We start from the raw sequence: 56,937 nt of genomic DNA, 5'->3' as shown, positions 1-56,937 counted from the left end.
ACGCCGAGGCGCTGGAGGTCTTCCGCACCATCCTGCTGCGCCGCTTCGACGGCATGGATGCCGATTTCCACAACAACCTAGGCATCTGCCTGATGGCACTCGGCCGCGCGGAGGAGGCGCTGACCGCCTTCCATGCGGCGCTCAAGGCCGACCCGGCCCACGCCGCGGCCGCGGCCCATGCTGGCGCCGCCCTGCAGCAGGTGGGCCGCCACCGGGATTCGGTCGAATTCCTGCGCGGCCGGGCAGGCCGCCACGGCGTCACCATCCAGATCCTGACCACGCTGGGCCAGGGTCTGCTGAACCTCAACGACAACGCCCCGGCCCTCGAGGTCTTTGACGAGGTGCTGCGCCGCGAGCCCGAACTGGAACGTGGCCTGACCGGTCAGGCGCTCGCGCTGAGCAGCCTTGGGCGCGATGCCGCCGCGATCGAGGCCATCGACCGCGCCGCCGCGCTCTACCCCGCCTCCCGCAGCGTCCAGCTCATCAGCGGCAACATCCGGCTCGGCGCCAAGGACCCCGAAGGCGCTGTCGCCGCCTTCGCCCGCGCCGCCGCCCTGCCGGCCGGGCGGTCCCCCGATGCGGCGCTGCCCATGCTGCTGTTCAACCGGTTGCGGCTGTGTGACTGGACCGACTTTGCGACCACCCGCGACGCCGTGCTGGCCGGCGCCGCCGAGGGCAGCCTTCGCCTGCCACCGTTCGAGGCGCTGTGCATCGCCGACGATCCCGCCCTGCATCTGCGCTGCGCAGGCCTTCATGCCCGGGAGAATCAACCTACCCGCCGCGCGGCCCTGCCCGCGCCGCCCGATGGCGGCCGCATCCGCATCGGCTATGTCAGCGGCGAGCTGCGGGAACACGCCGTTGGCCATCTGATGGCCCGGTTGCTGGAACTGCATGACCGCGACGCCTTCGAGGTGCATGCGATCTCACTTGGCCGGCTGACCGGGGATTCGGTGGAGGCCCGGCTGCGGGCGGCGGTGGAGAACTTCCACGATTGTTCCTCCATGCCCGATGCCGCAGCCATCGCGCATGTCCGCGGGCTGGGCCTCGATATCGCCGTCAACCTCAACGGCTATACGGGGAATTCGCGCACCGCCCTGTTCTCCCACGGCATTGCGCCGGTACAGGCGGTCTTCCTCGGCTATCCGGGAACGATGGGCGCGCCCTTCATGGACTACGTCATCGCCGACGCGGCCACCGTGCCAGAGGGCGCGGACCGCTTCTACGCCGAGAAGGTTGTCCGCCTGCCCGGCTGCTTCATGCCGACAGACGACCAGCGGGAGGTCACGATCGCCGGCCTGACCCGCACGCAGTTCGGCCTGCCCGAGGACGGCATCGTCTTCTGCTGCTTCAACAACACCCACAAAATCCTGCCCGAGGCCTTCGACGGCCTGATGCGCATCCTCGCCGCGACGCCAGGTTCGGTGCTGTGGCTGCGGGAGGAAAGCGCGGCCGCCACGCGGAACCTGAAGCAGGCCGCCGCGGACCGCGCCATCGATCCGGCGCGGCTGATCATGGCCGGCCGGGTGGACCATGCCGACCATCTCGGCCGCCACGCGCTGGCGGACCTGTTCCTCGATACGCTGCCCTACAATGCCCACACCACGGCCTGCGACGCGCTCGGCGCCGGGCTGCCGGTGCTGACGCGGGCCGGCGAGGCCTTCGCCGGCCGCGTCGCCGCCAGCCTGCTGCGCGCGGTCGGCCTGCCCGAGCTGATCGCCGACAGCGCGGCAGCCTTCGAGGCGCGCGCCATCGCCCTCGCCGCCGACCGGCCGGCGCTTACCGCCATCCGCGCGCGCCTCGATGCTGCGCTGCCGAGCTGCACCCTTTTCGACACCCCCCGCTACACGCGCAATCTAGAAGCCGCCTTCCGCGTCATGCGCGATCGGCACCGCGCTGGGGCGCCGCCGGAAGCATTCGCCGTGCCCGTGTAATACGGTGTGAAGCGTTTCGGCCGCCTTCGCCTTTTCAGCGCCACCGTTCCGGCGCTACAAGACGGCCCCATGACCCGTGCCACCCTCCGCTGGCGTCGTTCCGCGCCCCTGTTCAGCGCCCTTGCCGTCGTCGTTCTGGTCGGCGCCTGCGGCGACGATGAAGTCCGCAATGTCGGCCGGGACGAATATACTTCCCAGTCTGGCCGCGACCGCGTGCGCGGCCGCATCACAGGGCAGGATGACGGGCTCGTGCTGTTCGGCACCTCACGAAGCCGGCCGGAAGACAGCGGAGCCGGCGGCGGGGGCGCCGGGCTCGGGGTCAACGCCTATCTGTGGCGCGCGACGCTCGACACGCTTTCCTTCATGCCGCTGGCCTCGGCTGACCCCTTCGGCGGGGTGATCATCACGGACTGGTACTCGCCCCCTGGCACCACGAGCGAGCGCTTCAAGGCGACGGCCTATGTGATGGGCCGGACGCTGCGGTCGGACGGCGTGCGCGTTTCGATGTTCCGCCAGGTCCGGCAGGGCAGCACCTGGATCGATGCTCCGGTAACGCCGGCGACTGCTGCGGAGCTCGAGGACCGGGTCCTCGCCCGCGCGCGGGAACTGCGCAGCCAGACCGCGGGCGGCTGACGCCAGGGATCAGCCGACTCCAACGACGCGGTAGGCGTACCCGACTCCGTCCGGCTCGCTGACCGACACGTAGCTCCCGGGCCGCAGCGCATCCGCGCCGGCCTGGAACCGCGTCTCAGGCGCGTCGGGGCTGTCGGCCGTGGCGTGGTAGAAGCGAATCGACCACCCGTTATCCGCGTCGAACTGTACATCGCCTGTGCTTGGCGGCGTATCCGGCGCGATGCGCCGCGCCCGCCATGGCGTCGGGTCCGCCTCCCACGCTGCGGCGTCCGGCCGCCCGGCACCGTCGAGCGCCAGCTCAATCTCGTAGCGGTGGTCCGGACTCCCCCTCGGGAAGCCGGGACCGGCAGCCAGGGCGAGAAGAACCGTCACCGTCGCCATCGTCAGATCGCCACCCTTACCCCCAGTTCGACCACGCGGTCGGATGGGATTCGGAAGAACTCCGTCGCCGGTACCGCGTTGCGTGACATGATGGTGAACAGCCATTGCTGCCAGCGCGACATCTTCGGTACCGCGGCCGCCACCACCGTCTCGCGGCCGAGGAAGTAGGAAGTCTGCATCGGCTCGAACGGAATACCAACGTCCTTCAGCGCCTCCAGCTCCCGCGGGATGTTCGGGCTTTCCTGGAAGCCGTAGCGCAGGAAGACACGGTGGATGTTGGGGGACAGCTCCTCCACCTCGCGCCGGCGGTCGGGCGGCACCACCGGAATGCCCTCATTGGTGACGGTCACGAACAGCACGCGCTCATGCAGCACCTTGTTGTGCTTCAGGTTGTGCAGCAGCGCGCCGGGCAGGAAATCCGCCTGGCTGGTCATGAACACCGCGGTGCCGGGCACCCGGATGGTACGGGACTGCGGCAGTCGCGCGATGAAGGATTTGAGCGGTAGCCCGTCCTGCCGGAAGCGGGCGAACAGCAGTTCGCGTCCCCGATGCCAGGTCGTCATCATGGCGAACAGCGCGGCGCCCAGCACCAGCGGCACATAGCCGCCCTGCGGGATCTTCAGCACATTCGCGAAGAAGAACAGCAGGTCGAGGATCAGCAGCGGCCCGAACACCCCGATGACCAGCGGCCAGGACCAGCCGAAGCGCCGGTGGAAGACGAGGATCGCGAGGATCGAGGTGCAGACGAAGGTGCCCGTCACCGCAATCCCGTAGGCCGCCGCGAGGTTGTCCGAGGTGTGGAACGCCAATACCAGGATCAGCACGCCGATCAGCAGCAGCGTGTTCACCTGCGGCATGTAGATCTGCCCTTCCTCGGTCTCCGAGGTGTGGCGCACCTCCATCCGGGGGATGAAGCCGAGCTGCACGCACTGCCGCGCGATGGTGTATGCGCCCGAGATCATGGCCTGGCTCGCGATGATGGTCGCCGCGGTCGCGAGCAGCACCAGCGGCAGGCGGAACCAGTCGGGGGCGAGCAGGTAAAACGGGTTCTCGAGCGCCGAGGGTGTTCTCAGCAGCAGCGCCCCCTGGCCGAGATAGTTCAGCACCAGCGCCGGCAGCACGAACCACAGCCAGGCCCAGCGGATAGGCCGGCGCCCGAAATGGCCCATATCGGCGTACAGCGCCTCCGCCCCCGTCACCGCCAGCACGACCGAGCCGAAGGCGACGAAGGAGACGAGCTGGTATTCGAGGCAAAACTGCACCGCGTAGTGCGGCGACAGGGCCGCGAGCACGGTCGGGTTGATGACGATCTCGATCACGCCCAGCACGCCGAGCACGAAGAACCAGACGGCGCAGATCGGGCCGAACACCGCCCCCATGCTCTGGGTGCCGCGGTACTGCACCAGGAACAGCGCGACGAGGATGACGACCGCGATCGGGATCACCGCCGTCTCGAAGGTTTCGTCCACAACCTTCAGGCCCTCGACGGCAGACAGCACTGAAATGGCCGGGGTGATGATGCCGTCGCCGAAGAACAGGCAGGCGCCGACGATGCCGATCAGGGCGATGGACCATCGCGCGCGGGCGGATTCCACGCTGCGCTGTGCCAGGGCCATCAGCGCCAGGATGCCGCCCTCGCCACGGTTATCGGCCCGCAGGATGAAGACGACGTACTTCACCGTGACGGTCAGGATCAGCGACCAGATGATCAGGCTGAGGATGCCGAGGATCTCCCAGCGCTCCAGCCCGTCGCTGGAGAAATGCAGCAGCGCGGCGCGCAGTGCGTAAAGGGGCGAGGTGCCGATGTCGCCGTAGACGACACCGAGCACACCGAGAACGAGCGCCGGCGTCAGCGCGGTGTTCTTGTCGGCGCCAGTATGGGAAGGGGACACGGACCCTCATTGCGGTGCGTCACGGCGGGAAGTGATAGGCCCGCTAGCCCGGTCGCCGCAATCCTGCCCCAATGACGATCCCGCGGGACCGGATGGCTGCTGGTGGGATGGGACCTGCGCTGGAGTCCTTTGTAAACTTTTGCCTGATGCCGGGCGCCACCGGCGAATGGCGTCAAACCCGCCTGTCGCCCAGCGCGCGCAGGGTGAGGACAGCTAACCGTCGCGCCTGACCAACTTGCGGGCCGGGGCGCCCTTCGTCGTGACAGGATGGCTCGGCGGGCTTTGCCTCATTTGCGCGAAGCTTGGCGGTCGTGGGCGGATCAGGAAAGGGCTCCGCCCCTTCCCGAACCCTACCCCGCCAAAGGCCGAAGGGCCTTTGCAAACCTTGACTTGGCACCCCGCGCGCCTGGTCGGAGTATCGTCATATTTCGGCTGAGCGCACGGAAGGGTCTTGCGACCAGGAGAATTGGCTTCGCGCCCGGTGCCAAATGATGGCGGTCCAGGCCATCCATGGCCTGGCGGGGTGAGGTTCGGAGAGGGGCAGAGCCCCTCTCTGATCTAACCGTGGCGCATACGGTGCGGTGGCCCCCTCCCGCCTTCAATTGTGGGAGTAACCCAACCGGATCTTCAGGACGGCCGTTCGGCGCTGGTCGCGCGGAGCCCGGCGGCCCTTCCCGACGCCGACCTTCAGACAAGACGGCGCACGTCGGTCCCGTGACCGACGTGCGCCAGTTGTGGAGCGGTGCGCCTCAGGGGGTAGGTAAAGGCGGCTGCCGCTCCGCTCGGCGTCCCCGGCGAGTGAGGGGATAGTTGCCTCGCCGGGGGCCGTTTTCGTCACGCCGCGCGCAGCGGCACGGCGATGAAGCGGCGGGCGCCGTCGCGCTCGACTTGGAGTGCGATGGACGGACGACCGGCCTCGCGGGCGCTCTTCACCGCATCCACCACGTCCTGCGGGTTGGCGGCATCACGCTCACCGGCACGCAGCACCACGTCCCCGGCGCGCAGGCCACGCTCGGCTGCCACGCTGCCCGGCTCGACCCGGGTGATCGCCACCCCGCCCTCGCGGCGCGGCGCCAGGCCGATACCGAGGGAAGGCTGCGCCGCCGCGTCAGGCTTGCCGGCCGCCGCCACGCGGTTCGCCGGGTTGCTACCGACCTCGACGCGCTGCTCCATGGCGCTGCCGTCACGCAGCACGGCGAGCGTCGCGCTGCGGCCCGGGGCCACGTCGGCCACACCGGCGGCCAGGTCGCGGGGGCTGTCCACGCGGCGGCCGTCGATCGCGGTGATCACGTCGCCAGGGCGCAGGCCGGCCCGGGCCGCGGGGCTGTCCGCCTCCACCGCGGAGACCAGCGCACCCTTCGCATCAGCCGCACGCATCGCGGTGGCCAAGTCCTGGTCCATCGGCTGCAGGCTCACGCCCAGCCAGCCGCGCTGCACCGAGCCATGCTCGCGAAGCTGACCGACGATGTTCTGCACCATCTTCGACGGCACCGCGAAGCCGATGCCGATGTTCCCGCCGGAGGGGGAGAAGATGGCGGTGTTCATGCCGACCACGTCGCCGCCCGCGTTGAACAGCGGGCCACCGGAATTGCCCGGGTTGATCGACGCATCCGTCTGGATGAAGTCGTCATAGGGACCCTGGCCGATCTGGCGCCCACGGGCCGAGACGATGCCCGCCGTGACGGTGCCGCCGAGGCCGAACGGGTTGCCCATCGCCATGACCCATTCGCCCACGCGGGTGCCGTCGCTGTTGCCGAAGTTCAGCGCGGGCAGGGGCGAGCCGGCCTCGACCTTGATCAGCGCGACATCCGTCGCGGTGTCGCGGCCGATCACGCGGGCCTGGAACTCACGCCCGTCGGCGAGCTCGACCTTCACCTCGGCATTCTCGCCGACCACATGCGCGTTGGTCACGATGTAGCCGTCGGCGGCGACGATGAAGCCGGAACCCTGGCCGGCGCGGCGCTGCTCGGGCTGCTGCTGCTGGCCCTGGCCGAAACGGCGGAACATCTCCTCCATCGGCGTGCCGCGGAGCTGCGGCGGGACTTCCTGGCGGGCCTGGGCGACGCGCTCCGTCGTCATCACGCGCACCACCGAGGGGCCGACGCGGGCGGCGACATCGGCGAAGTCCGGGCCGGCCGGGCGCGGCAGCGCCACGCCGGCGACCGGCGTCGGGGCCTGCTGCGCGGTGCCGGGGATCGCGGTCAGCGCAGTGGTGCCGAGGGCGAGGGCCAGCACGCCGGCGATCACCGCGGGGCGACGGAGGTTGAAGCGGGACATCATCGGTGTGGTCTCTCCCAGTCGAGGGTCTCGGTGCCTTGCCGCGATGGCTTGGCGTGGCATCAGAAAGCACCCCGGCGCCTGCACGCCCCCTGTCGCGTCGCTTACTGATCCGTATGCTGGCGGCGGCGGCCCGGCAGTATCCCGCGCGCCACAAGACGCCCATGACGGACGGAGGCATCGTGAGGATCCTGCTGGTCGAGGACGACGCGGAGACGTCGGCCTATGTGGCGCGCGGCCTCGAGGAAGCGGGCCATGTCGTGGACCGCGCGGCGGACGGGCAGGACGGGCTTTTCCTCGCGACTGGCGGGGGCCATGACGTGATGGTGGTGGACCGGATGCTGCCGAAGCTCGATGGGCTGTCGATGGTGCGGGCCGTGCGCGCCGCCGGCATCGCGACGCCGGCGATCTTCCTGACGGCGCGGGCGGGCCTCGGCGACCGGATCGAGGGGCTGGACGCGGGCGGCGACGACTACCTCGCCAAGCCCTTCGCCTTCGCCGAGCTGCTGGCGCGCATCAACGCGCTGGCCCGCCGCCCGCCTCTGCAGCAGGAAGTGACGGTGCTGCGCGTCGGCGACCTGGAGATGGACCTGATCCGCCGCATGGTCACGCGCGCCGGCAAGCGCATCGACCTGCAGCCACGCGAGTTCCGCCTGCTGGAATTCCTGATGCGGCGCGAGGGCCAGGTGGTGACGCGCACCATGCTGCTGGAAGGCGTCTGGGACTTCCACTTCGACCCCAAGACCAGCGTGGTCGAAACGCATATCAGCCGGCTGCGCGGCAAGGTGGACAAGGGCTTCGGCCCGGAGCTGCTGCACACCGTGCGCGGCGCCGGCTATGTGATCCGCACCGATGGCTGAAGCCGGTTCGCGCTGGGCCTTCGCGCGAACGACGGCGTTCCGGGTCACGCTGCTGCACCTGGTGCTGACGCTGGCCGGCACGGCGCTGGTCGGCGGCGTCGCCTGGTGGGTGACGGCCGGCTTCGCGGTGCGACAGGCGGCGGACGAGGTCGAGCGCGGCATGGGCGTGCTGCTGCAATCCGGCGCATTGTCGGGCGCACGCGGCATCGCGCTGTCGATCGAGGCACGGCTCGCGGCGGATCGGAGCGGGCAGGAATACTACCTGCTCGCCGCGCCGGACGGGCAGCGGCTGGCCGGCAACCTCTCGGGCGTGTCCGCGGAACGCGGCTGGCGCGAAGGCACCATCCGCCAGCCCGATGGCGGTGCGGCACCGGTGCTGATGTATGCGCAGCCCTTGCCCGGCGGCGGTGCGCTGATCGTCGGGCGGGACATGACCGCGGCGCGGGCGCTGGAGCAGCGGCTGCTGACCAGTGCCTTCTGGGTGGGCGGGGCGGTGCTGCTGCTCGGGCTTGGCGGCGGGCTGCTGCTGGGCCGATCCGTCGCGCGCCGGGCCGCGGCGATGGAAGCCGCCCTGGCCGCGGTGCAGAACGGGGATCTCGACCGTCGCCTCGTTGAACGAACGGGCGGGGATGAGTTCGACCGCCTCGCGGGACGCATCAACGCCACGCTCGATCGGTTGCAGGCGCTGATGGCCGCACTGAGGGAAGTGACGGACGACATCGCACACGATCTCCGCACGCCCTTGACCCGGCTGCGCCAACGGCTGGACGAGGCGGCACGGGCATCGACCGTCGAAGCCATCGCGGCCGCGCAGGCCGAGGCCGATCGGCTGCTCGACATCTTCGCCGCGCTGCTGCGGATCGCCCAGGTGGAATCCGGCACGCAGCGCGCCGGCTTCACCACCGTGGACCTCTCCGCCATCGCGGAATCGGTCGCCGAGGTTTACGCGCCCGCCGCGGAGGACCGTGAGCAGACGCTCGCCACCGAGATCGCACCGGGCGTGATGCTGACCGGCGACCCGGCGCTGTTAACGCAGATGCTCGCCAATCTGGTGGAGAATGCGGTGCGCCACGGGCGGGCAGGGGGCCGTATTTGCCTGGCCCTGACGGCCGGGGAGCTGTGCGTGACCGACGACGGCAGCGGCATTCCGGAAGCCGAGCGCGAGAAGGTGTTCCAGCGCTTCCATCGGCTCGATGCGTCCCGCTCGACGCCGGGCAGCGGGCTGGGTCTCGCGCTTGTTCGGGCCGTCGCCGATTTGCACGGCATGACGATCGCCCTGGAAGACGCGGCGCCGGGGCTGCGGGTGCGGATCGCCCTTCCGCGCACCTAATGTTTCATTAGACATATTAGTGATAGCTAATAAATTTAGCGCAAACTAAATTTGAGGAATCGAGCACCAGTGACGCCGCTCCGCCGCCTGCATGTCCTCACGCTCCTGCTCTGTGCCGCCCCGCTAGCCGCTTTCGCGGATGACGGGCAGCAATCATCCTGCGACGGCGGCCATGCGCTCGCCCCCGGCGTCTGCTTCACGGCCGTCGGCACGCTGGACGCCGTGCAGAATCTGCGCGGCGGCATCCGGCCCGGCCCCGCCGCCATCGGCCTGCTGGACGTTGCCCTCGCGGTGGATCTGGACCGCGTCATGGGGCTGGATGGCTGGACCCTGGCCGTCAGTGCCTATGGCATCTACGGCCGGCAGCCCACGCCGACCCGCGTCGGCAGCCTCGCCACCGTCAGCAGCGTCGAGGCTGTGTCCACGGTCCGGCTGAACGAGCTGTGGCTGCAACGCAGCCTCGGCGATTGGGGCTCGATCCGCTTCGGCCAGCTCGCGGCGGATAGCGAGTTCATCGCCGCCTATGCCGCGGGCAACCTCGTCAACGCCACCTTCGGCTGGCCCGTCGCGATCGCCAACGCCTTGCCCGGCGGCGGTCCGGCCTATCCGCTGCCGACGCTCGGCGCGCGCCTTGCCCTCGGCGACCCCGACGATGCCACTGGGCTGCGCGCCGCGGTGTTTTCCGGCAATCCCGGCGAGCGCTATGGCGTCGACACCAACCCGCAGATGCACAACCGCTACGGCACCACCTTCAGCACGGCCGGCGGGATGTTCGCCATCGCCGAGGCAGTCACCGGCGGCGCAGCACCCGACAGCGGCGACGGCCCGCGTCCGTGGGTGCTGAAGGCGGGCGCCTGGTTCCACAATGCCGGCTTCGATTCCGTGCTGTTCGACGACACGGGCCAGTCCCTCGCCAGCCCGTCCAGCACCGGCGTGCCACAGCGTTTCGCCAACAACTACGGCGGCTATGGCGTCGTCGAGGCTACCCTGTGGCGTGGCGAGGATGGCTGGCTCGCCGTCTTCGGCCGCGCCTTCACCCAGCCGGATGACCGCAACGCCATCGCCTGGCAGGTCGATGGCGGCCTCGCCTGGCGTGGGCCGTTCAGCCGGGCCGATGATACACTGTCGATCGGCGTGTCCTGGGCACGCATCGGCAACCAGTCCCGCAGCTTCGACCGCGACGTGAACGAGTACGGCACCGCCTGGCCGATCCGCAGTGCGGAGACGGTGATCGAGGTGAACTACGACCTCTCCGCCATCAAGGACCGGCTCTCGGTCCGGCCCTTCGTGCAGTTCTACGCCAACCCCGCTGCCGGCGAACCTAACGCGCAGCGCAATCCGAACCAGTCACTGCCCGATGCGCTGGTGATCGGGCTGCGGCTGGTCGGAACGCTGTAGGGTCGATCCCGGTCCTCGCCGGCTCCGACGGGATCTTTCATCCGTCGACCCTGATGTTCCCGCGCCGGATCACCTCGGCCCAGCGCTGCCGGTCTTCCGCCACCATGGCGGTGAATTCCGCGGCGGTGCCGCCCATCGCCTCCACCCCTTGCGCGGTCAGTTTCGCGCGAAACTCTGGGCGGGACAGCAGGCCGGTGATCTCGCGGTTCAGGCGTTCGATGACCGGCGCCGGGATGCCGGTGGGACCGAAGACACCATACCAGCCGATCGCCTCGTAGCCGGCCACGCCGGTCTCGGCGATGGTCGGTATGTCCGGCAGCGCCGGGTCGCGCCGCGCGGACGACACGGCGATCGTGCGCACCCGGCCGTCGCGGATATGCGGCAGGGCGGTGGGCGTCGTGTCGAACATCATGGTCAGGCGACCGCCCACGGTATCGACCATGGCAGGGCCGGTGCCGCGGTAGGGCACGTGCGTGATGTCCACATTGGCGAGTTGCTTCAGCAGTTCCATGAACAGGTGCTGCGCCGAGCCGATGCCGGCGGAGCCATAGTTCAGCTTGCCCGGTTCGGCGCGCGCGAGGGCCAGGAGTTCCGGCAGGGTGCGGGCATTCACCGACGGATGGACGACGAGGACGGAGGCCACGGCGGCGACGGGCGCGATCGGCACCAGGTCCCGCGCCGGATCGTAGGACAGGCGCAGCAGGGACGGGTTGATCGCCAGCGGCCCGGCGCTGCCCATGACCAGCGTGTAGCCGTCAGGCGCGCTGCGCACCGCGGCTTCGGTGCCGACACTGCCGCCGGCGCCGGTGCGGTTCTCCACCACTACAGTCTGGCGCAGCACCGGGCTCAGCTCCTCGGCCAGGACGCGGGCTAGCAGATCCGCGGCGCCACCCGGCGGGAAGGGCGAGATCAGTCGGATGCTGCGATTGGGCCAATCGGCCTGCGCGCGGGCCGCCGTGGCCAGGGAGGCAGCGGCGGTCAGGCCGAGTGCGAGGCGTCTCGTTGTCATGGTCATGGCAGGTCTCCGGCTTGGGCTGCCCGGGGATGCTAAGCGGCGCCGGGTTTGCGCGCCATTCCGCCGGACGGTAGGAAACCGGACCCGCAGGCCGCCGAGGACGCATCCATGCGCATCGCATCCATCCGCCAGGGCGTGGTGCCCATCAGCAGCGCCATCGCCAACGCCTATATCGACTTCTCCAAGATGACGGCGAGCGTCGTCGCCGTGACCATCGAGGATGGCGCGGGCAAGCGGGCCACGGGCTACGGCTTCAATTCCAACGGCCGCTACGCGCAGCCGGGGCTGCTGATGGAACGCTTCGTGCCCCGGCTCGAAGCCTGCACCGAGGCGGAGCTGACTGCCGCCGACGGCAGCCTGAACGTCGCGGCCGCCTGGGCGGCGATGATGCGCAACGAGAAGCCGGGCGGGCATGGCGACCGCTCCGTCGCCGTCGGCGTGCTCGACATGGCGCTGTGGGATGCCGCGGCAAAGCTCGAAGGCAAGCCGCTGTGGCGCCTGCTGGCCGACCGCTTCCGCGGCGGCGAGGCCGACGACAGCGCCTGGATCTATGCCGCCGGCGGCTACTACCACCCCGGCAAGGGCATCGAGGGGCTGGTCGAGGAGATGAAGCGCTACCTCGGCCTCGGCTACACCACGGTGAAGATGAAGATCGGCGGCGCGCCGGGCACCGCCATCAAGGACGCGCTGCGCGAGGACATGGCGCGCATCGAGGCGGTGCTGAAGCTGCTGGGCAATGACGGCTCGCGCCTCGCCGTCGACGTGAACGGGCGCTTCGGGCTGCATGCGGCGCTGGCCTATGGCGCGGCGCTCGAACCCTTCAAGCTGCGCTGGTACGAGGAACCGCTCGACCCGCTGGACTACGCGACGCATGCGACGCTCGCCGAGCATTACGCCCCGCCGCTCGCGACGGGCGAGAACCTTTTCTCCATGCAGGATGCGCGCAACCTGATCCGCCATGGCGGGCTGCGGCCGGATCGCGACATCCTGCAATTCGATCCCGCGTTGTCGTATGGGCTGGTGGAATACCTCCGCACGCTGGAGATGATGCAGCTCCATGGCTGGTCGCCGCGACGCTGCGTGCCGCATGGCGGGCATCAGTTCGCGCTGAACATCGCGGTCGGGCTGGGCCTGGGCGGCAACGAATCCTACCCCGAGGTTTTCGCGCCCTTCGGTGGCTTCGCGACCGACACGCCGGTGGTGGATGGCCGCATCCGCATGCCGGAGATTCCCGGCGTGGGCTTCGAGGCGAAGAACGATCTCTGGACGGTGCTGAAGGATCTGTGACGCCGCCGCTGCGTGACCTGGTGCGCACGGTTGCGGCGCGCCACGAAGGCCGGGCGACGCAAGGCTTCGTGGCCGGCAAGCTGCGCGCCGATCCGATGCTGCCGGCGCTGCTCGCCATGCCGCCGCTCGGCAGGGTGGTCGATCTCGGCTGCGGGCGCGGGCAGCTCGCGCTCGCGCTGTTGCTGGCGGGCCGGGCGGACAGCATCACCGGCTTCGACCTGGATGCCGAAAAGATCGCGCGCGCGACGGCATCCGCAACGGGCTTGCCGGCACGCTTCGTCGCCGGCGATCTCGCCGCTATCGACGTTCCGGCGGGCGACACGGTCCTGCTGATCGACGTGCTGCCACAGATGCCGCATGACGCGCAGCACGCGCTGCTGGCGCGCATCACGGCGGCCGGCCCCGCGCGCATTGCAATCCGCAGCTTCGACCCTGATCGCGGCTGGCGCAGCGCGGTCGGGACGTCGCTGGAACGGCTGCGGCGATGGATGGGGGCTGACCTCGGCCGCGGCGGCAGGGTGGCGCCGCTGGCGATGGCCGACATCGCGCAACCCCTGGAATCGGCGGGCTACCGGGTCTCGATCACGCCCTGCTGGGGTGGCACGCCGTTGCCCAATGTGCTCATCCTGGCGGAACGATCATGATCAGACGCATCGCTCCCCTCCTGCTCTGCGCCGCTGCGGCCCTGCCGGCGCAGGCACAGCAGCTGCCGGTCTTCGAGGTCGGCATCGCCGGCGGCGGCGGCAGCATCCCGGCCTATCCCGCCTCCAGCCAGAACCAGCTGCGCGGGCTGGTCGTTCCCTACTTCATTTATCGCGGGGACGTGCTGCGCACGGACGACAGCGGCGTGCGCGCCCGTGCGAGCCTGGCGGACGGGATCGAGTTGTCGGTCAGCGCGTCCGGCGGGCTCAATGCATCGTCTCAGGACGTGACCGCGCGGGAGGGCATGCCGGACCTCGAATGGCTGGGCGAGATCGGCCCCAACCTGCGCTTCATCCTGTGGCGCGGCGAGGAGGAGGCCGCACCGGAGCGCGTCGTGCTCGACACGCCGGTCCGCGCAGTGTTCTCGACGGACTGGACGTCTGTTTCCTTCCGCGGCTTCACCTTAGCGCCGGACATCGCCTACGAGCGGCTGCACGTCTTCTCGCAGTATGCGCGCCTGCGCGTCTCGGCCGGCGTGCTGTTCGGCACCAGTGCCTACACCGACTACTTCTACCAGGTGGACCCGGAATACGCGCGACCCGGCCGCCCGGCCTACAACGCACAGGCGGGCTATGTCGGCGCGCGGCTGTCGCTGTCCTATCGCCTGCCGATCACCGAACGCCTGTCCGTCGTCGCCGGTGGGCGGATCGAGAACTTCTCGGGTGCGCGCAACGACGGCAGCCCGCTGTACCGCAGCGAGTGGAACGCGACAGTGGTGGCGGGGTTCGCGTTCTCCCTGTGGCGGTCGGAGGCGCGGGTGGACGTGACGAGCCAGCCCTTCGATTGAAGGCATCTCGGAGAGGGGCTTTGCCCCTCCCCGAACCCCACCCCAGCAAAGGCCGAAAGGCCTTTGCAAACCTCAACCTGGTGCGGTGCGCCGCTGGCAGAACTGATGCCGGAACCCGCCCTTGCGCACGAAGCGCGCGTTGAGGGTGCGGCGTGCCTGTTGCGCCCGCCACCAACAGATTGCGGTCCAGGGGGTCTAACCCCCTGGCGGGGTGGTTCGGAGGGGCAGAGCCCCTCCGATCTCCGGCGGCGGGCGGGTAAGGCGTGGAAGGGCGCGACGCCCGTCAGTGATGCGACGCGCCCCGCGCGCCCGCCGCCTCGACCGCCAGTTCCACCGTGACTTCCCCGCCGCGTTCGAACCGCAGTGTCAGCGGTACGCGGCTGCCCTGGTTCACCGGCGCGGTGAGCCCCAGCATCATGATGTGGAAACCGCCCGGCGCCAGCTCGACCGAGCCGCCGGCCGGAATCGGGATGTCCTGCACGGGCCGCATGCGCATCACGTCGCCGTCGCGGACCATGCTGTGCAGTTCGACGGTCCGCGCTGCCGCGGTGGTCGCGGAGAGGAGGCGGTCGGGCTGGCTGCCACGGTTCTGGAGGCGCATGAAGCCGGCGCCGTTGCCGTTGGCGCCGGCAGCGCGGGTCCAGGGGTGGCCGATGGCGATGTCGCCGGCGGTGTAGTCATGCGCGGCGGCGGGCATCGCGGCCGCGATGGCGGCGACGGCGATCATCAGGGTGCGGCGGGTGGTGGTCATGGCAGGTCTCCTTGCCTGGTGTCAGTGTCTGGCCAGACGATCGGGCCAGATCGGGTCGGTGTTGCCGGCGCGCGCTTCGATGCGGCCGGCAAGGCGGGCGATGCGCGCGGCCTCCTGCGCGCCGGCGGCGGGGTCACCGGTCTCGCAAGCGGTCGTCGCCACCGCGATGGCACGGTCCAGTGCCGCCGCCTCCGTCGCCGAGGCCTGGCCGCGCAGCGCGGCGGCCCAACTCATCGCGGGGCGCAGCGCGGCTGTGCAGACGGTGGTCAGCTCGGCGTTCATCGCCTCGGTATCGCAGGCACGGGCCAGCGGCGGCGCGGCAAGCACGAGGGTCGCCAGGAGGAGCGAGCGCATCAGCGGGGCACCAAACGCATCGAGGCGGCTGGGTGTGGATAGTCGGAGATGCGGCGGCCTTCGGCCGGGATCTCGGACCAGTCAGTGACGGCGCCGCCCTCGCATTCCTGGCGCACGGCAAACCACAACGTGGCACCCGGCTCGTTGGGCGCGCGGAAGCGCAGCACGAACTCGTCGTAGTGCTCGTTGGGCAGGCGGCCGCTTTCCCAGGTGATGGTCGCGACCTCCGGCGCGGAACCGTGGCCCCCGGGGGCCCCGGTCGCCTCGCGCGGTGCGATGATCAGAGCCCAGCCGGGCTTCGGCATGGGGCGTGCTCCCGTTACGCCATCCGGCAGGCGCACCGTAAGCCGCGTGGTTGCCGCAGTACCGCAGCCATGGGGCACACGCAGCGCCGCGCGGACATAGGCATGCGGCGTGGCCTGCGCCGGGTCGATGGTGACATGGGCGACGGCTGGCATGGCGGGCAGGGCCGCCGCGGTGGCCAGGGCGAGAAGCATCTTGCGCATCGGTGTCGGTCCTCAGAAGCGATATTGCAGCCCGGCATAGACAGCGCGTCCGGTGCCGGGTTCGAAGAGCTGGGATTGCGGCGTTGCGCGTGGGATTACCGAGGCGGAGGCGATGTATTTCGTGTCGGCCAGATTGCGCGCTTCGACGAAGGCGGACATGCCGTTGGAGAACTCCCAGCCGGCGCGGATGCCGACCAGGAAGTAGGCGTCGGTCTTCAGCGTGTTTGCATTGTCGACGTAGTAGGCCTGGGGCACCCATTCGACATTGGGTGCGATCCAACCGCCCGAAGAATGCCGGTAGCGCAGCTCCGCGCGGTACAGGTGCCGGGGCACGCCCGGAAGCTGATTGTCGCCATAGACGGGGTCTCCGTCGAAGTAGAAGTCGCTGAAGGTATAGGCCTGCGTCAGCGTCCAGTTGTCGCCGGCCGCGAAGCTGTCGCGTAGGAAAGTCCAGGCTGCGCCGGCCTCGATGCCCTGATGAATGGTCCGGTCGGCATTGACGGCGAAATCCATGCCGTTTCCGAAGGTGAAGAGTTGGATCTCATCGCGGATCCAACTTCTGTAGAGCGCAACTTCCCATGAGAAAGCGGGTGTCGCGCCACGCGTGCCGACCTCAATCGTTGTACTGCGCTGCGCTTCGAGATTCTGGAAGCCGCCTTGCGGCACTTGAGGGATGAGATCGGTGAAGGTCGGCGGTTCCGTCGCCCAGGCGAGGTTGGCGAATACCTGCGCGTCCGGCGTCGCCTGCCACAGGAGTCCGAGACGCGGATTGGTCCAGGACCAGGTGCCGGAACCGGATTGGTCGCCATTCGAGAGGAAGTCGTCGTCGCTGTCGCGCATCGCGTAGCCGAGCGACAGGCCGGCGATGAGTTGCAGGCCGGGCAGGACCGTCAGCGAGTTCTGCGCATAGGCATCGAGGGTCGTGGCGTCGTCCACTGACCCGTAGGTTTGCTGGCCCGCCCGCCCGCCGATGTTGACGAAACGTCGGTTCACCATGCGACCCAACCCCGCATTGAAGCCAATGGTGAGGCTGTTCTCCAGCCCCGCCACGGTTCCCTCGATGCTGCTGCGCCCGAACAGGACGAAGTCGTTCGAGTTCTGCTCGAGATACTGGAAGATCGGGTGGTCCAGCGCGCGATGAACGTAGCCGCCGCCGATCTCGATCAACGCCCCTTCCTGGGGACGGATGCCGGTCACGGTGCCGACCCGGAAGCTCTCCAGGTTGCGCATGTAGTCGCCGACCAAGTTGGCCGCGTTCGCCATGCGTGGCGTCGTCAACGCCTGGGACCGCGTGAGCGAACCGGGGATCTGCTGCCAGATATTGTTGTAGGTGGCGAAGATGCGCGTCTCCGCCATGTCGGACCATTGGTAGGCGCCGTTGGCGTTGACGCGATACGACCGGCCGGCGCTATGGTCCCGGAAGCCCTCCTGCGTCATGCTGGTGAAGGTACCCCAGGTGTCCCAGCCGGTACCTGAAATGCCATAGGCCGCCTGGCCACGGGCCATGCCGAACGAACCGCCTTCGCCCCGCAGCAGCACGCCGGGATTGCTGCGGCCGGTCGGTGTGATGAAGTTGATGCCTCCCCCCAGCGTATTCGCGCCGAGCATGAAGGCGTTGGCGCCGCGGAAGACTTCGACGCGCTGAAAGGTCAGTGGGTCCAGTTCCTGGAAGTCGCCGCTGCCATCCGCCTGATTGATCGGCATGCGGTCCTGGTAGAGCCGCACGCCGCGCAGGTGGAAGTTGCGCGACGTGCCGGAGCCGCGGATCGAAAGCCGCGTATCCTCGCCCCATTTCGGCTCGGCGAAGACGCCGGGCGTGTAGAGCAGTACGTCTCGAATGGTGGTGACGCCGGGCCGATCCCGGAAGGCGTCGTCCGGCACGATCGAGACGTTGCCGGGGATCTGCCGGGCCGCGGCCTCGGCATCGGCGTTGGAGGGGTGAGTCGGTGTGCTCGGCACCCGCGGGGCGACGACGAGCATGGGCGGCAGGGTGGCGGCCTCGGGCGCGGGTTCCTGCGCAAGCGCAGGTTGGGCAAGGGCGGCCGCCGCTGCAGCCAGGACGGGCCGCGAAACGGAACGGGAAAACACGGAGAATCTCTCATCCTGAAGAACGGAACAGCAAGCGCAGGCGCGGCCGTTCCGTCGGGAACAGCCTCAGGAGAGAGCGGGTGGTCCTGTTTGCCGGTACGGCGGACCGCGCGCGCCAGTCGGCAGCGCTACCGCCGAAGCGACCTGCCAGGCCGGGCCAAGCGCGACCCGGGCCGGCGCCGGCGTGTTCGGCGGTTCCGGTAGTGCGGCCTGGGGCAGGCCGGTGCAGACGACGCAGACGCCCTGGCCGGTGTCCGGCTCCGGAAGCTGCTGGCCGTCGGGGCCGACATAGATCATCCGCTCCACACCGGCCGGGGAGCAGAGCACGGTTGCCATGCCGGCGGGCGCGGCTGCCATCGCCAGGCAATGCGCCGGCGCCAGCACGACCTGCAGCAGCAGGATCGCGGCAATCAGGCGCGCGACGGGGCGGAAGACCGGGGCCACGGCCTAGCCGTAACGCGACCGGCGACTGCGGGCAAGCGTACCGGCTACGGCCACCGCCATCCGGGCGGGTGCCCCGGCATCGGGCAGCGAGCGCACAGCACGACCGCGCAAAGATGGCGCAGGATAGTCCGGTGCCCGGCACGCGAGCCGAGCCGCCAGACGCCGGCGCTTGAGGCCGCAACGATTCAGCGTGGCGTCCGACGCGAAGCGCGCGGCGCTACGCCGCCTTCCGCGCCATCAGGTCGTACTCGACCTCGGGCGTGTAGACCGACGCTTCCTTGCCAAGGCGGGAGGAGAACAAGGTGAAGTAGTCCACCTCCACCGGCGCGGCGCGGAACAGGTTGTGGGCCTGGACGTAGGCGACGACCTTCTCGGGCGGCGCACGGTCGGTGCGGGCGATCGTGACGTGAGGCGAGAAGCGCTTGCGTTCCGGCGCCAGGCCGATGCGCTGCAGGGCGGTCTCCACCTTGTTCTGCAGATGTGTCAGCGCGTCGTTGCGCTCGGCGCCGACCCAGAGCGAATGGATCCGCCCCGCCTTCTCGAAGGTGCCGACGCCGCGCAACGACAGATCGAAGGCCGTGCCGCGGATGGCGGCGAGCGCGTCATCGACCTCCTGCGCGCGCCAGTTCTCGATCTCCCCGATGAAGCGCAGCGTGAGGTGATAGTTCTCGGCCGGTATCCATTTCGCACCGGGAATACCGCCCGCCAGGGCGGAAAGGTCTGCGCGGCACTCGGCAGGCAGGCCCAGGGCGACGAACAGGCGCAGCATCTCTCGGCCCCCATCCAGGCCGGAGCGGGTCAGCTAGCGGGCACCCGCCCCAGCAGCGACTCGACTGACGGAAGCATGCGACGGACCAGTTCCGCGACGCCAGCTTCATTCGGATGAATGCGGTCGGGCTGGTTCATCTCCGGGTTCCCGGCCACGCCATCCAGCAGAAAGGGATAGAACACGACCTCCGGCCTCGCTTCCGACAATCGCGTGAAAGTTCCGGCGAACTCACGACCGTAATCGGCGCCGAGGTTCGGCGGCGCCAGCATCCCCGCCAGCATCACCGGCAGCCCGCGCGCCTTCAGCGCATCCAGGATGGCAGCGAGGTTCGCCTCGCTGGCCCGGGGCTCGATGCCGCGCAGCCCGTCATTGCCGCCGAGGGCGACGATTACCGCCTGAGGCCGTTCCGCCAGCGCCCAGTCGAGCCTCGCCCGCCCGCCCGCCGTGGTATCCCCGGACACGCCGGCATCGATCACCCGCACGTCGTGCCCCTTGGCTCGCAGCGCGGCTTCGAGGCGCGCGGGGAGCCCCTGGCCACGCGCCAGCCCATAGGCGGCGGTGATGGAATCGCCCAGCATCAGCAGCCGGACCTCGGCCGCCTGGACCGGTGCCGCAGCCAGCAGCGGCAACAATCCGATACAGGCCAACAGTTTGCGAAGGGCGGCGCGGCGCCCATATCGGTGCGAAAGCCGCGGAACCCTGAACGACATGGATGTCCTTCCAAACACCACCCCGACGATTCCGGGGCGCCAGGCCGGCGCGTCGCTGATCATCGCCACCGACCTGCAGTTCAAGGTGAGGGCCCAGTCCGGTGAGATCAATATCCTGCACGGCGTGGACCTGGCGGTCGGCACGGGCGAGGCCGTCGGCATCGTCGGACCGTCCGGCTCCGGCAAGACATCCCTGCTCATGCTGCTCGCCGGCCTCGACCGGCCGACCGGCGGCACGCTGGCCGTTGCCGGCCACGACCTGACGCGGATGGACGAGGATGCGCTAGCGGTGTTCCGCCGCGAGACGGTCGGCATCGTCTTCCAGGCCTTCCACCTCGTTCCCACCATGACGGCGCTCGAGAACGTCGCCGTGCCGCTGGAATTCGCCGGCCGCGCCGATGCTTTCGACCGCGCGGAAGCGGCGCTGAAGGGTGTGGGTCTTGGGCATCGCCTGACGCATTACCCCGGCCAGCTCTCGGGCGGTGAGCAGCAGCGTGTCGCGCTGGCGCGCGCCTTCGTCGCCGAGCCCAAGCTGCTTCTGGCGGACGAGCCGACGGGCAACCTCGACCGTGGCACCGGCGGGCATGTCATGGATCTGCTGTTCGGGCTGCGCGAGCAGTTCGGCACGACGCTGCTGCTGATCACCCACGATCCGCTGCTCGCCGAGCGGTGCGAACGGCAGGTGCGGATCGAGGACGGACGGATCGTGTCGGACAGGGCGGAGCAGTGATGCGGATGAGGCGGCGATCGGAGGGGCCCTGCCCCTCCGAACCACCCCGCCAGGATGCTGGGCATCCTGGACCGCAATCTTCTGGTTCCGGGCACGACAGGCGTGCCACGCGCCCTCCGTATGCCTTCTACGCCCGAGCGAGCATCGCCGCCGCTCCGACATCGGAGCGCGACGCCAAGTTGAGGTTTCCAAAGGCCTTTCGGCCTTTGGTGGGGCGGTCTGGAGGGGCGAAGCCCCTCCAGCTGGCCGCGCCCCAAGGCGTCGCTGCATGAAAACCCTTTCGCTTGCGCTCCGCTTCGCCCGCCGGGACCTGCGCGGGGGGGTGAAGGGACTCCGCATCGTCCTTGCCTGCCTCGCGCTCGGCGTGGCTGCCATCACCGCCGTCGGCACGCTGCGCGCCGGCATCGAGGCGGGGATCGCCGCCGATGGCTCACGCATCCTGGGCGGAGAGGTCGAGGTCGCCTCCCAGCAGGGGCCGCTGCCGCCGGTGGCGGCGGACTGGCTTGCCGCGCACAGCGCCCGCCTGTCGCGCATCACGTCCATGCGCGCGATGGCCGTCGCACCGGGCGGCGACCGCACGCTGGTCGAGCTGAAGGCGGTCGATGACGCGTACCCGCTGTTCGGGGAATTGATGCTCGATCCGCCGGGTCGGCTCGCTCCGGGCGAGATCGTGGTGGAGCGCGTCGTGGCGGACCGGCTCGGCGTCGAGCCCGGCGCGACGATCCGCGTCGGCGATGCGCAGTTCACCCTGCGCGGCATCATCGTCGCCGAACCCGACAAGGTCACGAGCCCGGCGATCCTCGGCCCCCGGGCGATGATCGTCATGGGGGACCTGCCGGCAACGGCGCTGGTGCAACCGGGCAGCCTGGTCAACTTCGAGTATCGCGTCTCACTGCCGCCAGGCACCGATCGTCGGGCCTTCGCCGATGCGCTGCGCGCCGCCTTCCCGCAGAACGGCTGGCGCATTCGCACCGCAGATGCGGCGGCGCCCTCGGTGAATCGTTTCGTGGATCGCGCGGCCTTCTTCCTGACGCTCGCCAGCCTGACGGCGCTGCTGGTGGGCGGCATCGGCGTAGCGACCGGGGTGCGGTCCTGGCTGGACCAGCGGGCGCGCACCATCGCGACGCTGCGTTGCCTCGGCGCGGCGCCCGGCGTGATCTTCGCGACCTATCTGATGCAGGTGCTGGCGCTCGCGGCTGTCGGCATCGCCATCGGGCTGATCGTGGGCTTCGGCCTGACGGCGCTGGCCGCGAGCGCCCTGGCCGATGCGCTGCCCGTGCCGCCGCGGCTTGGCCTCTACCCCGAGGTGCTCGGGCTCGCCGCACTCTACGGGCTGCTGACTGCGCTTGCCTTCGCGCTCTGGCCGCTCGGCCGCGCGATGGAGATCCCCGGCGCGGCGCTGTTCCGCGATGCGCTGCAGCCGGCCGGGGTGCGGCCGCGGCTGGCGTTGGTGGCGGCGACGGTGCTCGCCGGGCTGGCGCTGGCCGTGCTGATCGTCGCCACGGCGGAGAACCGCGCCTTCGCGGGCTTCTTCGTCGGCGGCGCGGTCGGGACGCTCATCGTCTTCAGGCTCGGCGCGCTGGCGCTGATGGCCGTAGCGCGACGGTTCCGGGCGGTGCGGCGGCCGGCGCTGCGCCTGGGGCTCGCCAATCTCCACCGGCCCGGGGCGCCGACGCCGCTCATCCTGGTCTCGCTCGGCATCGGCCTGACCACGCTGGCGGCGGTGGCGCTGATCGAGGGCAACCTGCGCCGCCAGATCAGCGACCAGTTGCCGGAAGCCGCGCCGAGCTTCTTTTTCATCGACATCCAGTCGGACCAGGCTGGCGCCTTCGACCGCGTGGCGGCAGCGCAACCCACGGTGCGCGACATCAAGCGCGTTCCGTCGCTCCGCGCCCGCATCGTGGCCGTGAACGGCGTGCCGTCCGAGCAGGTGCGCACTACGCCGGAAACGAGCTGGGCATTGCGCGGCGACCGGGGCCTGACCTACGCCGCGACGCCGCCCGAGGGCACGCGCATCGTGCAGGGCGACTGGTGGCCGGCGGATTATCGCGGGGAAACGCTGGTATCCTTCGACGCCAACCTCGCGCGCGGCTGGGGCGTCGGCATCGGGGACACCATCACGGTCAGCGTGCTCGGGCGCGACATCCCGCTGCGCATCGCCAATCTGCGCGACATCGCGTGGCGGGGGCTGGGGCTGAACTTCACCCTGGTCGCCTCGCCCGGCCTGCTCGAGGCCGCGCCGCACACGCACATCGCCACGGTGCGCTCCGGCGCCGCGGAGGAAGGTGCCGTGCTGCGCGCGATCAGCGAGGCCTTCCCCAACGTCTCCGGCATCCGGGTCAGGGATGCGCTGGAACAGGTTGCGGCGTTGCTCGAACGCATCGGCACGGCGCTGTCGGCAACGGCGACGCTGACGCTCGCCGCCGGCGCGCTGGTGCTGGCGGGGGCGGTCGCGGCCGGCCAGCGCCGACGTGTGCGGGATGCCGTGGTGCTGAAGACGGTGGGTGCCACGCGGGCGCAGATCCGCCGGGCCTTCCTGGTGGAATTCGGGCTGCTCGGCACCACGGCGGGGGTGATCGCCGCCGCGGTCGGCACCGCCGCTGCCTGGGGCGTGGTGCGCTTCGTCATGGGGGGGGAATGGGTGTTCCTGCCGGGCACGCTGGCTGCGGTGGTGCTGGCCTGCACGGCACTGACGCTCGCCTTCGGCTACGCCGGGACCGCACTCGCGCTGCGGGCGCGCCCGGCGCCGTTGTTGCGGAACGAATAGGCGGGGAGGCCGGCGTGCCGCGGGACAGGGCCGTTGACGGACGGAAACGGCCTGCTACCGCGGCTGCGCTTGATCCGGTAAGGTCGTCGGGGCCGTATTCAACCGGTCTGACTTCCATCGAGGATCTGCCATGACGCAAACCCACCGCCGGCGCCTGACGCTGGCAGCGTTCGTCGCCCTTCCGCTGCTCGGCCTGGGCGCCTGCGCCAGCAGCCCGCCGCCGCAGCCGGTCACGCCGCCGCCGCCGGTCGTCGTCTCCACCGCCCAGGAAGCGGTGGGCGTCGTGCAGTCGGTGAACATGCGCACGCGCCAGGTGGTGATCCGCACGCCGGAGAACCGCAACATCACCGTTGTCGCGCCGGAGAGCGTGCAGAACCTCGATCGCGTCCGTCGCGGCAACCGCGTGCGCGTCCGCTTCGAGGAAGCCGTCGCCGTGCAGATGACGCCGCGCGGCACGGACCTGCCGGCCGAGGTCGATCTCGGCGCCGCCCGCGCGGGCCTCGGCGAGCGTCCGGCCGGCGCTGCGGTCGTGACCGTGCGTGACACCGTGACGGTGAACTCGGTGGACCAGGCGACCAACGCGGTGACCTTCACCTCCTCCCGCGGCGTGCGCCGCACGGTCGTGGTGCGCAATCCGGAGATGCAGGCGTTCATCCGCACCGTGCGCCCGGGCCAGCGCGTGAACGTCGCCTTCGTCGAGGCGACGGCGATCTCGGTCGAGCCGGCCGAGCGTTGATCCCCGCCGGGGCCGCGCAGAATGGCGCGGCCCCGGATGGCTCACCGGCCGCATAATGATCCGTAAGGATCGCCGGGTGAGGATGGCGCGATGCCGCCGGCGGCTTATCTGTCTAGCGCCGGGCGGTATCCGGGGTCGGCGGGGGGTATGCGATCCCCGTTGATCCGAATGAAAAAGTGTCCATATTCTGCGCCACGGGGAATCATCCCCCTTCGGAGGAGTCTTCCACACCATGGCCTTGGGTCCCGACACTCGATTTACGACGGGTGCGCCTGGCTGGGGTCGCACTGCGACCGCCGACGCGGCCGCCGTCGATGCCGGGCTGCGCACCTACATGCTCCGGGTCTACAACTGGATGGCCTCGGGGCTGCTGCTGACGGGCATCGTCGCGTACCTCGTCGCCACCACGCCGGCACTGATGAACCTGTTCTGGTCCGTCGGCGTCGCCGCCAATGGCATGCGCGTCGTGTCCCCGACGCTGCTGGGCTGGGCGGCCATGCTGTCGCCGCTGGCTTTCGTGCTGGTGCTGTCTTTCGGCATCAACCGGATGTCCAAGAGCACGGCGCAGCTGTTGTTCTGGGTTTTCGCCGCGACGATGGGCGCCAGCCTGTCGAACATCTTCCTGCGCTACACCGGCCAGTCGATCGCGACGACCTTCTTCATCACCTCGGCGATGTTCGCGGGCATCAGCCTGTACGGCTACACCACCAAGGCCGACCTGACCCGCATGGGCAGCTTCATGATGATGGGCCTGATCGGCATCATCATCGCGTCGCTGGTCAACATCTTCCTGGCCTCCAGCGCGCTGGCCTTCGCCATCAGCGTGATCGGCGTGATCGTGTTCGTGGGCCTCACCGCCTATGACACGCAGCGCATCAAGGCGGACTACGTCGCCTATGCCTACGCCGAGGGTACGGACCAGGCGGGCAAGCGCAGCGTGCTCGACGCGCTCGCGCTGTACCTGAACTTCATCAACCTGTTCCAGCTGCTGCTGTCCCTGACCGGGCAGCGCCAGAGCGAATAGTCGGGACGGGCCTTCGGGCCCGGCCTGCAACGAGAAAGGCCCCGGGGTGCACCCCGGGGCCTTTTTCATGCCGGCCTGTCCTGCGCGTCGAGCCGAAGCCCTCCGCGCGCAACGGGTCGACCTATTCCTCTGTAGTATCCGCGGCGCTTTCGGCCTTGTCGGCCTTCTCGCCCTTCTCTGCCTTGCCGAGATAGGTCATCAGCTTCTCGATCGCCTTGACCTTGTCGGTCTTGTCGATCGCCGCGACCTCGGCGGCCAGGCGGTCGAGCGCCTGCTCGTAGATCTGCCGCTCCGAGAAGGACTGGTCGGGCTGGCCGGCATTGCGGTGCAGGTCGCGCACGACCTCGGCGATCTGGAGCGGGTCGCCGGAGTTGATCTTCGCCTCGTATTCCTGGGCGCGGCGGGACCACATGGTGCGCTTGATGCGCGCCCGGCCCTTCAGCGTGTCGAGCGCCTGCTGCATGTTGGCCCCGGCGGCGAGCTTGCGCAGGCCCGACGACGCGGCCTTGTTCACCGGGACGCGCAGCGTCATCCGGTTCTCCTCGAAGGTCACGACGATGACCTGGAGGGTGTAACCGGCGGCCTCGACGGTCTCGATACCCTGGACCGAGCCCACGCCATGGGTCGGGTAGACGACGTGGTCGCCGGCCTTGAAGTCCTCCTTCGGGCGCGGCGCCGTCTTCGCGGCGGTTGCGACGACCGCCGGCGCGGCGGACGGTCGCACGGGCGCGCGGTGCGGCGGCGGCGGGGAGACGATGCCACGTCCGGGCGCCGGCGGCACAGGCGCGACGAAGGGCCTCGGCGCAACCGGTGGCGGTGATGGCGGCGCCGCGGCCTTCACGGGCGGCGGCGCGGCAACCTTCGGCGCGGCGGGGGGATGGATCGGCGGCTTGGCCGGGCTTGGCGGCGGGGCGGCGGCCTCCACCGCGCGCTGCGGCGTCGGCTTGGCTTTCGGTGCCGTCTTTGTCGGCACCTTCACCGCCTTCGCGGCGGCCTTGGGCTTGGCTTTGGCGGGCAAGGGGGCGGTCTTGGCCTTTGCGGTTGCGGTCGTCGTCGGTCTGGCGGCCGGCTTGGCCGCGGCGGTGGTGCGGGACTTGGTCGGCGCCTTGGCGCGGGCCGGTGCCTTCATTGCGGAGTCGCTCCTGCTCCCGCAACGCCTGACGGCGTCGCGGCCGGGCCCGAGCCATCAGGGGCCGGGCCGAAAATGCCAGGGCCGCAGGCGCCAGATGGCGCACCACGGCCATGCATTTGAAACCATAGCAGAAAAATCGCCCCCCGTCACCCCGCGGCAGTCGGCGGGGCGGCGTCAGCCCGGATTGGGGCTGAACAGCGCCTTCTTGTCCGGCTTGTCCTTCCATTCGTCCGCGTCGGCAGGGGCTTCGCCCTTGCGGGTGATGTTCGGCCATTCGGTGGCATAGGTGCGGTTCAGCTCAAGCCAGTCCGTCGCCTTGTCGTCGCTGTCCGGAAAGATCGCCTCGGCCGGGCATTCCGGTTCGCATACGCCGCAGTCGATGCACTCGTCCGGATGGATGACCAGCATGTTCTCGCCCACATAGAAGCAGTCCACAGGACAGACTTCGACGCAGTCCATGTACTTGCACTTGATGCAGTTCTCGGTGACGACGTAGGTCACGGGCGGAAAGCCCCCGGTGGCTCGTGGTTGCAGCGCACCCAAAATGGCTGCGCCGCGCCCCGCCCGCAAGGCGTCCCGCGCGCATCGCAGACCCGCTGCGGATCAGCCCTCCGGTGGCTCCGAAAGGTCCTCATACAGGGTGCGTGCCTCGGCGGACGGGCCGCGGCGCTCCGCCAGGGCGACAATGCGCCATACGGCGATCCGCCCTGATCCACCATGTCCCTGTGCGATGGTCAGCACATCCCCGGGTCGCACGCGGGCATGCGCCTTGTCGGTCGGCTGGCGGTTGATGCGGACGGCGCCGGCTTCCACCAGCCGGGCGCAATCAGACCGGGTCTTGCGCAGCCGTGCGCACCACAGCCAGGCATCGAGGCGTTGCGCCTCGCGCCCGTCCTCCGCCACCTCAGTCCTTCTTCAGCAGGTTGGCCAGGACGGCGAAGGGGCTATCCGGGCGAGGCATGGCGGGAAGCTGCACGCGCTCCTCGCGCGGGCGGCGGGGACGGTCGCGATCCCCGCCGAAGGACTTGCCGCCCTGGCGCTGATCGTCCCTGCGGGGGCGCTGATCCTGACGCGGCGAGCGATGATCGTCGCGGCGCGGCTGGCGTTGGTCCTGCCGGGACGCTTCGGCACCGGCCTCGGCGGGCGGCGCGCCATCGGCGGCCACGGCAGGAGCCTGCTGGTCCGGCGCCGAGCCGCGGTCGCGCCGGGGGCCGCGCTGGTCGTCCCGGCGAGGGCCGCGCTGCTGTTCGTCGCGGCGCGGGCCGCGCGGGCCGTCCTCGCGGCGGGGCCCGCGGTGGTGTTCCTGCCGCGGTGGCCGGGCGTGGGAGATGCGCGCCGGTGCGGGCGGACCGAAGGCGTTCTCCTCCAGCACCTCCGCGGGCATCAGGCGGAAGCCCATGGCGTCCAGCACCGGGCCGAGCACGTCGCCCTTGATGCCGAGCCGGCTGGCGAGGTCGCCCGGCAGCAGCGCCGGGGCGCGGCGCGTCAGGTGGCCGATCTCGCCCGCGATGCGCTCCGCGACATCAAGGCGCAGCAGTACCGGCCCGGCCGGCAGCCAGCCCATCGTCTCGGCGAAGCCGCGCGGCCATTCCTCGCGTGCCGGCACGGCGATCAGCCCCCCGCCGGGCAGCTTCGGCGTCTCGATGCCGCGCAGCAGGGACCAGAGCTGCGCGCGCAGCGCCATCGCCTTCGGCTTCATCGCCTCCGGCACGAACAGCGCGTAGCGCCCCGCGCGGATGCCGATGCCCTTCAGCTTCTGGCGCAGATCGGGGCGGATGTCCGGGTCGGTGCGGCCCATGGCCAGGCCGAGTTCCTCGCGCAGCCGGAAGGCAGGCCCGCGCAGGGTGTTGTCCTCGGCGGCCTTGCCCTCGGCGGCGAAGATCGCGCCGAGTTCGCGCTTGATCAGCGCGTCGAGCCAGGTCGCCAGCCGCTCGCGGATGCGCTCGCGCTGCGCGCCATCCAGGAACTCGGACGGCAGCACCTCGACCTGCGGCTTGGAGGGCTCCGGGCCGGGCTTTAGCTTGGCGATCTCGGCAATGTCGCCAAGGCCCGCGGGCATGTTGGGCGCGTGGGAATACGCCCAGGTGACCTTGTGGCTCGGCGTCAGCGCGAAGGCATCGTCCTTCGCGGCTTCCAGCATCGCGACGCGGCGCGGGATCTCGGCGCCGAGCGCCCGGCGGGCGGCGCGCAGCACGACGCGGCGCTCCTCCTCCTCGACCGTCGCGGAGTCGGGTTCGAAGGAGAAGCCCTTCACCGTGCCGACCGGGTGGCCCTCGACCACCACTTCGCCGCGGCGGGTGACGGCGGAGAGGAGTTCCTCCTCGCTGTCATCCATCTTGCGGATCAGATGGGCGGCGCGGCGGTCGACGAAGCGGGCGGTCAGCGTCTCGTGCAGCGCGTCGGAGACCATGTCCTCCGCCCGGTGGGCATCCGCCTGCAGCGACGGTGCGTCGTCGATCCAGTCGTTGCGGGCGGCGATATAGGCCCAGACTCGGATCGAGCTGATCCGCGCCATGAGCGTGTCGAGATCGCCATCCGTGCGTTCGAGCACGGCGAGCGAGGACGACACCCAGTCCCGCGGCAGCTTCCCGTCCTTCGCGAGGTGGGTGAACAGCTTGGCGCAGAGCGCGGTGTGGCTGTCATCCGCCAGCTTGCGGAAATCCGGCACCTGGCAGGCTTCCCACAGCAGCCGCACGCGCGACATGGTGTCCGCGAGGCCGCGCACATCCTGGTCCCGCGACAGCGCTTCGAGCGTGATGTGGTCGACCGCGTCGTGACCCTTCGTCAGCCCCGGCTGCGGCGGCGATTCGGCGAGGCTGCCGAGCAGCGCGCCGATGCTCGTGAAGTCGAGATCCGAGTTGCGCCAGGCGATCTGCGCGATCGGTTCGAAGGCATGGGTCTCGACGGCGGTGACGATTTCCTCCGGCATGGTCGGGCATTCGGCGGTGGTGCCGAAGGTGCCGTCCTTCATGCCGCGGCCTGCACGGCCGGCGATCTGCGCGACTTCCTGCGCCGTCAGCGGGCGCGGCTGCTGCCCGTCGAACTTCGACATCGCGGCGAAGGCGACATGGTCCACATCCATGTTAAGACCCATGCCGATCGCGTCCGTCGCGACCAGGAAATCGACCTCGCGGTTCTGGTACAGCGCGACCTGGGCGTTGCGCGTGCGGGGCGACAGGCGGCCCATCACGACCGCGCAGCCTCCACGGCGGCGGCGCACTGCCTCGGCGATCGCATAGACCTCGGTCGCGCTGAAGGCGACGATGGCGGAACGCGCGGGCAGCCGCGACAGCTTCGCCGGACCGGCATAGGTCAGCTGGGACAGGCGCGGCCGCGTCTCGATCTCGGCCTTCGGCACCAGGCGACGCAGCAGCGGCGCGATGGTCTCGGCACCCAGGAACATCGTCTCGACCATGCCGCGCGCATGCAGCAGCCGGTCGGTGAAGACATGCCCGCGATCGGGGTCGGCGCAGAGCTGGATCTCGTCGACAGCGAGGAATTCGACCGGTCGGTCGAGCGGCATCGCCTCGACCGTGCAGGCGAACCACTTCGCGTCGGGCGGGACGATCTTCTCCTCGCCGGTGATCAGCGCGACATGCCTTTCACCCTTCTGCGCGACCATGCGGTCGTAATTCTCGCGTGCCAGCAGGCGCAGCGGGAATCCGATGATGCCCGACGAATGCGCGAGCAGACGCTCGATCGCGAGATGCGTCTTGCCGGTATTGGTGGGGCCGAGGACGGCACGGACCCGAGGTTCGAACATGGCGCGCCAGCATTCCGAAATTGGGGGGCGCGCTTTCCGTGACACGCGGCGCGGCACTTGTCCATGGCGGGGCGGTCCGGCATGGGCTGAAGCGTGACATCCTCCGCGCCGCGTTTTGGCTTGCTGTTCATCGCGCAGTTCGGCGCCCTGGGCGTAATGCTGCCCTTCGTTCCGCCGCTGATGGCCGCGGCCGGGCTGTCGGCCGCCGAGGTCGGCGGCGTCCTCGCGGCGGGTGCGGCGATGCGGCTGCTGTCGGGGCCGATGGGCGGCCGGCTGGCCGATGCGCTGGGCCAGCCGCGTGCGGTGATGGCCGGCGGCGCGGCGATCGCCGCGGTGGCTGCCTGTCTGTACGGGCTGGCGCATGGGCTGACCGGGCTGCTGCTGGCAAACCTGCTGATGGCGCTGGGCTTCGCATCGGTGGTGCCGCTCGGCGATGCCATGGCGTTGCGTGCGGCACGGGAGCAAGGCTGGGATTACGGCCGCGTGCGCGCGCTGGGGTCGGTCGCCTTCATCGTCACGGCGGGTGCCGGCGGGTGGCTGGCCGAGCGGGCCGGCGCGGGCAGCATCGCCTGGTTGCTGGCGGGCGCGCTGGCCGCGGCAGGGCTGGCCGCGCTGGCGCTACCTGCCATGGAGACGCCTCGGCGGCGCAGCGGCGGCACCATCCGCAGCATCGCCGCCCTGCCGGGGTTCCGGCGCATCCTGCTGGTGGCGGCGCTGATCCAGGGCAGTCACGCCGCCTATTACGCCTTCGGCTCGATCCACTGGGAACGGGCGGGCGTGTCCGCGACGATGATCGGGCTGCTCTGGGCCTGGTCGGTGGTCGCCGAGGTCCTGTTATTTGCCTGGGGAAGGCCGCTGGCGGAACGGCTCGGGCCGCGTGGGCTGGCGCTGGTCGCGGCGGGCGCAGGGCTGCTGCGGTGGGGCATCACGGCGGAGACGGTAGCGCTGCCGGCGCTGGTGCTTGCGCAGGGGCTGCACGCCCTGACCTTCGGGGCGATGCACCTCGCGACCATGCGGGTGATGCAGCACGCGATCCCGCCGGTTGTCGCGGGCACGGCGCAGACCCTGCTCGCAGCCGGGATCGGCGCGATGATGATGGCCGGGACCCTCGCCACCGGGCAGGGATACGCCGCCATGGGCGCGACCGTGTTCTGGGGGATGGCGGCGATGTGCGCCGTGGCGGCCGTAGGCGCGCGCCGGCTGCCTGGACGCGGATGAGATCGCCCTTGATCGGGCGGTCGCGTCGGCCGATCTTCCGGTCATGGTGTTCACCGCCACGCTTCGTCGTCGACTTGCCCATGCGGGGTGCCTGATCGCGGGCCGCTGACCCCGGAGGCTGCGTGCGCGCTGCGCCGCCGCCGCCGGGGAACGCCTCATTCCATCATCGCGATATCCCCGGGGATACCTATGACCGAAGCCATCAACCGCCGCAGCGCGCGGCGCCGCCCGTCCATCCTGCTGTCCGAGAACGACCACGGCATCCTGGTCGGCCTTGCCATGAGCGGCGCGCGCCGCAACCCGGAGGCCGCGCGCCTGCTGATGGAGGAAGCCGATCGTGCCGACCTGGTGCCGGCGACGCGGCTGCCGGCCAATGTCGCGGCGCTCGGCTCGCAGGTCGTCTTCACCGATGAGGCGAATGGCGTGACCCGCAGCGTGCAGCTGGTGCTGCCTTCCGAGGCGGATATCGGGAAGAACCGGATCTCGGTCCTGTCGCTGGTCGGCGCCGGGCTGATCGGGCTGAAGGCCGGCCAGTCGATCGACTGGCCGATGCAGGATGGCCGGCTCCGGCGGTTGAGCGTGACGCGCGTCGGCGCCGCCGCGGACTGAGGCGAGGGGGGCCAAGCCCCTCGCCGCGCCTGCCTCACTCCAGCCGGATGTTGTTCCGCTGGATGATGCCCTGGAACAGCGCCCGCTGTTCCACGAGGTAGGTCGCGAAGGCCGCCGTCGCGCGCGGGATGGGTTCCACGCTGATGCTTTCGAAGCGGCTGCGCACTTCCGGCACAGCCATGCCCTGCACCACTTCGTTGGACAGGCGTTCGAGAATCGGCGCCGGCAGGTTGGCGGGGCCCATCAGGCCAAGCCACGCGCCGGCGTCGAAGCCGGCGAGGCCGCCGCCCACCTTGGCAAACGGTTCGATCTCCGGCGCAAGAGTGCTGCCGGCGGAGAGGGAGATGCCGAGCGCGCGCAGTGCGCCCTGGCGGACCAGCGGCATCACGGCGGCCATGGTCTCGATGCAGTAGTTGATCTGCCCGCCGATGAGCGCCGTCATCGCCGGCGCGCTGCCGGGGAACGGCACGTGCAGCGCCTCGATGCCGGCGGCGGCGTTGAAGGCCTCCGTAATCAGATGCGCCGTGGCGGCGGTGCCGGAGGAGCCGAAGGTGTAGTGGCCCGGGCGCGCCTTCAGCAGCGCGATGAATTCGGCTGTGGTGCGCGCCGGGAAGTCGGGCTTCACCGCGAGGACGTAGGGGGAGACGCCCATCATGGCGATCGGCGCGATGTCGCGCGTCACATCGAAGGGCAGGCGCTGCAGCAACGGGGCGATGGTGAGCGGCCCCGAGGAACCGGCGAGCAGCGTATAGCCGTCCGGCGCGGCCTTCGCGACCACGTCGGCGCCGATGGTGCCGCCGGCACCCGCGCGGTTTTCCGGCACGACGGGCTGGCCGAGCTTTTCCTGCAGCCGCTGCGCGATGACGCGGCCGGCGAGGTCAGTGGCCTGGCCCGGCGGCCAGGGAATGACCAGGCGGATGGGGCGGTTGGGCCAGGGGGCCTGGGATTGCGCGGCGGCGAGGCCAGGCAGCATGCCGGCCATCAGGCCGAGCGTCGCGCGGCGGGTTTGCGCCATGGGGTATTTCCTTCCCAATCGTGAATTCGCGGCGGTTGGTCCGCCTGTTCCGTGCCTTCAGCACGTCGTGGCCGGCACGGCAATGAGGGGTGCCCGGGGGCACCCTCTGCCCGGCGTCAGTTCGGCGGGACCTCCGAGAAGAAGACCTGCGTCGGAATGCCGCGCCCACGATCGTAGCTGCCGACCCAGATGTCGTACTGGCCAGACATGGGGTTGCGGAAGATCAGGCCGGGGTTCGTTCCCTGGAAGTCGTCGTTGCACACCCAGCGGCCGTCCGGAAGGTTCACAACCAGCGTGACGTCGTAGTTGGATCGCGCGCCGATCCACAGCGGCAACCCACCGCCCGCCTGGTAGTTCAGCCGCACGTCGGGCGGCTGGGCAATGGAACCCACGCACCCCGGGCCGCCGATGCGCTCGGCCGGAATGGTGCCGCCGGCCGTGACGTTCACGACGAAGGGGTCGGGCGCGAAGTTGAAGCGCAGGTTCGCCGTGCCGAAGGACGGCCGCAGATTGTAGTTCTGCGCCACGGCGACGCCGGCGCCGAGCGCCAGGACGACGGCCGCACCGGCCAGGACACGTCTCGAAAACATGCGCATTCCTCCGCAAAATAGGCGGCGGATGATCGGGCGTGGCAACGGTCGGCGCAAGTCGGCTTTGCCGGCCGATTCCGCGCGCGGTGTGGCTTGCGCGCCTAGTGCGTCTCCAGCGCCACAAGCTTCGGGCGAGGACCGTCCTCCAGAGCGTGGGTGGCCAGGACCGCTTCCCGCACGCGGGCACGCACCACCTTGCCCTGCGCGTTGCGCGGCAGTTCTGGCAATGCGAGCCACGCGCGCGGATGCTTGGGCCGCGCGAGCGACGCCACGCGCAGCATCGCATCCTCCTGCCAGCCGGGCGGCGGGTTCTCGGCGACGGCGACGATCACCTCGCCCCAATAGTCCGAGGGCAGGCCGAGCACGCAGATGGCGCGACCCCCGGCCGCGCCATCCAGCACGCTCTCGATCTCCCCAGGATGGATGCGGTAGCCGCCGGACTTCATGACGTCCGCCGCGCGGCCGGACAGGTGCAGGCGGCCGCGCGTATCGATCGCGCCCAGGTCGCCGGTGCGGTGCCAGGCGCCGGGCGGGCGCGGCACGAAGCCCGTCGCGGCGATCGTGCCGATATTCATGTGGCGGCCGCGCAGCCAGATCTCGCCTGGTTCGTCGGGCGGAAGGGCGGCCCCGTCTTCGCCACGGATCGCGACCTCGACCCCCGGCGCCGGCCAGCCGAGGCAGGCACCGAGGCCGTGGTCCGGCGCGGCCATCACCTCCACCACCTCGGGCGGTTCCAGCACGGTGATGGGGTTGAAGCACTCGCTCATGCCGTAGGTGATGCGCACGACGGGGCCGAAGGCTTCCGCCGCGCGGCGCCACAGTTCCCGCGACAGCGTCGAGGTGCCGGTGAAGATGCAGCGCACGCCGTCGAAGCGCCGGCCAGGGAACAGCGAGAGGATCTTCGCGAGGACCGTCGGCGGCGCGAAGATCGCCGCGGGGCCGGCGGCGAGGATCGGCTCGATGGCCTCGGCCTTCACGCCATCCTGGAGCACGACCTCCGCCCCCTGTTCGATCCAGGCGGCGGCGATCAGCGAGGCGCCGTGGACATAGGGCGTCATCAGCAGCACGCGGTCGCCGGGGCCGGGCGTGAAGGGCAGCACGGCACGCTGGAGCAGATGCGCGGTCCAGCGGCCGCCGTGGGTATGCACGATCGCCTTCGGCTTGCCCGTGGTGCCGGAGGTGAAGATGAGGCGGCCCCAGGCGTCGGCCGGCACCGGCGGCAGAGCAACGGGCGCGGAATCCGGCGCGATCTCCTCGATCGGCCAGGGTTCGAAGCCGAGTGCGTTCAGTCGCGCCGCCTGCGCCGCCGGCGCGAGAATGCGCCGGAAGCCGGTCAGCTCGGCGAACCATTGGATCTCGGCATCGGTGGAATGCGCGTTCACCGGCACTTCGGCCGCGCCCGAGATCGTCACGCCATAGCTGACCCAGGGCGCTTCGACGCCGTTCGGCACCAGCGTGGCGACCGGCGCGCCGGGCACGATGCCCGCCGCGCGCAGGCGGTGCGCCAGCGCATGAGCGCGGGCAGCAAGCGTCGCGACGGTCATGCCCCGCGTGCCATCGGTGACAGCGATGCGGTCGCCGAAGCGCGCCGCAAGGGTGAGTAGGTCGTTCGACCAGGCGATTCCATCCCGCATGCGGGCAGACTCGCCGCGGGGGCGCAGCGCGTCAAACCCGGGGGCTTGATCCCCACGCGCATCGCGGGCCGGATGCGCGCCAACGCTAGGAGGAATGCCGATGGACCCGCTCAGCCCCACCCACCTGCCCGCAGGCATCCGGTCCCGCATGGTGCCGGACGTCAACGGCCTGACCATGCATGTGCTCGAGGCCGGGGAGGCGGGACGGCCCGTCCTGCTGCTGCTGCACGGCTTTCCTGAACTCGCCTTTTCCTGGCGGCGCGTCATGCTGCCGCTGGCCGAGGCGGGTTTCCACGTCGTCGCACCGGACCAGCGCGGCTACGGCCGTACCATCGGCTGGTCGGATGCCTATGACACCGACATCCGGTCCTTCGCCTTCATCAACCTGGTGCGGGACCAGCTCGCGCTGCTCGCCGCGCTCGGCATCAGCCAGGTGCATTCGGTGATCGGGCATGATTTCGGCTCGCCCGTCGCGGCGCATTGCGCGCTGCTGCGGCCCGACGTGTTCCGCCGCTTGGCGATGATGAGCGCACCCTTTCCCGGCGCGCCGGCGCTCGGGTCTTCGGAGCGGGCACCAGCGCGGGAGATCGGGCCGGCCCTCGCCGCGCTGCCGCGGCCGCGCAAGCACTACCACTGGTACTACGCGCAGCGGCCGGCGAATGGGGAGATGATGGCGTCGGCGCAGGGCCTGCACGCCTTCCTGCGCGCCTACTATCACCACAAGTCAGGCGACTGGCCGGGCAACGACGTGCATCCGCTGACCGGCTGGACGGCCGAGGAGCTGGCGAAGCTGCCGACCTACTATGTGATGGATCTGGGCGAGACGATGCCGCAGGCGGTGGCGCACGAGATGCCCTCGCCTGCACAGGTCGCCGCCTGCGACTGGCTGACCGAGGCGGAACTCGCCGTCTATGCCGGGGAGTACGGCCGCAGCGGATTCCAGGGCGGGCTGAACGGCTACCGCGCCCGCTTCATCGGCACGAACATGGAAATAGAGACCTTCGCCGGCCGGCAGATCGAGGTGCCGGCGACCTTCATCGGCGGGGCGCGCGACTGGGGTGTGCAGCAGACGCCGGGCGCGTTGCGCGCGATGGAGACCAGCGCCTGCGCGAATTGGCGGGGGACCCATCTGGTGCCGGGGGCAGGGCACTGGGTGCAGCAGGAACGGCCGGGGGAGACGGTGGAGCTGTTGCGGCAGGTTCTGTTGCGGGATTGACGTCGGGAAGGGGCTTTGCCCTTCCCTGAACCCCACCCCACCAAAGGCCGAAGGGCCTTTGGAAACCTCGACCTGGCGTTGGGCAGGACGGTTGGTTCTCAATGGGGGCGGTCGTGTCGCGCGCTATGCCATGAGGGATTCCGGGCGCAGTGCCCGGTTCGCCTATCCTATCGGTCTGCCTGTCGCGCCAGGCACCAGGTTCAGGTTTCCAAAGGCCCTTCGGCCTTTGGCGGGGAGAGGCTTGGAGAGGGGCGGAGCCCCTCTCCAACTGCCCACCGATACGCCAGCACCGCCGCGGCGAGATCCTCCCCCGCCCAGCCGACCGACTTGAATGCGGTGATCTCGGCCGCGGATCGCCGGCCCGGATGCATCCCGCGGCACAGGTCGGAAAGGTCGGCAACGATCGCGCTTTCGGTCAGCGCGCCCTCCGCGATGGCCTGGACGATGTCGCCCGCCTCGGCCAGCGCGCCAGCGCGCGTGTCGACAACCAGCGTCGCGCGGGCCAACACGGCCGCGTCCGCCTCCCGCATGTCCCGGCGATAGGCGCCCACCAGGTCGACATGGGTGCCGGGGCGCAGGTCCTCGCCGCGGATCAGCGGCACGGTGGACAGCGTCGCGGCGGAGATGATGTCCGCCCCGGCCGGCTCGGGGCTGTCCACGGCACGCGCCGGCAGACCCTCGGCCGCCAGGGTCTGCGCCAGGCGGGCGGCGTTGGCGGCGGTCGGCGACCAGATCGCGATGTCGGTGATGGGGAAGCGTGCGGCGTAGCCCTCGGCCAGCGCGCGGGCGACCTTCCCGCTGCCGAGAAGCAGCAGCCTTGCGCTGTCGGGCCGGGCGAGGTGGCGCGCGGCGAGCAGGCTCGCCGCCGCCGTGCGCCGGTCCGTCAGCTCCCCGCCATCCAGCAGCGCGAGCGGCGCGCCCGTCAGCGCATCCGACAGCAGGTAGGCGGCATGCACCGCCGGTTCGCCACGCGCGGCATTCCCTGGGGCGACATGGACGATCTTCACGCCGGTATGGCTGCCGGCGCGCCAGGCCGGCATCAGCAGCAACGTCGTCTCGGTTCCCTCGGCGCCGGGCATCGCGTGGCGATGGCGCAGCGGCGCCTCGCAGCCTTCGCGGAACATGGCGTCGAGCGCCGCCACGAGGTCGTCCCATGGCAGGGCCCGCCGCAGGGCCGCCCGATCCAGTTGCAGCATGCCGCCACCTCGTTCCGGTGCCGCGCGGAACCCGGCGGCGGAGTGTCAAGGTTTGCCTGCCCGGCCCGCCATTTGCTAGGCCCCGTCCCCTGGAGGCGGTCGCCCGGGTGCGGATGGTTTGCTCGTTGATCCGTGCCGCCCTGTGGCGCAGCATGCCTTTCGGATAGGCAAGGTTGACGCGCGGCCGCCTCGAGCGGTGCCGGCGCCGAAAGGGAGATGGGACTGTGAAACACGTTTTGCGGCGCTCGATGATCCGCACACTCGGGGCAGCGTTGATCGCCTCGACGATGGCGCTGCCGGCCGTGGCGCAACAGCAGCCGGCGGCGCCGGCCGCCGCCACGCTGGATGCGATCCGGGCCCGCGGCACGCTGATCTGCGGCGTCAACACGGGCCTTGCCGGCTTCGCCCAGCCGGACAGCCAGGGCGTTTGGCGCGGCTTCGATGCGGATTACTGCCGCGCGGTTGCGGCGGCGCTGTTCAATGACCCGAACAAGGTCCGCTACGTTCCCACCACGGCGCAGAACCGCTTCACGGCGTTGCAGTCGGGCGAAGTGGACATGCTGGCCCGCAACACGACCTGGACGCTGTCGCGCGACACCTCGCTCGGCTTCGACTTCCCGGCCATCAACTTCTATGACGGCCAGGGCTTCATGGTGAAGACCAGCCTTGGCGTGCGCACCGCGCGCGAGCTGGACGGCGCCACGATCTGCGTGCAGCCCGGCACCACCACGGAACAGAACCTGACCGACTGGGCGCGGGCCAACCGCGTGAACTTCACCCCGGTGGTGATCGAACGGCTCGAGGAACTGGTCACCGCCTTCGTCGCCGGCCGCTGCGATGCCTACACGACCGACGTCTCGGGTCTGGCCTCGACGCGTTCGGCGCAGGCCCGCCCCGCAGACTACCTGATCCTGCCGGACGTGATCAGCAAGGAACCGCTGGGTCCGCTGGTGCGCCATGGCGATCAGCGCTTCTCGGACCTGGTGCGCTGGATCCATTTCGGTCTGGTGGCGGCCGAGGAACTCGGCATCACCGCCGCCAACGTGCAGCAGATGGCGGCCAATGACACGCGGCCGGAGGTGCAGCGCATGCTGGGCCGCAACGGCGATCTCGGCCGCATGCTGGCCGTGGACAATGCCTGGCTGGTCAACGTGATCCGCGCCGTGGGCAATTACGGCGAGGTGTTCGAGCGGAACCTGACGCCGATCGGCATCCAGCGCGGCCCGAATGCCGTGTGGCCGACGGCCGGCGGCCTGCAGTTCGCGCCGCCCTTCCGCTGATCGAGACCGCGGGGCGGGGAGGCTGCTCCACCGCCCCGCGCACTACCGGCTTCCCCGCGCCGCGCGCGGGCAACGACGACAGGTGAGGCTACAAAAGAATGTCCGACGCAACCGTCGACCCCCGATTCCGGCGAAAGCCGCCGAAGCGCCCCTTGCGCCTGTCCTGGGCGGATGAGCGCATCCGCGGCATTGTCTGGCAAATCCTCGTCGTCGGCGTCGTCGGCACGATTTTCTATTGGTTGTGGTCGAACACGGCCCACAACCTCGAGGTCCGGCGCATCGCGACCGGCTTCGGCTTCCTGAACCGCGAGGCCGGGCTGCCGATCGCCGAGCACGTCATCTCCTACGAGCCGACCGACACCTATTTGCGTGCGCTGACCGTCGGCGTGCTGAATACGCTGAAGGTCTCGATCGTCGGCATCGTGCTTGCCACAATCCTCGGTACGACCATCGGCATCGCGCGGCTGTCGAAGAACTTCCTCGTCTCGAAGATCGCGAGCTTCTACGTCGAAGTGATCCGCGACCTGCCGCTGCTGCTGCAGTTGCTGTTCTGGTACACGGTCATGCAGGGCCTGCCCGGGCCCCGGCAGGCCTTCCACCCGACGGAAGGCGTGTTCCTGTCGAACCGCGGCCTCCGCTTCCCCGCCTTGGAATGGGAAGGGGCGCATACCGCGGCGGTGGTCGCCTTCATCGCCGGCATCGTGCTGACCTGGCTGTATGGCCGCTCGGCGCGCGCGAAGCAGATGGCGGACGGGCAGCCGCGGCGCGTCTGGCCGGCCGCCATCGCCCTGATCGCTGGCCTGCCGGTCGTCGTCTGGCTGGCGATGGGCGCGCCCTGGACCATCGAGTGGCCGGCGCTGCGTGGCTTCAACTTCCGCGGCGGCGCCAATGTCAGCCCGGAATTCGCCGCGCTGCTCATCGGCCTCGTCACCTATACCGCCGGCTTCATCGCCGAGGTGGTGCGCGCCGGCATCCTCGCGGTCAACCAGGGCCAGTGGGAGGCGGCGCAGGCGCTCGGCCTGCGGCACGGGTCGGTGCTGCGCCTGATCGTGCTGCCGCAGGCGCTGCGCGTGATCATCCCGCCGCTGACCTCGAACTATCTGAGCCTCGCGAAGAACTCGTCCCTCGCGGTCGCGATCGGGTACCAGGACATCGTCTCGATCGCCAACACGACGCTGAACCAGACGGGGCAGGCGATCGAGGGCATCGCCATCATCATGGCGGTGTACCTGACGATCAGCCTGTCGATCAGCCTCTTCATGAATTGGTACAACGCACGAATAGCGTTGGTGGAACGGTGAGGGCCGCGTCATGAGCGATATCACCCTGAACGCCGCCGCCGCGAACCCCGAGGCGACGCCGCGCAACCCGCCGGTAGCGACCACCGGGCCCATTGCCTGGGTGCGGGAGAACCTGTTCTCCGGCTGGCTGTCCACGGCCGTCACGCTGCTGCTCGGATACCTGATCATCCGCAGCGTGGTGGGCTTCGTCGACTGGGCCTTCATCAACGCCATCTGGTCCGTGCCGGTCGTCAACGGCGTGGCGCAGACCCAGTCCTGCCGCGAGCTGCACGGCGCCGGCGCCTGCTGGGCCGTGGTGACCGAGAAGCATCGCTTCATGCTGTTCGGCACCTACCCCTATGACGAGCATTGGCGTCCGGCCATCGTCTGCGTGCTGTTCGTCGCGCTGTACATCGTCTCGGCCATGCGCCGCTTCTGGAACTGGACGCTGATCCCGATCTGGGCGGTGATGCTGACGCTGATCGGCATCCTGATGTGGGGCGGCGTGTTCGGCCTGTCCTACGTGCCCCAGGAACGCTGGGGGGGGCTACCGATCACCCTGATCCTCGCCACCTTCGGGCTTGCCTTCGCCTTCCCGCTGTCGATCCTGGTGGCACTCGGCCGGCGGTCGAACCTGCCGGCGATCAAGGTGCTGTGTGTTCTGTATGTCGAGCTGATCCGCGGCGTTCCGCTGATCTCGCTGCTGTTCATGGCGTCGGTGATGTTCCCGCTGTTCCTGCCGGAAGGGATGAACATCGACAAGCTGCTGCGCGCGCAGATCGCCATCATCCTGTTCGCCGGGGCCTATCTGGCCGAAGTCGTGCGCGGTGGGCTGCAGGCGCTGCCGAAGGGCCAGTATGAGGCCGCCGACGCGATGGGCCTGACCTACTGGCAGAAGACCGGGCTGATCATCCTGCCGCAGGCGCTCCGGCTGGTGATCCCGCCGCTGGTGAACACCTTCATCGGCTTCTTCAAGGACACGTCGCTGGTGCTGATCATCGGCATCTTCGACCTGCTGACCGCTGGCAAGACCGCGATCGTCGAGCCCGCCTGGCAGGGCTTCGGCGTCGAGGTCTATGTCTTCGTCGGCCTGATCTACCTGGTATTCTGCTTCGCGATGTCGAAGTACAGCCAGGCGCTGGAGACGGACCTGAACCGCCACAGCCGCCGCTGATGCGGGGATGCCCGGCGCCCCCGCTGCGGGCGCCGGGCCCCATGTGATGCACAACAACGTTCTGGGACACGACAACGACATGAGCGCTGCCATCGAGACGGGAGGCTTCGTCGCTTCCGCCGTCCGCACCGACGCCCCGCCGGCGATCGTGATGGACAAGGTGAACAAGTGGTTCGGCGCGCTGCACGTGCTGCGCGACGTCGACCTGCAGGTGGCGGCCGGAGAGCGCGTGGTGGTCTGCGGGCCATCCGGCTCCGGCAAATCCACCATGATCCGCTGCATCAACCGGCTGGAGACGCACCAGGAAGGCCGTATCCTGGTGGACGGCGTCGAACTGTCTGACGACGTCCGCGCGCTGGATGCCATCCGCCGCGAGGTCGGGATGGTGTTCCAGTCCTTCAACCTGTTCCCGCACCTGTCCATCCTTGAGAACTGCACGCTTGCGCCGATCTGGGTGCGCAAGATGCCGAAGAAGCAGGCCGAGGAACTGGCGATGGAATACCTGACCCGGGTGAAGATCCCGGAGCAGGCGAAGAAGTTCCCGGGGCAGCTTTCCGGCGGGCAGCAGCAGCGCGTCGCGATTGCCCGCGCCCTGTGCATGAAGCCCAAGATCATGCTGTTCGACGAGCCGACCAGCGCGCTCGACCCCGAGATGATCAAGGAAGTGCTCGACACCATGGTCATGCTCGCCGCCGAGGGCATGACGATGATCTGCGTGACGCACGAAATGGGCTTCGCCCGGCAGGTGGCCGATCGGGTGGTGTTCATGGACCGCGGCGAGGTCGTGGAATCCGGCACGCCGGACCAGGTGTTCAACGACCCGAAGACGGAGCGGCTGAAGCTGTTCCTGAGCCAGATCCTGCGCGGGCACTGATCCGGGAGGGGCGGTGCCCCTCCAGCCCATCGGGGCCGATTGACGTTGCTGCGCAACGCCAATCGGTGCCTGGAGCGCCGGGGCCGCAATCTGCTGGTGCCGGGCGCCACAGGCGCACTGCACTAAGCCCGATCCCAGGTTGCGGCTTGCCATGCCCCTTCGGCCTTTGCCGGGATGGCTTGGAGGGGTCTAACTAACCCCCTCCAACGGACCGCGGGAGTTCTCAGGTCGCGGCCTTCGGCGGCCCCAGTGGGCGGACGCCCTCCCCTGTCACACCGCCGTCCGCCATTCGGCGTGAGCGTCCGTCGTCCCGCGCACGACCGATTCATAGGCTTCCTGCAACCGCATCGTGATCGGCCCGGGCTTGCCGTCGCCGACCGGCAGCCGGTCGATCGATGCGACCGGCACCAGTTCCTGTCCCGTGCCGCAAAGGAACACTTCGTCCGCGACGTACAGCTCGCTGCGATCGGCGCGGCGTTCCTGCGTCGGGAGGTCGAGTTCGGCGGCGAGCTTCAGCACGGTATCGCGCGTCACGCTTTCCAGGATGTCGCTGTCGCGCGCCGGGGTGATGACGGCGCCGTCGCGGACCATGAACAGGCAGGCGCCGGCGGATTCGCTGACCTTGCCATCGCGCGTCAGCAGGATTGGCGCGTCGTAGCCATCGGCCTTGGATTGCAGGGTCGAGATGCGGCCGGCGTGGTAGTTCGCGGTCGCCTTGATGCGTGCCGGCGTCGTGTTGTCGGCGATGCGTGTCCAGGAGGAGACGTTGAGCGACAGGCCGGTGGAGCGCTTGGTGGAACGTTCGCGCGGTATTGCGGCACAGACCCAGCCGACCTTGCCGGTGGTCGACTGGTTGCCGAGGCTTTCGATGTGCACCTGAAGGCGGATGTAGCAATCGTCGTCCGGCGCGTTGGCGCGCACGGAATCGAGCACGCCCTGGCGCAGCTGCTCGCGTGACGGCGGGTCGTCGAAGCGCATGAACTTCATGCCCTGGTCCAGCCGCACCAGATGCTCCTCGAGCCGGAAGACCGAGAGGCGCCCCGTCGCGGGGTTCATGTAGGCGCGAATGCCCTCGAACACCGAGGCGCCATAGGCGAGGCCGACCGCGAGCGGGTGAAGCCGTGCGTCGTCGAAGGGAATCGCCTTCCCGTTCTGGATGATGGTGTGAGCGGTCCAGGCCATGATCTTCCCCAAGCTGCCGTGACGAAGCAAAGGCTGGCCCGGAGAAGCGGCAACGGCAACCCCGGGCCGAATTCCGCGGGGGCGCAAAACGGTCTACCCTGACGGGGCACGACGACGGGGAGTTGACAATGAGCGCAGCGACCGAGACGGCGCCAGCACCGATGTTGCTGCGGGACGACCGCACGGAGGGCGTGACGGTACTGACGCTGAACAGACCGGCCTCACGCAACAGCCTGTCGCTGCAAATGCTGGAAACGCTGGAGAACGCGCTCGCGACGATCGGCGAGGATGCTTCGGTCCGCTGCCTGGTCCTTGCCGCCGCAGGACCGGTGTTCAGCGCCGGGCACGACCTGCGCGAGATCAAGGCGCATCGCGCGGATCCCGATCATGGTCGCGGCTTCTACGATCGGGCGATGGAAACCTGTTCGCGTGTCATGCAGGCGATCGTCGCGCTGCCTCAGCCGGTCGTCGCGGCGGTGCAGGGGGTAGCGACGGCGGCGGGCTGCCAACTCGTTGCCACCTGCGACCTTGCGGTGGCCTCGGACCAGGCGCGGTTCTGCACGCCGGGGGTGGACATCGGGCTGTTCTGTTCGACGCCGGCCGTGGCGCTTGCGCGCGCCGTGCCGCGCAAGGCCGCCATGGAGATGCTGATGCTCGGGGACATGATCCCGGCCGAGGAGGCTTTGCGCATCGGGCTGGTGAACCGTGTGGTGGCGCCGGACGAGGTGATGCCGGTCGCGCTGGCATTGGCGGGGCGGATCGCCGCCCGTTCTGCGCTGACGGTGCGGATGGGCAAGCGCGGCTTCTACCGTCAGATCGACCTGCCGCTCGCCGAAGCCTATCGCGAGGCGGCCTGCGTCATGACGGACAATCTGATGGCGCGCGACGCCGCCGAAGGGATCGGCGCCTTCCTCGATAAGCGCCGGCCGGTCTGGGAGGATCGTTAGGAACCGCATGTCCAAGTACGAGACGGGGCTGGGCCGCGACGCCGCGAACCACCAGCCGCTGACGCCGCTGCTGTTCATGGAACGCTCGGCGCGGGTCTACCCCGGGACACTCGCCGTGGTGCACGGCGCGGTGCGGCGAAACTACGGCGAGCTGCGAGACCGCTGCGTGAAGCTGGCGCATGCGCTGACGAAGCGCGGCATCGGGCGCGGGGACACGGTCGCGGCGGTGCTGCCGAACATTCCGGAAATGCTGGAATGCCACTATGGCGTGCCGATGGCGGGCGCCGTGCTGAACACGATCAACACGCGGCTGGATGCCGCGACGATCGCCTACATCCTCGACCACGGCGAGGCGAAGGCGCTGATCGTCGACCGGGAGTTCATGCCGGCCGTGCGGCTCGCCCTGCTGCAGGCTACGGTGAAGCCGTTGATCATCGAGGTGGATGATCCGCTGGCGCCGGAGGCGGCTCGCGCCGAGACGCTGGGCGGCGTGCCCTATGACGCGCTGCTCGCCGAGGGCGATGCCTCCTTCGCCTGGCCGATGCCCGCCGACGAGTGGGACGCGATCACGCTGAACTACACGTCGGGCACCACCGGCAAGCCGAAGGGCGTCGTCTATCACCATCGCGGCGCGCACCTGCTGGCGGTGGGCAACGTGCTGTCGGCGGAGATGGTGAAGCACCCCACCTACCTCTGGACGCTGCCGATGTTCCATTGCAACGGCTGGTGCTTTCCCTGGACGGTCACGGCGCAGGCCGGCGTGCATGTCTGCCTGCGCGCCGTGCGTGGGGCCGACATGTGGCGGCTGATGGCGGAGGAGGGCGTCACGAACATGTGCGGCGCGCCGATCGTCATGGCGACGCTGCTGACCACGCCCGAACCCGACAAGCGCGCGCTGTCGAAGCAGGTGAAGTTCATCGTGGCGGGCGCGCCGCCGCCGGAGGCGGTACTCGCCGCGATGCAGGCAGCCGGCTTCGCCGTCTGCCACGTCTACGGCCTGACGGAATGCTACGGGCCCTCCGTGGTGAACGAGTGGCATGGCGAGTGGAACGCCAAGCCAACCGGGGAGCAGGCGGCGCTGATGGCACGCCAGGGCGTGCGGTACCTCGCGCTCGAAGGGCTCGACGTCATGGACCCCGCGACCATGCAGCCGGTGCCCGCTGATGGCAGGACGCTCGGCGAGGTGATGATGCAGGGCAACGTCGTGATGAAGGGCTATCTGAAGGACGAGGCCGCGACCGGCGCCGCATTCAAGGGTGGCTGGTTCCATACCGGGGACCTCGCGGTCAAGTATCCGGACGGCTACATCCAGCTCAAGGATCGCTCGAAGGACATCATCATCTCGGGCGGGGAGAACATCTCCTCCATCGAGGTCGAGGATGCGCTGTACAAGCACCCCGCCGTGGCGGTGGTGGCCGTCGTGGCGCGGCCCGACGAGAAATGGGGCGAGACGCCCTGCGCCTTCATCGAGCTGAAACCGGGCGCGACCGCGACCGCCGAGGAGCTGATCGCCTTCGCGAAGCAGCACATGGCAGGGTTCAAGGTGCCGCGCCACGTCGTCTTTGCCGAACTGCCGAAGACCTCCACCGGCAAGATCCAGAAACACGTCCTGCGCAGCCAGGCGAAGGAAACATGACCGACATCGACACCATCCTCGCCCACGCTGCCGTGCGGCGTGACGAATCCCGCGCCCGCTGGTTCGACTGGCTGCGCATTCCGTCCGTTTCGGCGCAACCGGCGCATGCGCCCGATTGCCGGCGGGCGGCGGAGTGGCTCGCGGACCAGCTTCGTAGCATCGGCTTCGTCGCGGGGCTGAAGCCCACGGCGGGCCATCCGGTGGTGCTGGCGCACCATCCCGGCCCTGCCGGCGCGAAGCGCCACCTGCTCTTCTACGGCCACTACGACGTGCAGCCCGCGGAACCCATGGAGCTGTGGACCAATCCGCCCTTCGAACCCGTGCTGGCGGACGGTCCGAACGGCAAGCGCGCCGTGGCGCGCGGCGCGGTGGACGACAAGGGTCAGGTGATGCTCTGGCTGGAAGCACTGCGCTTCTGGCACGCGGTCGCGGGCGGCCCGCCCTGTCGCATCTCCGTCGTGGTGGAAGGCGAGGAGGAGGTCGGGTCCAAGGATCTGCCCGACTTCCTCGAAGCCAATGCCGATGCGCTGCGCGATGCCGATGTCGTCGTCATCAGCGACAGCAACATGTGGGACATCGCGACGCCGTCCATCGTCACCAGCGTGCGCGGTCTGCTCTACACGCAGATCGACATCACGGCGGCGAACAAGGACCTGCATTCCGGCCTGTTCGGCGGGTCGGCGCTGAACCCGATCAACCTCATCACGCGCATCCTGGGCGATCTGAAGGATGAGGCCGGGACCATCCTGGTCCCGGGCTTCTATGACGGCGTACAGGAGATTTCCGCCGAACGCCGCGCGCAGTGGGATGCGCTGAATTTCGACGAGAAGGCTTTCCTCGGCGGGGTCGGCCTATCCGTGCCGGCGGGCGAGATGGGCCGCTCGGCGCTGGAACGGCTCTGGGCGCGCCCGACCGCGGATGTGAATGGCATCTGGGGCGGCTACACCGGGGATGGCGCGAAGACCGTCATTCCTTCCGAGGCCCATGCGAAGGTGTCCTTCCGGCTGGTGCCGGGGCAGAGCCCAGCGAAGGTCATCGCCGGCCTGCGCGACTTCATCATCGCCCGCATGCCCGAGGACGCCCAGGTGAAGATCCAGGTCTTCAGCCATGGCGAGGGGATCGAGATCCCGTCGGACAGCCCTTTCGTACGCGCTGCCCAGGCCGCGCTGACAGCGGAGTTCGGCAAGCCCGCCGTCCTCCAGGGCGGCGGCGGCTCGTTGCCGGTGGTCGAGCAGATCAAGCAGATCGTTGGGCTCGACTGCCTGCTGGTCGGCTTCGGGCTGGACGACGACCAGGTGCACAGCCCGAACGAGAAATTCGACATCGCCTGTTTCGAGCGTGGCATCGACAGCCATATCAGGATGCTGGCGGCCCTCGCCGAAGCCTAGGAGACCACGTTGGCCCAGGACCCTTACGACGTTCTCGGCGTGAAGCGCGACGCCTCGCAGGAGGATATCCGCAAGGCCTACCGCGTCTTGGCGCGCAAGCTGCACCCGGACCTGAACCCGGGCGACAAGGCGGCGGAGGACAAGTTCAAGGCCGTCGCCGCGGCCAATGACATCCTGAGCGACGCTGAGAAGCGCGCCCGCTTCGACCGCGGCGAGATCGACGCGGCGGGCAACGAACGCCCGCCGCAGCCGCCGCCCGGCTGGTATCGCGACCATGCCGGTGGCGGGGGGCCATACACCTCCGATGCCGGCTACGCCGACATGATGGACGATGACGATCTGCTCGGCGCGCTGTTCGGACGCGGCGCACGGCAGGGCCGGGGCGGGGGGCAGTTCCGCATGCGGGGCGGCGACATCCATGCGCGGCTCGACATCGAGTTCCTCGATGCGGTGAATGGCGGGACGAAGCGCGTCACCCTGCCCGACGGCAGCACCGTGGACGTGACGATCCCGCCCGGTACGCGGGAAGGCCAGATGCTGCGGCTGCGCGGCAAGGGCTCGCCGGGCATGGGCGGCGGTCCCGCAGGCGACCTGATGGTGGAGGTGAGCGTGGGCGAGCATCGTCACTTCACGCGCCGGGACGACGATATCCTGATGGACGTGCCGGTCTCGCTGCCCGAGGCGGTCCTCGGCGGCAGGATCGAGGTGCCGACGCCGGCCGGCCCGGTGATGGTGAACGTCCCGAAGGGATCGAACACCGGCACGGTGCTGCGGCTGCGCGGCCGCGGCGTGGCGCGGAAGGACGGCACGCGCGGCGATGCCTTCGTCACCCTGCGGCTGGTATTGCCCGATGCGCCGGATGCCGCGCTGGAAGCCTTTGCCGAGAGCTGGGAGGCGGGCCGCACGCAGAATCCGCGGGCCGGGATGGAGCGCTGACATGGCCGAGGACAGTGACCGTCTGCGCCGGCTGAACCTGAACGTGACCATGGTGGAGTACTGCGTTTCCGCTGGCTGGATCGCGCCCGCCGCACCCGAGTACAGCGACGCCGACCTCACCCGCGCGGCCCTGATCCGCGACCTGCGCGACGCGATGGGCGTCAACGACGAGGGGGTGGGGGTGGCGCTCGACCTTCTCGACCAGATCCACGGGCTGCGGCGCGCGTTGCGGCGCGTGGGCGATGTGATGCACGGCCTGCCCGAACCCGCCCGGCAGGACGTGCTGGTGATCCTGCGGGAACTGGACGAAGCATGAGCTCTGCGTTTCACGGCGTCTTTCCCTACCTCGTCTCGCCGGTCGCGCCGGACGGCCGCATCCTGGAGGATGAACTCCGCGGGCTGGTGGAGCATCTGATCGCGGCGGGCGTGCATGGGCTGACGCCGCTCGGCAGCACGGGGGAGTTCGCCTATCTCGACGCCGCCCAACGGCGACGGATCGTCGAGATCGTGGTGGAGACCGCGCGCGGGCGCGTGCCGGTCGTGGCGGGCGTGGCTGCGACCACGACGGCCGATGCCGTGCGCCAGGCGAAGGACTACGCGGCGATCGGCGCGGATGGCATCCTCGCGATCCTCGAAGCGTACTTCCCGCTCTCCGAGGCCGCGGTCATCGCATATTTCACCGCCATCGCCGACGCGACCGACAAGCCTGTCGTGCTCTACACCAACCCCAACTTCCAGCGGTCGGACCTGACGCTGCCGGCGATCGACACGCTCTCGCGGCATCCGCGCATCGTCGGCATCAAGGATGCGTCGACCAATACCGGCCGGCTGCTGTCCATCCTGAACCGGACGGAAGGGCGGATGGAGGTCTTCGCAGCCTCGGCGCATATCCCGCTCGCGGTGATGATGATCGGCGGAAAGGGCTGGATGGCCGGGCCGGCCTGCGCCGTCCCGCGTGAATCCGTGCGATTGTATGAGCTGTGCCGCGCCGGGAAATGGGATGCGGCGCTGACGCTGCAACGCGCGCTGTGGCGGGTGAATGAGCTGTTCGCCGCGCATTCGCTCGCCGCCTGCATCAAGGGGGCGTTGCAGTTCCAGGGCTTCGCGGTCGGCGATCCCGTGCCGCCGCAGGCGCCGCTGTCGGCCGAGGGCCGTGCGGCCGTGGAAAAGGCGCTCGCGCTCGCCGCCGAAGCGCTGGCCGCCGCCCCCGAGGCATGACCGCGCCGAGCCAGCGGCGCCTGGCGCTGATCCTCGGCGCGCTTGCCGGGATCGGGCCGTTCTCGATCGACATGTACCTGCCGGCGCTGCCGGCGCTCGGCGCGTCGCTGAATGCCTCGCCCGGCGCGGTGCAGGGAACGCTGGCGATCTACTTCCTGGGGCTCGCCTTCGGGCAGGTGCTGTACGGGCCGCTATCTGACCGGCATGGGCGGCGGGCGCCGCTGTTCGTCGGGCTCGGGCTGTACACCGTCGCGGCGATCGGTTGCGCGTTGGCGCCCGATGTCGAATCGCTGACGGTGGCGCGGCTGTTCCAAGCGCTGGGCGGCTGCGCAGGCATGGTGATCGCGCGCGCCGTGGTGCGCGACGTGACGGATGAGCGCGGCGCGGTGCGGCTGATGGCGCAGCTCATGCTGGTGATGGGCGTCGCGCCTATCGTCGCGCCGATGATTGGCGGGGCGTTGCTGCCCGCCTTCGGCTGGCGCGGCATCTTCTGGCTGCTCGTTGTCTATGGCGCCGTGATGCTGGGGGTGCTGGCGCTGTTCCTGCCGGAATCACTCCCGCCGGAGCGGCGGCGGCGGGAAGGCGTGCTCGGCGTCATGCGCACCTGGTACGGGCTGATGCGGGACCGGCGGTTCATGGGATATGCGCTGGCCGGCGGCTTCGTCATCGGTGGGATGTTCGCCTACATCAGCGGATCGCCCTTCGTGCTGATGGAACTGCATGGCGTGCCGGCGAGTGAATACGGCTTCTACTTCGGCGCCAATGCGCTCGGCATCATGGCGATGGGCCAGGCGATCGCGCGGCTGGCGCAGCGGATGCCGCCGGCCCGGCTGTTGCCGGTGGTGATCTGCGTGCCGCCGGTCGCCGGCCTTGCGCTGCTCGCCACGACGGTGAGCGGCATTGGCGGCTTCCCCGCGCTGGTCGCCGCGTTGTTCTGCTACGTCGCGATGATCGGCGCGGTGATGCCGCTGACGGTTGCGCTGGGGATGGGACCGCACGGGGCGGTCGCGGGCAGCGCGTCCGCGCTGATGGGCACGTTGCAGTTCGGGATCGGGGCGGCTGCCGGCGCGCTGCTCGGCCTGTTGCAGGACGGGACGGCGATGCCGATGGCGCTGGTTATTGCCGGATGTGGGGTGGCGGGCTGGTGTTCCCGGCGGTTCCTGGCGCCATGACGCAGTTGATCCGGCCATCCCGTGATGCGCTGGATGCGTATGTCGCGGCGCTGGAGGCTGGCTGGTCGCCGGCGAATGTGGGCGGTGATGCGGTGCCGCGCGCGCACCTCGCGGCGATCCGGCAGGATGCGGACGCCTTCTTTGCCGGCCTGCACGACCCGGAGGCACGCGGCGCGCCGATCTCGCTGCCGGACGGATCGACAGTGCCACGGCTGCCGGCCTTCACGCGCTGGATCTGGGATGGTGCATTCTGCGGCGCCATCCATCTGCGCTGGCAGAACGGAACCGACGAGCTGCCGCCGCACGTGCTCGGGCACGTCGGGTATACGATCGTGCCTTGGAAGCGGGGGCACGGGCATGCAACGCGGGCGCTCGCGCTGCTGCTGCCGGAGGCGCGGGCGGTGGGATTGCGGCATGTCGATCTGACGACGGACCCCGGCAATGCGGCGTCGCAGAGGGTAATCACGGCGAACGGCGGCTTGCTGGTGGGGCGGTTCACGAAGGACGCGGCATATGGAAACGCGGAGGAGTTGCGCTTCCGCATCGGGCTGTAGCTCGCGGTCCGGCAGTCGGAGCGCTTCAGCGGCCCAGTTTCAAGCTTCGGCTCTCAAGACCTTCCGGCTGTTCCGAAGATCGGAGGGGCGCTGCCCCTCCGAACCACCCCGCCAGGTGCTTGGAGCACCTGGACCGCAATCTTTTGGCGTCGGGCGCAGCAGGCATGCTGCACCCCCCACGGACGCTTCGTGCTCAGAGCGGCTCTCGGCACCATTCCAGCGCGCCGCGCCGGCGCCCAGTGTAGGTTTGCAAAGGCCCTTCGGCCTTTGCTGGGGTGGCTTGGAGGGGCAAAGCCCCTCCAACGACAACAGCGTCAGCACGATAGCAGTCTGAAGGCCCTCCGGCCTCTACTGCCGCGCCCGCTCCGCGTGCTTCCCCATTGTCGCGTACGGCGCATAGGGCGGCACGGGCCCGATTGCGCGCATGTCCACTTCCACCAGCGCCGGCCCCTTCACCGCGACCGCCTGGCTGACAACCTCACCGACGGTCTCCGCGCTCGACACGCGGAAGTAGGGCAGCCCGGCCAGGGTGGCGAGGCCCTGCAACTCCGGCGTCAGGAGGTTGTCGCCGAACTGGCGGCCGTCGGCGACGGCGTCCTGGATGTGGCGGATCACGCCGTACCCGCCGTCGTTCATCACCATCGTCACGAGGTCGGGCTTTTCCTGCGCGGCGGTGAAGATTTCGCACATGCCGAGGGAGAAGCCGCCATCGCCCACCATCGCCAGCGTCTTGCGCCCTTCCGCCGCGATGGAGGCGCCGAGGCCGAGTGCGAGTCCCGGCCCGATCGCCGCTCCGACCGGGTAGACTGAATCCTTCGGGTCGAAGATCGGGAAGACGCGATTGCCCCAGGTGGAGTTCGCGATGGTGATGTCGCGCACGAACACGCCGTCGCGCGGCAGCGCGGCGCGGATCGCGTCAGGGAAGCCGGCATAGGGGCCGAGGGTCGCGAGATACTCCTCCCGCGCGCGGGACTTCATGGCGGCGAAGTCGGCGGCGTAGCCTGCATCGACGCCGCTCCGCCCTGCCAGCCGGTCGGCGATGCCGGCCATCACCAACCCCGCGTCGCCATGGACGAACAGGCTGTTGCCATAGGTTCGACCATCCGCCGCCGGATCGCTGTCCACATGGATCAGCGTCTTCGGCAGCTTCATCGAGAAGTCGCCGGTCTCGTGACCGCGCAGGCGCGATCCCACGACCAGCATCGCATCGACCGATCCGTAGAAATCCTGCACGCGCGTGGACCCGTTGCCATGCAGGCCGCCCAGCGTCATCGGATGGTCTTCGGGGATGGTGCCTCGCCCGTTCCAGGAGGACACGGCGCCGAAGCCGAGGCCCATCAGCCGCAGGGCCGCATCGCGTGCCTGCTTCGCGCCATTGCCGAGCCACAGCATCGGCCGCTTCGCCCCGGCGAGGATCTCGGCCGCGGCATCGAGCGCGGCGGGGCTTGGTGGCAACGGGGCTGCGATCGGGAGCACCAGCCCGTCCAGCGCCGCCGGGCGCGCGATCGGCGCGCGCTGCAGGTCGATCGGAATTTCCACGGAAACCGGGCCGCGTGGGGCCGACAGGGCCTCGGCCGCCGCGCGCACCAGCACGCCGAAGGCCTCGTTGGCGCTGCGCACGCGGTACGCCGCCTTGCACGCCGCCGCCAGCATCGCCGTCTGGCCGGGCACGTCATGCACCGTGCCGGCGTCGCGATCGATGTGCTTCGTGGCGGTCTGGCCGGTGATATGCAGGACAGGCGACCCGGCAAAGCGTGCCTCCACCAGCCCTGGGATCGCGTTCGCCATGCCCGGCCCGGTCGAGGTGAACAGCACGCCGAGATGCCCGACCACCCGCGCATAAGCATCGGCCATGTGCGCGCCGCCCATCTCGCCACGCGCCATGACGTAGCGGAGCGCGTTGCGCCGCCCGATCGCATCCAGCATCGGGATGTTGTGGACCGAGACGATGCCGAAGACGGTCCGCACGCCGATCTGCGGCAGGATGTCCGCGACCAGATCGGCGACGGTGTACGGGCTGTTCATGCAACGTTTCCCCTATGGTTCGCGTTGAGTGTGGCACGCGTTGCACGGGCTGACAGCCCGTGTGCGCGTCATCACGCAGGGAGCACGCCTCATGAGCATTTTCCGGTCGATCATGGACGGCATCTTCCATCGCAATCCCGCGGAGCACGCGCAGACCACAAAGCCTGACGAACCGCCGAAGGGGGCCGAGGAGGAGGGAACCGGTCCGCTCTCGGCCGCCCCCGATTCCGCACCCGAGGCGCCCGGCCACACCGCCGCATCCCAGCCGGTAGACGTGGTCGCGATCCTGTCCGAGATGGAGGCGAAGTCCGGCCGCCAGCTCAACTGGCGCCAGTCGATCGTCGACCTGATGAAGCTGCTGGGGCTCGACAGCAGCCTCGCGGCGCGGGAGGAACTGGCAAAGGAGCTCGGCTACACGGGCTCCACCACCGACAGCGCCGCCATGAACATGTGGCTCCACAAGCAGGTGATGCGGAAGCTCGCCGAGAATGGCGGCAAGGTGCCGGCGGGTATGCTGGCCTGAGCGGGGAACTACCGTCGCCGTCGCAGACGGAGGGGCGCCGCCCCTCCGAACCACCCCGCCAGGTGCTTGGAGCACCTGGACCGCAACCTGTCGGCGTCGGGCGCGACGGCCCGTTCTCCTGATCTCAAAGCCCTTCCTGCGCGGAGCAGTATGACGACTATGTTCCGATCCTGCCCGCGCAGTGCCAGGTTGAGGTTTGCAAAGGCCCTTCGGCCTTTGCCGGGGTAGGGTTCGGGAAGGGGCAGAGCCCCTTCCTGATCCACCCGCTGCCGTCAATCTTCGCGCAAACCCCGCGGCGCCATCCAATCCCTGCGCCCTATCGCGTGCGCGCTTCCGCGAGGTGATCGAATCGGCGCGTGTAGGTGCCGAGGCCCATGGTCTGCGACCGCAACTCGATGATCAGGTCGTGCAGTTCGGCTTCGGGAACCAGGGCCTGTACCTCGTCCCAGCCCGGCCAGTCCTCCTTCTCGGCGAAACCCAGGATCTGGCCGCGGCGGCCGGTCAGCAGCCGCTGCGCAGCCGGCGTTCCGTCCTGTGGCACCAGGATCGTGACGTGGTCCACGGGCTCCAGCATCACCGGTTCGGCCTTGGCCAGCGCCTCCTGCATCGCCAGGCGCGTCGCGGTGGCGAAGGCCATGTCCGATGAATCGACCGAATGGAAGGCGCCGTCGAGCAGCGTGACGGCGATGTCCACCACAGGGTTGCCGAGCGGCCCCTTGCGGGATGCTTCCTCTGCCGCGTCGCCCACTGCCGGGATGAACTTGCGGGGGATGGCACCGCCGACGATGCGGTCCTCGAAGGCGAAGCCCTCGCCGCGCGCACGCGGTGTCACCTCAAGCGTGACGTCGGCGAACTGCCCGTGGCCGCCCGTCTGCCGCCGGTGCCGCGCGTGGTGGCGCGCAGCGTGGCGGATCGTCTCGCGGAAGGCCACGCGCGGCCGGGTTGTGGACACGCGGAGGCCATGCGCCTCTGCCAGCCGCGACACCGCATGGCCGAGATGGATGTCCCCCTGCCCCCCAAGCAGGATCTGCCCGGTCTCGGCATCCTGCAGCACGGTGATGGAAGGGTCCTCCTCGGTCAGGCGCTGCAGCGCGCCGGAGAGGCGGACATCGTCCTTGCGCTCCTCGTTGGAAATGGCGAGCGCGTAGACCGGCGCCGACGGCGCCGGAAAGGGCAGCGCCGGGACGTTGCCGGAAGGCGACAGCGTGGCCCCTGTCGCGACCGTATCGAGCCGGCCGAGCGCCACTACCTCGCCCATCTGCGCCTCCGGCACCTTGCCCGGCTCGCCGGCCGGGAAGCGCGTGACGCCGCCGATCCGGGCGCCATTGACCGTGGCGCCATCCTTCAGAGCACCGCGCCAGATCCGCGCGAAGGACAGTCGACCGCCATGCCCGGCATGCACCGTGCGGAATATCTGGGCGACCGCCTCGCCTTCCGGGTCGAGACCCAGGCGCTGAGCGGTCGCAGCAGGATCTGGGGCGTCGTGTCGCAACGCCTTCCACAGCCGGGCGATACCATGGCGGCGTTCCGCCGCCCCGAGCAGGACGGGGTCCAGCCCGCCGGCGGCGACGTCCGCATGCAGCGGGCGATATAGGTCATCGGGCGTGGGCACGGTGTCCTCGATGACTTTTTCCAGCAGGGCGTCGTCGTGGTCTGCCAGCGCCTCGGCGAGCGCCGCGCGGGCTTCGACCTCGCGCGACTGCACCGCATCCGGGATGCGGATCAGTTCGGACACCTCGCCGCGACGCCAGCGATAGGCGCGCTCGCTGACCAGGTCGACATAGCCGGTGACGTCGCCGCCCTCGCGGATCGGCACCTGGCGGAGCACAAGCGGGCGGCGGGAATGCGCCTGCAGCGCGGCGATGGTGTCGCGAATGCGTCCCTCGCCCAGCGTATCGGCCTTGTTGACGAAGACCATGGCAGGCAGCCCGGCCTGTTCCAGCGCGTGGAAGGCGGGGGCAAGCGCCGCGGCGCGGGCCGGATCGGGTTCGCAGACCAGCAGCGCGATGTCGGCGACGGCGAGGGCGGCGGCGACCTCCTGCCCGAACTCGACCGAGCCGGGACAGTCGAGCAGCGCCCACTCCTCCTCCATCATGGTGCAGTGGGCGAGGCGGGTCTCGGTGCCCATGACACGGCTGCGGGCCTCGGCCCGGCGCGGCGGCGGGCTGCCGGCGGCGGTGAGCAGGGCGTCTGTCAGGGTGGATTTGCCGCTGCCCTGCGGTCCGATCAGGGCGACGGTGCGGGGCCCGGCCCCGCCGGGCGGTCTCGACCTTGGGGCGGCCTTGGCTGTTCCATTGGCGCTCATCGCGACGGTTCCTCCTGTGCCCGGCCGTGGACCGGCCGTGTGCGACGGCGGCCGGGCGGGAGGGGCCGCCGGGAGGCAGACTAGATCGTTTTGCGGCGGAAGGTGCAGCGCTTCGCGGCGGCTTGACGCGGTTCGGCGGCGGGACACCGAGGGGCCACGGTGTGGCGCGCCCGCAACACTGTCCCGCTGATATCGATCCGGCGTGAGGATCATCCCCGCAAGCCGCTGAAAGTTGTGATTTAGTGTTTCTCGAACCCCTGGAAGCAGGGGGCGCCCTGAGCACCGCGGCGACGGTGCGGATCGGATGCGAGGAATGACGATGAGCCTGAAGAACACGCTTCTTGCCGCGACGCTGCTGTCCCTGCCGATGGCCGCGACCGCGAATGCGCAGAGCTGGGACCCGCGGACGACCGGCGTCTACATCGGCGCTGGTCTCGGCACCAACTTCCTCGATGACTCGGATTCCAACCGTGGGATCTCGGCCTCCTTCGAGTGGGGCTACATCGGTGTGCTCTCCGTCGGCTACGGCTTCGGCAACGGCCTGCGCCTCGAACTCGAGGGCAGCTACCGCCAGAACGACGTCGACGGCATCAGCACGCCGAGCGGCAACGTGCCCCGCACGACCGGCACCGTCCGCAGCTACGGCCTGATGGCCAACGTGCTGTATGACTTCGTGCTCGGCCCGGTGGTTCCCTATG

General features: G+C 70.0%; 51 protein-coding genes (1 of these 51 only partly in view). 29 read left to right on the top strand and 22 right to left on the bottom strand.

All coding sequences use genetic code 11. The features are described 5' to 3' along the window. Positions 1 to 1,931, top strand: the 3' portion of a protein-coding gene (locus GXW78_RS22480) for a tetratricopeptide repeat protein (protein ID WP_211871143.1). The gene continues 358 nt to the left of window position 1, outside the view; only the last 1,931 of its 2,289 coding nucleotides appear in the window; the start codon falls outside the window, past its left edge; it ends in the stop codon at positions 1,929 to 1,931. A 69-nt stretch (positions 1,932 to 2,000) separates the two neighbouring features. After that, positions 2,001 to 2,564 (top strand): DUF3576 domain-containing protein, encoded by a 564-nt coding sequence (locus GXW78_RS22475; protein WP_211871142.1) that lies wholly within the window; start codon positions 2,001 to 2,003, stop codon positions 2,562 to 2,564. A gap of 9 nt (positions 2,565 to 2,573) precedes the next feature. On the opposite strand, the gene GXW78_RS22470 is transcribed toward GXW78_RS22475, so the two are convergent. The 3 genes from GXW78_RS22470 to GXW78_RS22460 form a co-directional block, all read right to left on the bottom strand. Beyond that, a complete protein-coding gene (locus tag GXW78_RS22470; protein ID WP_211871141.1) occupies positions 2,574 to 2,936 on the bottom strand; it encodes a hypothetical protein in 363 nt (120 codons plus the stop codon). An 11-nt stretch (positions 2,937 to 2,947) separates the two neighbouring features. Next, positions 2,948 to 4,837 (bottom strand): potassium transporter Kup, encoded by a 1,890-nt coding sequence (locus GXW78_RS22465; protein WP_338147818.1) that lies wholly within the window; start codon positions 4,835 to 4,837, stop codon positions 2,948 to 2,950. Positions 4,838 to 5,671: 834 nt separating this feature from the next. Continuing rightward, positions 5,672 to 7,117: a Do family serine endopeptidase gene (locus GXW78_RS22460; protein ID WP_211871140.1), complete on the bottom strand. Its 1,446-nt coding sequence runs from the start codon at positions 7,115 to 7,117 to the stop codon at positions 5,672 to 5,674. A gap of 179 nt (positions 7,118 to 7,296) precedes the next feature. On the opposite strand from GXW78_RS22460, the gene GXW78_RS22455 reads away from it, so the two are divergent. From GXW78_RS22455 to GXW78_RS22445, 3 genes are all read left to right on the top strand, one after another. Further along, the gene (locus GXW78_RS22455; RefSeq protein ID WP_211871139.1) at positions 7,297 to 7,974 is read left to right on the top strand and encodes a winged helix-turn-helix domain-containing protein; all 678 of its coding nucleotides are present in this window, start codon (positions 7,297 to 7,299) and stop codon (positions 7,972 to 7,974) included. Continuing rightward, positions 7,967 to 9,304 (top strand): sensor histidine kinase, encoded by a 1,338-nt coding sequence (locus GXW78_RS22450; RefSeq protein WP_211871138.1) that lies wholly within the window; start codon positions 7,967 to 7,969, stop codon positions 9,302 to 9,304. Before GXW78_RS22455 ends, GXW78_RS22450 begins: the two co-directional genes overlap by 8 nt. A 69-nt stretch (positions 9,305 to 9,373) precedes the next feature. After that, complete coding sequence (locus GXW78_RS22445; protein WP_211871137.1) at positions 9,374 to 10,702, top strand: carbohydrate porin; 1,329 nt, start codon at positions 9,374 to 9,376, stop codon at positions 10,700 to 10,702. 37 nt (positions 10,703 to 10,739) lie between these two features. Here the strand turns inward: GXW78_RS22445 and GXW78_RS22440 are convergent, their stop codons facing one another. Beyond that, on the bottom strand, positions 10,740 to 11,717 hold the full coding sequence (locus tag GXW78_RS22440; RefSeq protein ID WP_211871136.1) for a Bug family tripartite tricarboxylate transporter substrate binding protein: 978 nt from the start codon (positions 11,715 to 11,717) through the stop codon (positions 10,740 to 10,742). 108 nt (positions 11,718 to 11,825) lie between these two features. Here GXW78_RS22440 and GXW78_RS22435 point away from each other — a divergent pair, with 108 nt between their 5' ends. The 3 genes from GXW78_RS22435 to GXW78_RS22425 are packed head-to-tail and all read left to right on the top strand — an operon-like array spanning position 11,826 to position 14,493. Then, on the top strand, positions 11,826 to 13,004 hold the full coding sequence (locus GXW78_RS22435; protein WP_211871135.1) for an enolase C-terminal domain-like protein: 1,179 nt from the start codon (positions 11,826 to 11,828) through the stop codon (positions 13,002 to 13,004). Then, positions 13,001 to 13,648, top strand: coding sequence for a class I SAM-dependent methyltransferase (locus GXW78_RS22430; protein WP_211871134.1), 648 nt, complete (start codon positions 13,001 to 13,003; stop codon positions 13,646 to 13,648). The genes GXW78_RS22435 and GXW78_RS22430 overlap by 4 nt, the downstream gene beginning before the upstream one ends. Beyond that, entirely contained in the window at positions 13,645 to 14,493 is an 849-nt protein-coding gene (locus GXW78_RS22425) for a MipA/OmpV family protein (protein WP_211871133.1), read from the top strand. Before GXW78_RS22430 ends, GXW78_RS22425 begins: the two co-directional genes overlap by 4 nt. Positions 14,494 to 14,776: 283 nt before the next feature. Here GXW78_RS22425 and GXW78_RS22420 read toward each other — a convergent pair whose 3' ends face one another. The 7 genes from GXW78_RS22420 to GXW78_RS22390 all read right to left on the bottom strand — a co-directional run bounded on the left by GXW78_RS22420 (position 14,777) and on the right by GXW78_RS22390 (position 20,052). Next, on the bottom strand, positions 14,777 to 15,244 hold the full coding sequence (locus tag GXW78_RS22420) for a copper chaperone PCu(A)C (RefSeq protein ID WP_246522535.1): 468 nt from the start codon (positions 15,242 to 15,244) through the stop codon (positions 14,777 to 14,779). 21 nt (positions 15,245 to 15,265) lie between these two features. Beyond that, positions 15,266 to 15,598, bottom strand: a complete 333-nt coding sequence (locus GXW78_RS22415; protein ID WP_211871132.1) for a hypothetical protein — start codon at positions 15,596 to 15,598, stop codon at positions 15,266 to 15,268. Continuing rightward, the gene (locus GXW78_RS22410) at positions 15,598 to 16,104 is read right to left on the bottom strand and encodes a YcnI family protein (RefSeq protein WP_211871131.1); all 507 of its coding nucleotides are present in this window, start codon (positions 16,102 to 16,104) and stop codon (positions 15,598 to 15,600) included. The genes GXW78_RS22415 and GXW78_RS22410 overlap by 1 nt, the downstream gene beginning before the upstream one ends. A gap of 12 nt (positions 16,105 to 16,116) precedes the next feature. Further along, on the bottom strand, positions 16,117 to 18,084 hold the full coding sequence (locus tag GXW78_RS22405) for a TonB-dependent receptor family protein (protein ID WP_211871130.1): 1,968 nt from the start codon (positions 18,082 to 18,084) through the stop codon (positions 16,117 to 16,119). Between the two features lie 174 nt (positions 18,085 to 18,258). Continuing rightward, a complete protein-coding gene (locus tag GXW78_RS22400) occupies positions 18,259 to 18,636 on the bottom strand; it encodes a hypothetical protein (RefSeq protein WP_211871129.1) in 378 nt (125 codons plus the stop codon). A 217-nt stretch (positions 18,637 to 18,853) separates the two neighbouring features. Next, entirely contained in the window at positions 18,854 to 19,405 is a 552-nt protein-coding gene (gene thpR / locus GXW78_RS22395; protein WP_211871128.1) for an RNA 2',3'-cyclic phosphodiesterase, read from the bottom strand. Positions 19,406 to 19,434: 29 nt separating this feature from the next. After that, on the bottom strand, positions 19,435 to 20,052 hold the full coding sequence (locus GXW78_RS22390; RefSeq protein WP_246522534.1) for an arylesterase: 618 nt from the start codon (positions 20,050 to 20,052) through the stop codon (positions 19,435 to 19,437). 61 nt (positions 20,053 to 20,113) lie between these two features. Between GXW78_RS22390 and GXW78_RS22385 the strand changes: the two genes are divergently transcribed. The 4 genes from GXW78_RS22385 (at position 20,114) to GXW78_RS22370 (ending at position 25,372) form a co-directional block, all read left to right on the top strand. Next, a complete protein-coding gene (locus tag GXW78_RS22385) occupies positions 20,114 to 20,845 on the top strand; it encodes an ABC transporter ATP-binding protein (protein ID WP_211871126.1) in 732 nt (243 codons plus the stop codon). Positions 20,846 to 21,113: 268 nt separating this feature from the next. Then, positions 21,114 to 23,612, top strand: a complete 2,499-nt coding sequence (locus tag GXW78_RS22380) for an ABC transporter permease (protein WP_211871125.1) — start codon at positions 21,114 to 21,116, stop codon at positions 23,610 to 23,612. 130 nt (positions 23,613 to 23,742) lie between these two features. Then, the gene (locus GXW78_RS22375; protein WP_211871124.1) at positions 23,743 to 24,348 is read left to right on the top strand and encodes a hypothetical protein; all 606 of its coding nucleotides are present in this window, start codon (positions 23,743 to 23,745) and stop codon (positions 24,346 to 24,348) included. 232 nt (positions 24,349 to 24,580) lie between these two features. Continuing rightward, a complete protein-coding gene (locus GXW78_RS22370) occupies positions 24,581 to 25,372 on the top strand; it encodes a Bax inhibitor-1/YccA family protein (RefSeq protein WP_211871123.1) in 792 nt (263 codons plus the stop codon). Between the two features lie 121 nt (positions 25,373 to 25,493). On the opposite strand, the gene GXW78_RS22365 is transcribed toward GXW78_RS22370, so the two are convergent. From GXW78_RS22365 to GXW78_RS22350, 4 genes are all read right to left on the bottom strand, one after another. Further along, complete coding sequence (locus GXW78_RS22365; RefSeq protein WP_246522533.1) at positions 25,494 to 26,390, bottom strand: CarD family transcriptional regulator; 897 nt, start codon at positions 26,388 to 26,390, stop codon at positions 25,494 to 25,496. Positions 26,391 to 26,678: 288 nt separating this feature from the next. After that, positions 26,679 to 27,005, bottom strand: a complete 327-nt coding sequence (fdxA, locus tag GXW78_RS22360) for a ferredoxin FdxA (RefSeq protein ID WP_211871122.1) — start codon at positions 27,003 to 27,005, stop codon at positions 26,679 to 26,681. A 102-nt stretch (positions 27,006 to 27,107) separates the two neighbouring features. Then, positions 27,108 to 27,407: an RNA-binding S4 domain-containing protein gene (locus GXW78_RS22355; RefSeq protein ID WP_211871121.1), complete on the bottom strand. Its 300-nt coding sequence runs from the start codon at positions 27,405 to 27,407 to the stop codon at positions 27,108 to 27,110. 1 nt (position 27,408) lies between these two features. Further along, entirely contained in the window at positions 27,409 to 30,267 is a 2,859-nt protein-coding gene (locus GXW78_RS22350; RefSeq protein ID WP_211871120.1) for a helicase-related protein, read from the bottom strand. A gap of 120 nt (positions 30,268 to 30,387) precedes the next feature. Between GXW78_RS22350 and GXW78_RS22345 the strand changes: the two genes are divergently transcribed. Further along, entirely contained in the window at positions 30,388 to 31,485 is a 1,098-nt protein-coding gene (locus GXW78_RS22345) for an MFS transporter (protein ID WP_211871119.1), read from the top strand. 189 nt (positions 31,486 to 31,674) lie between these two features. After that, a complete protein-coding gene (gene rnk, locus GXW78_RS22340) occupies positions 31,675 to 32,094 on the top strand; it encodes a nucleoside diphosphate kinase regulator (protein WP_211871118.1) in 420 nt (139 codons plus the stop codon). A 34-nt stretch (positions 32,095 to 32,128) separates the two neighbouring features. On the opposite strand, the gene GXW78_RS22335 is transcribed toward rnk, so the two are convergent. The 3 genes from GXW78_RS22335 to GXW78_RS22325 form a co-directional block, all read right to left on the bottom strand. After that, a complete protein-coding gene (locus GXW78_RS22335) occupies positions 32,129 to 33,109 on the bottom strand; it encodes a Bug family tripartite tricarboxylate transporter substrate binding protein (protein ID WP_211871117.1) in 981 nt (326 codons plus the stop codon). Positions 33,110 to 33,225: 116 nt separating this feature from the next. Beyond that, positions 33,226 to 33,699 (bottom strand): peptidase S1, encoded by a 474-nt coding sequence (locus GXW78_RS22330; RefSeq protein WP_211871116.1) that lies wholly within the window; start codon positions 33,697 to 33,699, stop codon positions 33,226 to 33,228. A 101-nt stretch (positions 33,700 to 33,800) separates the two neighbouring features. After that, a complete protein-coding gene (locus GXW78_RS22325) occupies positions 33,801 to 35,333 on the bottom strand; it encodes a class I adenylate-forming enzyme family protein (protein ID WP_211871115.1) in 1,533 nt (510 codons plus the stop codon). A gap of 100 nt (positions 35,334 to 35,433) precedes the next feature. On the opposite strand from GXW78_RS22325, the gene GXW78_RS22320 reads away from it, so the two are divergent. Continuing rightward, complete coding sequence (locus GXW78_RS22320; protein ID WP_211871114.1) at positions 35,434 to 36,549, top strand: alpha/beta fold hydrolase; 1,116 nt, start codon at positions 35,434 to 35,436, stop codon at positions 36,547 to 36,549. Positions 36,550 to 36,749: 200 nt separating this feature from the next. Here GXW78_RS22320 and lhpI read toward each other — a convergent pair whose 3' ends face one another. Beyond that, on the bottom strand, positions 36,750 to 37,745 hold the full coding sequence (gene lhpI, locus GXW78_RS22315) for a bifunctional Delta(1)-pyrroline-2-carboxylate/Delta(1)-piperideine-2-carboxylate reductase (protein ID WP_211871113.1): 996 nt from the start codon (positions 37,743 to 37,745) through the stop codon (positions 36,750 to 36,752). 248 nt (positions 37,746 to 37,993) lie between these two features. Between lhpI and GXW78_RS22310 the strand changes: the two genes are divergently transcribed. The 4 genes from GXW78_RS22310 to GXW78_RS22295 all read left to right on the top strand — a co-directional run bounded on the left by GXW78_RS22310 (position 37,994) and on the right by GXW78_RS22295 (position 42,353). Then, on the top strand, positions 37,994 to 39,025 hold the full coding sequence (locus tag GXW78_RS22310; RefSeq protein WP_211871112.1) for an amino acid ABC transporter substrate-binding protein: 1,032 nt from the start codon (positions 37,994 to 37,996) through the stop codon (positions 39,023 to 39,025). 98 nt (positions 39,026 to 39,123) lie between these two features. After that, on the top strand, positions 39,124 to 40,326 hold the full coding sequence (locus GXW78_RS22305; protein WP_211871111.1) for an amino acid ABC transporter permease: 1,203 nt from the start codon (positions 39,124 to 39,126) through the stop codon (positions 40,324 to 40,326). A gap of 10 nt (positions 40,327 to 40,336) precedes the next feature. Continuing rightward, positions 40,337 to 41,479 carry an amino acid ABC transporter permease gene (locus tag GXW78_RS22300; RefSeq protein ID WP_211871110.1) on the top strand — a complete coding sequence of 381 codons (1,143 nt, stop codon included), beginning with the start codon at positions 40,337 to 40,339 and terminating at the stop codon, positions 41,477 to 41,479. 79 nt (positions 41,480 to 41,558) lie between these two features. Beyond that, the gene (locus GXW78_RS22295) at positions 41,559 to 42,353 is read left to right on the top strand and encodes an amino acid ABC transporter ATP-binding protein (protein ID WP_211871109.1); all 795 of its coding nucleotides are present in this window, start codon (positions 41,559 to 41,561) and stop codon (positions 42,351 to 42,353) included. 270 nt (positions 42,354 to 42,623) lie between these two features. Here GXW78_RS22295 and ilvE read toward each other — a convergent pair whose 3' ends face one another. Beyond that, a complete protein-coding gene (ilvE, locus tag GXW78_RS22290; protein WP_211871108.1) occupies positions 42,624 to 43,535 on the bottom strand; it encodes a branched-chain-amino-acid transaminase in 912 nt (303 codons plus the stop codon). 128 nt (positions 43,536 to 43,663) lie between these two features. Between ilvE and GXW78_RS22285 the strand changes: the two genes are divergently transcribed. Genes GXW78_RS22285 through GXW78_RS22250 form a run of 8 tightly spaced genes read left to right on the top strand, consistent with a single transcriptional unit; the run spans position 43,664 to position 51,386 of the window. Then, the gene (locus GXW78_RS22285) at positions 43,664 to 44,482 is read left to right on the top strand and encodes an enoyl-CoA hydratase (RefSeq protein ID WP_211871107.1); all 819 of its coding nucleotides are present in this window, start codon (positions 43,664 to 43,666) and stop codon (positions 44,480 to 44,482) included. A 7-nt stretch (positions 44,483 to 44,489) separates the two neighbouring features. Next, positions 44,490 to 46,118, top strand: coding sequence for an acyl-CoA synthetase (locus GXW78_RS22280; protein ID WP_211871106.1), 1,629 nt, complete (start codon positions 44,490 to 44,492; stop codon positions 46,116 to 46,118). Beyond that, a complete protein-coding gene (locus tag GXW78_RS22275; RefSeq protein WP_211871105.1) occupies positions 46,115 to 47,506 on the top strand; it encodes a M20/M25/M40 family metallo-hydrolase in 1,392 nt (463 codons plus the stop codon). The genes GXW78_RS22280 and GXW78_RS22275 overlap by 4 nt, the downstream gene beginning before the upstream one ends. Before the next feature lie 9 nt (positions 47,507 to 47,515). Next, on the top strand, positions 47,516 to 48,442 hold the full coding sequence (locus GXW78_RS22270; RefSeq protein ID WP_211871104.1) for a DnaJ C-terminal domain-containing protein: 927 nt from the start codon (positions 47,516 to 47,518) through the stop codon (positions 48,440 to 48,442). A gap of 1 nt (position 48,443) precedes the next feature. Continuing rightward, positions 48,444 to 48,758 carry a chaperone modulator CbpM gene (locus GXW78_RS22265; RefSeq protein WP_211871103.1) on the top strand — a complete coding sequence of 105 codons (315 nt, stop codon included), beginning with the start codon at positions 48,444 to 48,446 and terminating at the stop codon, positions 48,756 to 48,758. Beyond that, positions 48,755 to 49,660 (top strand): dihydrodipicolinate synthase family protein, encoded by a 906-nt coding sequence (locus GXW78_RS22260; protein ID WP_211871102.1) that lies wholly within the window; start codon positions 48,755 to 48,757, stop codon positions 49,658 to 49,660. The genes GXW78_RS22265 and GXW78_RS22260 overlap by 4 nt, the downstream gene beginning before the upstream one ends. After that, positions 49,657 to 50,832, top strand: coding sequence for a Bcr/CflA family multidrug efflux MFS transporter (locus GXW78_RS22255; RefSeq protein ID WP_211871101.1), 1,176 nt, complete (start codon positions 49,657 to 49,659; stop codon positions 50,830 to 50,832). Before GXW78_RS22260 ends, GXW78_RS22255 begins: the two co-directional genes overlap by 4 nt. Next, the gene (locus GXW78_RS22250; protein ID WP_211871100.1) at positions 50,829 to 51,386 is read left to right on the top strand and encodes a GNAT family N-acetyltransferase; all 558 of its coding nucleotides are present in this window, start codon (positions 50,829 to 50,831) and stop codon (positions 51,384 to 51,386) included. Before GXW78_RS22255 ends, GXW78_RS22250 begins: the two co-directional genes overlap by 4 nt. Positions 51,387 to 51,734: 348 nt before the next feature. On the opposite strand, the gene GXW78_RS22245 is transcribed toward GXW78_RS22250, so the two are convergent. Continuing rightward, positions 51,735 to 53,411 (bottom strand): thiamine pyrophosphate-binding protein, encoded by a 1,677-nt coding sequence (locus GXW78_RS22245; protein ID WP_211871099.1) that lies wholly within the window; start codon positions 53,409 to 53,411, stop codon positions 51,735 to 51,737. A 91-nt stretch (positions 53,412 to 53,502) separates the two neighbouring features. On the opposite strand from GXW78_RS22245, the gene GXW78_RS22240 reads away from it, so the two are divergent. Next, on the top strand, positions 53,503 to 53,934 hold the full coding sequence (locus GXW78_RS22240; RefSeq protein WP_211871098.1) for a DUF3597 domain-containing protein: 432 nt from the start codon (positions 53,503 to 53,505) through the stop codon (positions 53,932 to 53,934). Positions 53,935 to 54,250: 316 nt separating this feature from the next. On the opposite strand, the gene GXW78_RS22235 is transcribed toward GXW78_RS22240, so the two are convergent. Continuing rightward, positions 54,251 to 56,239: an elongation factor G gene (locus tag GXW78_RS22235; RefSeq protein WP_211871097.1), complete on the bottom strand. Its 1,989-nt coding sequence runs from the start codon at positions 56,237 to 56,239 to the stop codon at positions 54,251 to 54,253. Between the two features lie 319 nt (positions 56,240 to 56,558). On the opposite strand from GXW78_RS22235, the gene GXW78_RS22230 reads away from it, so the two are divergent. Then, on the top strand, positions 56,559 to 56,937 hold a 379-nt coding region (locus tag GXW78_RS22230), incomplete at its 3' end, for an outer membrane beta-barrel protein (RefSeq protein ID WP_211871096.1).

Origin of the sequence: Neoroseomonas terrae (assembly GCF_018129025.1) — a bacterium.
In the GTDB taxonomy this organism is placed as follows: Bacteria; Pseudomonadota; Alphaproteobacteria; order Acetobacterales; family Acetobacteraceae; genus Neoroseomonas; species Neoroseomonas terrae.
The sequence above is the reverse complement of the archived record's forward strand: the minus strand, read 5'-3'. Positions and strand labels throughout refer to the sequence as shown.

Bases quoted from the DNA above. Each gene is read 5' to 3' on its own strand.
- GXW78_RS22475 (WP_211871142.1), top strand. From the start codon at position 2,001: ATGACCCGTGCCACCCTCCGCTGGCGTCGTTCCGCGCCCCTGTTCAGC.
- GXW78_RS22460 (WP_211871140.1), bottom strand. From the start codon at position 7,117: ATGATGTCCCGCTTCAACCTCCGTCGCCCCGCGGTGATCGCCGGCGTG.
- GXW78_RS22450 (WP_211871138.1), top strand. From the start codon at position 7,967: ATGGCTGAAGCCGGTTCGCGCTGGGCCTTCGCGCGAACGACGGCGTTC.
- GXW78_RS22440 (WP_211871136.1), bottom strand. From the start codon at position 11,717: ATGACCATGACAACGAGACGCCTCGCACTCGGCCTGACCGCCGCTGCC.
- GXW78_RS22435 (WP_211871135.1), top strand. From the start codon at position 11,826: ATGCGCATCGCATCCATCCGCCAGGGCGTGGTGCCCATCAGCAGCGCC.
- GXW78_RS22425 (WP_211871133.1), top strand. From the start codon at position 13,645: ATGATCAGACGCATCGCTCCCCTCCTGCTCTGCGCCGCTGCGGCCCTG.
- GXW78_RS22420 (WP_246522535.1), bottom strand. From the start codon at position 15,244: ATGACCACCACCCGCCGCACCCTGATGATCGCCGTCGCCGCCATCGCG.
- GXW78_RS22415 (WP_211871132.1), bottom strand. From the start codon at position 15,598: ATGCGCTCGCTCCTCCTGGCGACCCTCGTGCTTGCCGCGCCGCCGCTG.
- GXW78_RS22410 (WP_211871131.1), bottom strand. From the start codon at position 16,104: ATGCGCAAGATGCTTCTCGCCCTGGCCACCGCGGCGGCCCTGCCCGCC.
- GXW78_RS22405 (WP_211871130.1), bottom strand. From the start codon at position 18,084: ATGCTCGTCGTCGCCCCGCGGGTGCCGAGCACACCGACTCACCCCTCC.
- thpR (WP_211871128.1), bottom strand. From the start codon at position 19,405: ATGCTGCGCCTGTTCGTCGCCCTGGGCCTGCCTGCCGAGTGCCGCGCA.
- GXW78_RS22385 (WP_211871126.1), top strand. From the start codon at position 20,114: ATGGATGTCCTTCCAAACACCACCCCGACGATTCCGGGGCGCCAGGCC.
- GXW78_RS22380 (WP_211871125.1), top strand. From the start codon at position 21,114: ATGAAAACCCTTTCGCTTGCGCTCCGCTTCGCCCGCCGGGACCTGCGC.
- GXW78_RS22375 (WP_211871124.1), top strand. From the start codon at position 23,743: ATGACGCAAACCCACCGCCGGCGCCTGACGCTGGCAGCGTTCGTCGCC.
- GXW78_RS22370 (WP_211871123.1), top strand. From the start codon at position 24,581: ATGGCCTTGGGTCCCGACACTCGATTTACGACGGGTGCGCCTGGCTGG.
- GXW78_RS22350 (WP_211871120.1), bottom strand. From the start codon at position 30,267: ATGTTCGAACCTCGGGTCCGTGCCGTCCTCGGCCCCACCAATACCGGC.
- rnk (WP_211871118.1), top strand. From the start codon at position 31,675: ATGACCGAAGCCATCAACCGCCGCAGCGCGCGGCGCCGCCCGTCCATC.
- GXW78_RS22335 (WP_211871117.1), bottom strand. From the start codon at position 33,109: ATGGCGCAAACCCGCCGCGCGACGCTCGGCCTGATGGCCGGCATGCTG.
- GXW78_RS22330 (WP_211871116.1), bottom strand. From the start codon at position 33,699: ATGTTTTCGAGACGTGTCCTGGCCGGTGCGGCCGTCGTCCTGGCGCTC.
- GXW78_RS22325 (WP_211871115.1), bottom strand. From the start codon at position 35,333: ATGCGGGATGGAATCGCCTGGTCGAACGACCTACTCACCCTTGCGGCG.
- GXW78_RS22320 (WP_211871114.1), top strand. From the start codon at position 35,434: ATGGACCCGCTCAGCCCCACCCACCTGCCCGCAGGCATCCGGTCCCGC.
- lhpI (WP_211871113.1), bottom strand. From the start codon at position 37,745: ATGCTGCAACTGGATCGGGCGGCCCTGCGGCGGGCCCTGCCATGGGAC.
- GXW78_RS22310 (WP_211871112.1), top strand. From the start codon at position 37,994: ATGATCCGCACACTCGGGGCAGCGTTGATCGCCTCGACGATGGCGCTG.
- GXW78_RS22305 (WP_211871111.1), top strand. From the start codon at position 39,124: ATGTCCGACGCAACCGTCGACCCCCGATTCCGGCGAAAGCCGCCGAAG.
- GXW78_RS22300 (WP_211871110.1), top strand. From the start codon at position 40,337: ATGAGCGATATCACCCTGAACGCCGCCGCCGCGAACCCCGAGGCGACG.
- GXW78_RS22295 (WP_211871109.1), top strand. From the start codon at position 41,559: ATGAGCGCTGCCATCGAGACGGGAGGCTTCGTCGCTTCCGCCGTCCGC.
- ilvE (WP_211871108.1), bottom strand. From the start codon at position 43,535: ATGGCCTGGACCGCTCACACCATCATCCAGAACGGGAAGGCGATTCCC.
- GXW78_RS22285 (WP_211871107.1), top strand. From the start codon at position 43,664: ATGAGCGCAGCGACCGAGACGGCGCCAGCACCGATGTTGCTGCGGGAC.
- GXW78_RS22280 (WP_211871106.1), top strand. From the start codon at position 44,490: ATGTCCAAGTACGAGACGGGGCTGGGCCGCGACGCCGCGAACCACCAG.
- GXW78_RS22275 (WP_211871105.1), top strand. From the start codon at position 46,115: ATGACCGACATCGACACCATCCTCGCCCACGCTGCCGTGCGGCGTGAC.
- GXW78_RS22265 (WP_211871103.1), top strand. From the start codon at position 48,444: ATGGCCGAGGACAGTGACCGTCTGCGCCGGCTGAACCTGAACGTGACC.
- GXW78_RS22260 (WP_211871102.1), top strand. From the start codon at position 48,755: ATGAGCTCTGCGTTTCACGGCGTCTTTCCCTACCTCGTCTCGCCGGTC.
- GXW78_RS22255 (WP_211871101.1), top strand. From the start codon at position 49,657: ATGACCGCGCCGAGCCAGCGGCGCCTGGCGCTGATCCTCGGCGCGCTT.
- GXW78_RS22250 (WP_211871100.1), top strand. From the start codon at position 50,829: ATGACGCAGTTGATCCGGCCATCCCGTGATGCGCTGGATGCGTATGTC.
- GXW78_RS22245 (WP_211871099.1), bottom strand. From the start codon at position 53,411: ATGAACAGCCCGTACACCGTCGCCGATCTGGTCGCGGACATCCTGCCG.
- GXW78_RS22240 (WP_211871098.1), top strand. From the start codon at position 53,503: ATGAGCATTTTCCGGTCGATCATGGACGGCATCTTCCATCGCAATCCC.
- GXW78_RS22235 (WP_211871097.1), bottom strand. From the start codon at position 56,239: ATGAGCGCCAATGGAACAGCCAAGGCCGCCCCAAGGTCGAGACCGCCC.